Source organism: Paenibacillus artemisiicola (assembly GCF_017652985.1).
Lineage (GTDB): Bacteria > Bacillota > Bacilli > Paenibacillales > Paenibacillaceae > Paenibacillus_Z > Paenibacillus_Z artemisiicola.
On the sequence record NZ_JAGGDJ010000042.1, the window covers coordinates 1 to 50,452 of the forward strand.

At 51.2% G+C, this 50,452-nt stretch carries 52 protein-coding genes and 1 pseudogene; 5 read left to right on the top strand and 48 right to left on the bottom strand.

Annotation, left to right across the window (positions count from 1 at the left end; translation table 11 throughout):
- From I8J29_RS34015 to sucC, 33 genes and pseudogenes are all read right to left on the bottom strand, one after another.
- Positions 1-308, bottom strand: a pseudogene (locus I8J29_RS34015) (flagellar biosynthesis protein FlhF); the annotation flags it as partial.
- Positions 305-2,338 (bottom strand): flagellar biosynthesis protein FlhA, encoded by a 2,034-nt coding sequence (flhA, locus tag I8J29_RS27180; protein ID WP_208850503.1) that lies wholly within the window; start codon positions 2,336-2,338, stop codon positions 305-307. The pseudogene I8J29_RS34015 and the gene flhA, both read right to left, overlap by 4 nt.
- A gap of 30 nt (positions 2,339-2,368) precedes the next feature.
- Positions 2,369-3,460: a flagellar biosynthesis protein FlhB gene (gene flhB, locus I8J29_RS27185; protein ID WP_208850504.1), complete on the bottom strand. Its 1,092-nt coding sequence runs from the start codon at positions 3,458-3,460 to the stop codon at positions 2,369-2,371.
- Between the two features lie 16 nt (positions 3,461-3,476).
- The gene (gene fliR, locus I8J29_RS27190) at positions 3,477-4,265 is read right to left on the bottom strand and encodes a flagellar biosynthetic protein FliR (RefSeq protein WP_208850505.1); all 789 of its coding nucleotides are present in this window, start codon (positions 4,263-4,265) and stop codon (positions 3,477-3,479) included.
- A 12-nt stretch (positions 4,266-4,277) separates the two neighbouring features.
- Complete coding sequence (gene fliQ, locus I8J29_RS27195; RefSeq protein ID WP_090637613.1) at positions 4,278-4,547, bottom strand: flagellar biosynthesis protein FliQ; 270 nt, start codon at positions 4,545-4,547, stop codon at positions 4,278-4,280.
- 22 nt (positions 4,548-4,569) lie between these two features.
- On the bottom strand, positions 4,570-5,328 hold the full coding sequence (gene fliP, locus I8J29_RS27200; protein WP_208850506.1) for a flagellar type III secretion system pore protein FliP: 759 nt from the start codon (positions 5,326-5,328) through the stop codon (positions 4,570-4,572).
- Complete coding sequence (locus I8J29_RS27205; RefSeq protein ID WP_208850507.1) at positions 5,325-5,942, bottom strand: flagellar biosynthetic protein FliO; 618 nt, start codon at positions 5,940-5,942, stop codon at positions 5,325-5,327. The genes fliP and I8J29_RS27205 overlap by 4 nt, the downstream gene beginning before the upstream one ends.
- A gap of 4 nt (positions 5,943-5,946) precedes the next feature.
- Entirely contained in the window at positions 5,947-6,309 is a 363-nt protein-coding gene (locus I8J29_RS27210; protein ID WP_090637619.1) for a response regulator, read from the bottom strand.
- 19 nt (positions 6,310-6,328) lie between these two features.
- Positions 6,329-7,633, bottom strand: coding sequence for a flagellar motor switch phosphatase FliY (fliY, locus tag I8J29_RS27215; protein WP_208850508.1), 1,305 nt, complete (start codon positions 7,631-7,633; stop codon positions 6,329-6,331).
- Positions 7,623-8,624 carry a flagellar motor switch protein FliM gene (gene fliM, locus I8J29_RS27220; RefSeq protein ID WP_208850509.1) on the bottom strand — a complete coding sequence of 334 codons (1,002 nt, stop codon included), beginning with the start codon at positions 8,622-8,624 and terminating at the stop codon, positions 7,623-7,625. Before fliM ends, fliY begins: the two co-directional genes overlap by 11 nt.
- A 42-nt stretch (positions 8,625-8,666) precedes the next feature.
- Complete coding sequence (locus tag I8J29_RS27225) at positions 8,667-9,149, bottom strand: flagellar basal body-associated FliL family protein (RefSeq protein ID WP_208850510.1); 483 nt, start codon at positions 9,147-9,149, stop codon at positions 8,667-8,669.
- A complete protein-coding gene (locus I8J29_RS27230; RefSeq protein ID WP_208850511.1) occupies positions 9,146-9,373 on the bottom strand; it encodes a flagellar FlbD family protein in 228 nt (75 codons plus the stop codon). Before I8J29_RS27230 ends, I8J29_RS27225 begins: the two co-directional genes overlap by 4 nt.
- 55 nt (positions 9,374-9,428) lie before the next feature.
- Positions 9,429-10,253 carry a flagellar basal body rod protein FlgG gene (gene flgG, locus I8J29_RS27235; RefSeq protein ID WP_090637629.1) on the bottom strand — a complete coding sequence of 275 codons (825 nt, stop codon included), beginning with the start codon at positions 10,251-10,253 and terminating at the stop codon, positions 9,429-9,431.
- Positions 10,254-10,376: 123 nt separating this feature from the next.
- The gene (locus tag I8J29_RS27240; RefSeq protein WP_090638724.1) at positions 10,377-10,751 is read right to left on the bottom strand and encodes a TIGR02530 family flagellar biosynthesis protein; all 375 of its coding nucleotides are present in this window, start codon (positions 10,749-10,751) and stop codon (positions 10,377-10,379) included.
- Positions 10,744-11,235 (bottom strand): flagellar hook capping FlgD N-terminal domain-containing protein, encoded by a 492-nt coding sequence (locus tag I8J29_RS27245; RefSeq protein ID WP_208850512.1) that lies wholly within the window; start codon positions 11,233-11,235, stop codon positions 10,744-10,746. The genes I8J29_RS27240 and I8J29_RS27245 overlap by 8 nt, the downstream gene beginning before the upstream one ends.
- Positions 11,236-11,293: 58 nt before the next feature.
- Entirely contained in the window at positions 11,294-12,688 is a 1,395-nt protein-coding gene (locus tag I8J29_RS27250) for a flagellar hook-length control protein FliK (protein ID WP_208850513.1), read from the bottom strand.
- Between the two features lie 41 nt (positions 12,689-12,729).
- The gene (locus tag I8J29_RS27255) at positions 12,730-13,632 is read right to left on the bottom strand and encodes a MotE family protein (RefSeq protein ID WP_208850514.1); all 903 of its coding nucleotides are present in this window, start codon (positions 13,630-13,632) and stop codon (positions 12,730-12,732) included.
- A gap of 56 nt (positions 13,633-13,688) precedes the next feature.
- Positions 13,689-14,135, bottom strand: coding sequence for a flagellar export protein FliJ (gene fliJ / locus I8J29_RS27260; protein WP_208850515.1), 447 nt, complete (start codon positions 14,133-14,135; stop codon positions 13,689-13,691).
- Positions 14,136-14,144: 9 nt separating this feature from the next.
- Positions 14,145-15,479, bottom strand: coding sequence for a flagellar protein export ATPase FliI (gene fliI / locus I8J29_RS27265; protein WP_208850516.1), 1,335 nt, complete (start codon positions 15,477-15,479; stop codon positions 14,145-14,147).
- Entirely contained in the window at positions 15,469-16,284 is an 816-nt protein-coding gene (locus I8J29_RS27270) for a FliH/SctL family protein (protein ID WP_208850517.1), read from the bottom strand. Before I8J29_RS27270 ends, fliI begins: the two co-directional genes overlap by 11 nt.
- Complete coding sequence (fliG, locus tag I8J29_RS27275) at positions 16,277-17,287, bottom strand: flagellar motor switch protein FliG (RefSeq protein ID WP_090637643.1); 1,011 nt, start codon at positions 17,285-17,287, stop codon at positions 16,277-16,279. The genes I8J29_RS27270 and fliG overlap by 8 nt, the downstream gene beginning before the upstream one ends.
- A gap of 11 nt (positions 17,288-17,298) precedes the next feature.
- Positions 17,299-18,864 (bottom strand): flagellar basal-body MS-ring/collar protein FliF, encoded by a 1,566-nt coding sequence (gene fliF, locus I8J29_RS27280; protein ID WP_208850518.1) that lies wholly within the window; start codon positions 18,862-18,864, stop codon positions 17,299-17,301.
- A 43-nt stretch (positions 18,865-18,907) separates the two neighbouring features.
- On the bottom strand, positions 18,908-19,219 hold the full coding sequence (fliE, locus tag I8J29_RS27285) for a flagellar hook-basal body complex protein FliE (protein WP_338113297.1): 312 nt from the start codon (positions 19,217-19,219) through the stop codon (positions 18,908-18,910).
- A 26-nt stretch (positions 19,220-19,245) separates the two neighbouring features.
- Positions 19,246-19,695, bottom strand: a complete 450-nt coding sequence (gene flgC, locus I8J29_RS27290) for a flagellar basal body rod protein FlgC (protein ID WP_208850543.1) — start codon at positions 19,693-19,695, stop codon at positions 19,246-19,248.
- A gap of 2 nt (positions 19,696-19,697) precedes the next feature.
- Positions 19,698-20,108, bottom strand: coding sequence for a flagellar basal body rod protein FlgB (flgB, locus tag I8J29_RS27295; RefSeq protein WP_208850519.1), 411 nt, complete (start codon positions 20,106-20,108; stop codon positions 19,698-19,700).
- Positions 20,109-20,355: 247 nt separating this feature from the next.
- Complete coding sequence (codY, locus tag I8J29_RS27300; protein WP_090637649.1) at positions 20,356-21,126, bottom strand: GTP-sensing pleiotropic transcriptional regulator CodY; 771 nt, start codon at positions 21,124-21,126, stop codon at positions 20,356-20,358.
- A gap of 32 nt (positions 21,127-21,158) precedes the next feature.
- Entirely contained in the window at positions 21,159-22,568 is a 1,410-nt protein-coding gene (gene hslU / locus I8J29_RS27305) for an ATP-dependent protease ATPase subunit HslU (protein ID WP_090637651.1), read from the bottom strand.
- A 46-nt stretch (positions 22,569-22,614) separates the two neighbouring features.
- Positions 22,615-23,160, bottom strand: coding sequence for an ATP-dependent protease subunit HslV (hslV, locus tag I8J29_RS27310; protein WP_090637653.1), 546 nt, complete (start codon positions 23,158-23,160; stop codon positions 22,615-22,617).
- Positions 23,161-23,337: 177 nt separating this feature from the next.
- A complete protein-coding gene (gene trmFO / locus I8J29_RS27315; RefSeq protein WP_208850520.1) occupies positions 23,338-24,687 on the bottom strand; it encodes an FADH(2)-oxidizing methylenetetrahydrofolate--tRNA-(uracil(54)-C(5))-methyltransferase TrmFO in 1,350 nt (449 codons plus the stop codon).
- A gap of 35 nt (positions 24,688-24,722) precedes the next feature.
- Entirely contained in the window at positions 24,723-26,828 is a 2,106-nt protein-coding gene (gene topA, locus I8J29_RS27320) for a type I DNA topoisomerase (RefSeq protein WP_208850521.1), read from the bottom strand.
- Between the two features lie 26 nt (positions 26,829-26,854).
- On the bottom strand, positions 26,855-27,970 hold the full coding sequence (gene dprA / locus I8J29_RS27325) for a DNA-processing protein DprA (RefSeq protein WP_338113299.1): 1,116 nt from the start codon (positions 27,968-27,970) through the stop codon (positions 26,855-26,857).
- 165 nt (positions 27,971-28,135) lie between these two features.
- Positions 28,136-29,065 carry a succinate--CoA ligase subunit alpha gene (gene sucD / locus I8J29_RS27330; RefSeq protein ID WP_090637659.1) on the bottom strand — a complete coding sequence of 310 codons (930 nt, stop codon included), beginning with the start codon at positions 29,063-29,065 and terminating at the stop codon, positions 28,136-28,138.
- A 57-nt stretch (positions 29,066-29,122) separates the two neighbouring features.
- Positions 29,123-30,283 (bottom strand): ADP-forming succinate--CoA ligase subunit beta, encoded by a 1,161-nt coding sequence (gene sucC, locus I8J29_RS27335; RefSeq protein ID WP_208850522.1) that lies wholly within the window; start codon positions 30,281-30,283, stop codon positions 29,123-29,125.
- 506 nt (positions 30,284-30,789) lie between these two features.
- Between sucC and I8J29_RS27340 the strand changes: the two genes are divergently transcribed.
- Positions 30,790-31,482: a magnesium chelatase domain-containing protein gene (locus I8J29_RS27340; RefSeq protein WP_208850523.1), complete on the top strand. Its 693-nt coding sequence runs from the start codon at positions 30,790-30,792 to the stop codon at positions 31,480-31,482.
- A 144-nt stretch (positions 31,483-31,626) separates the two neighbouring features.
- Here the strand turns inward: I8J29_RS27340 and I8J29_RS27345 are convergent, their stop codons facing one another.
- Positions 31,627-33,348: a recombinase family protein gene (locus tag I8J29_RS27345; RefSeq protein WP_208850524.1), complete on the bottom strand. Its 1,722-nt coding sequence runs from the start codon at positions 33,346-33,348 to the stop codon at positions 31,627-31,629.
- A gap of 404 nt (positions 33,349-33,752) precedes the next feature.
- Between I8J29_RS27345 and I8J29_RS27350 the strand changes: the two genes are divergently transcribed.
- Both I8J29_RS27350 and I8J29_RS27355 read left to right on the top strand, forming a co-directional pair.
- Positions 33,753-34,265, top strand: a complete 513-nt coding sequence (locus tag I8J29_RS27350; RefSeq protein ID WP_208850525.1) for a hypothetical protein — start codon at positions 33,753-33,755, stop codon at positions 34,263-34,265.
- Between the two features lie 106 nt (positions 34,266-34,371).
- Entirely contained in the window at positions 34,372-34,788 is a 417-nt protein-coding gene (locus I8J29_RS27355; RefSeq protein WP_208850526.1) for a hypothetical protein, read from the top strand.
- A 102-nt stretch (positions 34,789-34,890) separates the two neighbouring features.
- Here I8J29_RS27355 and I8J29_RS27360 read toward each other — a convergent pair whose 3' ends face one another.
- The 8 genes from I8J29_RS27360 to I8J29_RS27395 form a co-directional block, all read right to left on the bottom strand.
- Entirely contained in the window at positions 34,891-36,495 is a 1,605-nt protein-coding gene (locus I8J29_RS27360; protein ID WP_208850527.1) for a phage major capsid protein, read from the bottom strand.
- Complete coding sequence (locus I8J29_RS27365; RefSeq protein ID WP_208850528.1) at positions 36,473-37,720, bottom strand: phage portal protein; 1,248 nt, start codon at positions 37,718-37,720, stop codon at positions 36,473-36,475. The genes I8J29_RS27360 and I8J29_RS27365 overlap by 23 nt, the downstream gene beginning before the upstream one ends.
- Before the next feature lie 58 nt (positions 37,721-37,778).
- Positions 37,779-38,153 (bottom strand): peptidase M23, encoded by a 375-nt coding sequence (locus I8J29_RS27370; RefSeq protein WP_208850529.1) that lies wholly within the window; start codon positions 38,151-38,153, stop codon positions 37,779-37,781.
- 175 nt (positions 38,154-38,328) lie between these two features.
- A complete protein-coding gene (locus tag I8J29_RS27375; RefSeq protein ID WP_240546531.1) occupies positions 38,329-39,279 on the bottom strand; it encodes a short-chain dehydrogenase in 951 nt (316 codons plus the stop codon).
- A gap of 1,191 nt (positions 39,280-40,470) precedes the next feature.
- Positions 40,471-41,220, bottom strand: a complete 750-nt coding sequence (locus I8J29_RS27380; protein WP_208850530.1) for a replication initiator protein A — start codon at positions 41,218-41,220, stop codon at positions 40,471-40,473.
- Positions 41,221-41,265: 45 nt separating this feature from the next.
- On the bottom strand, positions 41,266-41,445 hold the full coding sequence (locus I8J29_RS27385) for a DUF5659 domain-containing protein (RefSeq protein ID WP_208850531.1): 180 nt from the start codon (positions 41,443-41,445) through the stop codon (positions 41,266-41,268).
- A 292-nt stretch (positions 41,446-41,737) separates the two neighbouring features.
- The gene (locus I8J29_RS27390) at positions 41,738-42,043 is read right to left on the bottom strand and encodes a hypothetical protein (protein ID WP_208850532.1); all 306 of its coding nucleotides are present in this window, start codon (positions 42,041-42,043) and stop codon (positions 41,738-41,740) included.
- A gap of 190 nt (positions 42,044-42,233) precedes the next feature.
- Positions 42,234-42,434 carry a YozD family protein gene (locus I8J29_RS27395; RefSeq protein ID WP_208850533.1) on the bottom strand — a complete coding sequence of 67 codons (201 nt, stop codon included), beginning with the start codon at positions 42,432-42,434 and terminating at the stop codon, positions 42,234-42,236.
- A gap of 150 nt (positions 42,435-42,584) precedes the next feature.
- Here I8J29_RS27395 and I8J29_RS27400 point away from each other — a divergent pair, with 150 nt between their 5' ends.
- A complete protein-coding gene (locus I8J29_RS27400; protein ID WP_208850534.1) occupies positions 42,585-43,436 on the top strand; it encodes a hypothetical protein in 852 nt (283 codons plus the stop codon).
- A gap of 465 nt (positions 43,437-43,901) precedes the next feature.
- Here I8J29_RS27400 and I8J29_RS27405 read toward each other — a convergent pair whose 3' ends face one another.
- The 3 genes from I8J29_RS27405 to I8J29_RS27415 form a co-directional block, all read right to left on the bottom strand.
- Positions 43,902-44,300 (bottom strand): hypothetical protein, encoded by a 399-nt coding sequence (locus I8J29_RS27405; RefSeq protein WP_208850535.1) that lies wholly within the window; start codon positions 44,298-44,300, stop codon positions 43,902-43,904.
- A 164-nt stretch (positions 44,301-44,464) separates the two neighbouring features.
- A complete protein-coding gene (locus tag I8J29_RS27410; RefSeq protein ID WP_208850536.1) occupies positions 44,465-45,418 on the bottom strand; it encodes a restriction endonuclease subunit S in 954 nt (317 codons plus the stop codon).
- Between the two features lie 5 nt (positions 45,419-45,423).
- Complete coding sequence (locus tag I8J29_RS27415; protein WP_208850537.1) at positions 45,424-47,265, bottom strand: HsdM family class I SAM-dependent methyltransferase; 1,842 nt, start codon at positions 47,263-47,265, stop codon at positions 45,424-45,426.
- A 196-nt stretch (positions 47,266-47,461) separates the two neighbouring features.
- Between I8J29_RS27415 and I8J29_RS27420 the strand changes: the two genes are divergently transcribed.
- Positions 47,462-48,364: a YifB family Mg chelatase-like AAA ATPase gene (locus tag I8J29_RS27420; protein WP_338113300.1), complete on the top strand. Its 903-nt coding sequence runs from the start codon at positions 47,462-47,464 to the stop codon at positions 48,362-48,364.
- Between the two features lie 124 nt (positions 48,365-48,488).
- Here the strand turns inward: I8J29_RS27420 and I8J29_RS27425 are convergent, their stop codons facing one another.
- Genes I8J29_RS27425 through I8J29_RS27435 form a run of 3 tightly spaced genes read right to left on the bottom strand, consistent with a single transcriptional unit; the run spans position 48,489 to position 49,863 of the window.
- A complete protein-coding gene (locus I8J29_RS27425) occupies positions 48,489-48,896 on the bottom strand; it encodes a YraN family protein (RefSeq protein ID WP_208850539.1) in 408 nt (135 codons plus the stop codon).
- On the bottom strand, positions 48,893-49,183 hold the full coding sequence (locus tag I8J29_RS27430) for an EscU/YscU/HrcU family type III secretion system export apparatus switch protein (RefSeq protein WP_208850540.1): 291 nt from the start codon (positions 49,181-49,183) through the stop codon (positions 48,893-48,895). Before I8J29_RS27430 ends, I8J29_RS27425 begins: the two co-directional genes overlap by 4 nt.
- 29 nt (positions 49,184-49,212) lie before the next feature.
- Positions 49,213-49,863 (bottom strand): flagellar hook-length control protein FliK, encoded by a 651-nt coding sequence (locus I8J29_RS27435; protein ID WP_208850541.1) that lies wholly within the window; start codon positions 49,861-49,863, stop codon positions 49,213-49,215.
- Positions 49,864-50,452 lie beyond the last annotated feature (589 nt).

Below are 50,452 nucleotides of genomic sequence, written 5' to 3' on the forward strand. Positions count from 1 at the left end.
GGCGCCGCCGAAGCGGCCGGCTTCTCGCGGCTTGCCGACGCCGCCGCGGACAGCGTCGCGGCCATCGCGGCGGCCGCTTCCGGCGTCAGGGAAGCCCTCGCCGCCGGTCTGGCGGCCGGTCTGGCGTGATCGCCGCCGTTCGATTCGGCCGCCGCGATCACTTCCGTTTTTTTCTTGCCGAACAGGCCAAGAAATCCGCCGACGCGAATTTCCTTCGTGTTCAGGATGACGGCGTCCGCCCCGAGCTCGCTGCGGATCATGGGCAGTGCCTCCGGCAACGCGTTGACGACGTAGCGTTTCACCTTCACAGATTCACCACTCCCATGCTTTGAACTTCAATGCTCGGTTCCAGTTCGCTGTACGACAGGACGGGCACGTCCTGCATCGTGCGCTCGACGATTTGGCGGAGATACATGCGGATCGTCGGCGACGCGAGCACGATCGGCTGGTTGCCGGACTGAATTTGCCGGTTCACCTGTTCGTTCAGCTTCTGATAGATCGTCTGCGTCGAAACCGGGTCGAGCGCCAAGTAGCTGCCCTGATCGGAGCTTTGCACCGATTCCGCGATTTTCTTCTCCAGCGACGGCCCGACGGTAATGACGCGCAGCGTGTCCCCCTGGTGGCTGTACTGCAGCGTGATTTGCCTCGAGAGCGCCTGGCGGACGTATTCCGTCAAAATGTCGGGATCCTTCGTAAAGGGACCGTGATCCGCCAGCGACTCGAAGATCGTCACCATGTCGCGGATCGAAATCTTCTCGCGAAGCAGCTTCGCCAGCACCTTCTGAACGTCGCCGACGTTCAGAATCGAAGGAATGAGCTCGTCCACGAGCGCCGGGAACGCTTCCCTGACGTTGTCGATGAGCGCCTTCGTCTCCTGGCGGCCGATGAGTTCGTGCGCATGGCGCTTGATCAGCTCCGTCAGATGCGTCGCGACGACGGACGGCGGATCGACGACGGTATACCCGGTCAGCTCCGCCCGTTCCTTCATCGCCTCGTCGATCCAGATCGCCGGCAGGCCGAACGCGGGCTCGGTCGTCTCGATGCCGACGATGCCTTCGTCGTCGAAGCCCGGGCTCATGGCCAAGTAATGGTTGAGCAGCAGCTCGCCGCGCGCGACGGTGTTCCCTTTGATTTTGATGACGTACTCGTTCGGCTTCAGCTGAATGTTGTCGCGGATCCGGATGACCGGCACGACAAGCCCGAGCTCCAGCGCGCATTGACGGCGGATCATGATGATCCGGTCGAGCAGGTCCCCGCCTTGCTGCGTATCCGCCAGCGGGATGAGGCCGTAGCCGAATTCGAATTCGATCGGATCCACCTGAAGCAGGCTGATGACGCTCTCCGGGCTTCGGACCTCTTCGATTTCCTGTTCCTCGACCATTTGCTCTTCGGCCTGCTGCCGCTTCGCCAGATTTTGCTGCATCCGGTAGCCCGCGAACGCGATCACGGCCGCGAACGGAAGCGTCGCGAGCGGTCCGATCGGCGTCGCGATGCCGAGCAGCCCGACCGTGCCCGCCACGATGTACAGCAGCTTCGGGTAGCGGAACAACTGGGACGTCACGTCCTGCGCCAGGTTGCCGTCGGAGGCGGCGCGCGTCACGATCAGGCCGGTGGCGGTGGAGATGAGCAGCGCCGGAATTTGGCTGACCAGGCCGTCGCCGATCGTCAGGACCGAGAACGTGTTCAGGGAATCGGAGAACCCCATGCCGTGGACCGCCATCCCGATGACGAAGCCGCCGATCAGGTTGATGAACAAAATGATGATGGAGGCGATGGCGTCGCCCTTGACGAATTTGCTCGCGCCGTCCATGGAGCCGTAAAAATCGGCTTCGCGCTCGATTTTTTGCCGGCGTTCCTTCGCGCCCTGCTCGTTGATCAAGCCGGCGTTCAAATCCGCGTCGATGCTCATCTGCTTGCCCGGCATCGCGTCGAGCGTGAACCGCGCGGCCACCTCGGCGACGCGCTCGGAGCCCTTCGTGATGACGATGAACTGCACCACGACCAGAATCAGGAACACGACGAAGCCGATGGCGATCTGGCCGCCGGCCACCCAATTGCCGAACGTGCCGACGACCTTGCCCGCGTGCGCGTGCGCCAGGATGTTGCGCGTCGTGGAGATGTTGAGCGCCAGCCGGAACAGCGTCGTGATGAGCAGCAGCGCCGGGAAGATCGAGAATTGCAGCGCGTCCTGCGTGTTCATGGAGATGAGCAGGATCATCAAGGCCGCGGAGATGTTCACGATCAGCAGCACATCGAGCAGCGGAGTCGGAATCGGAATGACCATCATCAGCACGATGCCGATAATTCCGACGAGTATGGATAAATCCCTGGCTTTCATGACGTTCCCTCCACCATCGATGATGCGACGTTATTTCACTCGGTTCTTAAGCTTATATACATAGGCCAGCACTTCGGCCACAGCCTGGAACAAGTCGGCCGGTACCGTATCCCCGATATCCGTCCGCTCGTACAGCGCTCTGGCCAGCGGCTTGTTTTCCATCGTTATGACGTCGTGCTCCTTCGCGATCTCCCGGATCCGAAGCGCGACGAAGTCCATCCCTTTCGCGACGACCTTCGGGGCTTCCATTTTCGCGCCGTCGTACTGCAGCGCGATCGCGAAGTGGGTCGGGTTCGTGATGACCACGTCCGCCTTCGGCACCTGCTGCATCATGCGCTGAAGCGCCGCGCGGCGCTGCCGTTCGCGTATTTTCCCTTTAATGAGCGGATCGCCTTCGGCTTTCTTGTGCTCGTCCTTGATGTCCTGCTTCGACATGCGCAGGCTCTTCTCGTGCTCGAATCGTTTGTAGAAATAATCGAAGACGGCGATCGCGACGAGAATCGCGCCGATCTCGACGCCGAGCCGGATCGTGACGCTCGCGATGAAGCCGAAAATGTTGCCGATCGACACGGTGGCCAGTCCCAGAATGCGGTCTTTCTCGCTCATGAGGGTCGCATAGACGACGAGCCCGATCACGAGCAGCTTCAAAATGTTTTTGACGAACTCGACGACGGAATGCAGCGAGAAAATAGTTTTCAACCCTTTGACCGGGTTGAGCTTGCCGAATTTCATTTTGAGCGGTTCGCCCGTGAAGAGAATGCCGATCTGCATGTAATTGCCGAGCAGCGCCACCAGCAGGGCGATGACGAAAATCGGCGCAAGCAGCATCAGCCCTTGCATCATCAGGTCGGAGAACAACGTCACGACGTTCTCGGTCGTCACGTCCATCAGCAGCTTCTGTTCCAGCAGCAGGCCGAACAAGGACATGAGCCGTTCCTTGTAATACCCGCCTAGCATGAGGAAGCTGAGGAAGACGAACAGCAGGATGAACGCGGCCGGGAGCTCCGGACTCTTGGCGAGTTGGCCTTTTTTGCGCGCTTCCTCCCGTTTTTTCGGCGTTGCGCGCTCCGTCTTTTCCTGGGAGAACAGCTGCAAGTCGAGCGCCCAACGGTAATTCTTCATCGCGGAATCCTCCCACTCAAGATGCCGGACCTTGCAAGATCGAAAAGAGCTTCTGCATCGCGTCGAACATCTGCGCGAAGATGTGTTCGTACAGCGTGACCAATCCCGGCATCAGGACGGCCAGCATGAGGAAGCCGACGAGAATCTTGATCGGAATGCCGATCACGAACACGTTGTACTGCGGCGCGGTCCGGGCGAGAAACCCGAGCCCGACGTCCGTCAGGAACATCGCCGCGACGAGCGGCGCGGACATCTGGAGCGCCAGCATGAACGTCTGGGCGAACATCTGAACCAGGAAGGTCGAGATGCTCCCGGTCTTCAAGTGCAGAAACAGCGTGTTGGACAGCGGAATCCAGTCGTAGCTTTGCAAGAGCGCGGACAGCAGGTAATGATGCCCGTTGATCGAGAGAAACACCAGCGTCGCGATCATTCCCTTGAAATTGCCGAGGAGCGGAGCCGAAGCCCCCGTCATCGGGTCGATGATGCTCGCCATGCCGAAGCCCATCTGCATGTCGATGAAGCTGCCGGCGGTATTGATGACCGCGAAAAACAAGTAGGCGGCGAATCCGAGCAGGACGCCCGCCAGGATCTCGCGAATGATGGCCAGGATGTATTCGGCGTCCGGCACGATGGTTTGCTTCATGCCGTACGTCAGAAACACGAGGAGCGATACGAAAAAACAGAGTCCGATTTTAAACGTCTTCGGCACGTTTCGCGTTGAAAAGACCGGCGCCACGACGAAAAATGCTGTAATTCGACAAAAAATAAGCAAAAAAATAGGAAACCCCTTGTAAACCAGCTCCACCCGACTCACAGCCTATCCGATGTATTTATACAAGTTGTTCAGGAGGTTGTAAGTGAAATCGACCAACGTGTTCAAAATCCATGGACCGAACAGCAGCACGGACAGCAGAACCGCCGCCACCTTCGGCACGAAAGCCAGCGTTTGCTCCTGGATTTGCGTCGTCGCCTGAAAAATGCTGACGATCAATCCGACGATCAGCCCGACGACCAGCATCGGGGCGCTTGCTTTTAACACCGTATAGACCGCCTGTCCGGCCAGCGCGATGATGAAGTCCGTACTCATGATGCACTCCTTCCCAGCAGGGCTATGTCGTGTTAAAGCTGAGCAATAGCGACTTAACGACGAGATACCAGCCGTCCACGAGCACGAACAGGAGGATTTTGAACGGCAGCGAAATCATGACGGGCGGCAGCATCATCATCCCCATCGCCATCAAGGTGCTCGCGACGACCATGTCGATGATGAGAAACGGAATAAAGATCATGAAGCCCATTTGGAACGACGTTCGCAGCTCGCTGAGCGCGTAGGCCGGCACCATGACGGTGATCGGAATGTCCGAGTAGGTCTTCGGCGTCTCCGTCTTCGTGTATTTCATGAACAGCTCGAGGTCCTTCTCCCGCGTCTGGTTGAACATGAATTTCTTCATCGGATCCGCCGCTTTGCCGAGCGCTTGCGTCTGCGTCAGCTCGCCCTTCAAGTAAGGCTGGAGCGCGACGTCGTTCACCGCGCCGAGCGTCGGGGACATGATGAAGAACGTCAGGAACATCGCGAGGCCGACCAGCACTTGGTTCGGCGGCATCGATTGCGTGCCGAGCGAGGTGCGCACGAAGCCGAGCACGATGACGATTCGCGTGAAGCTGGTCATGAGGACCAAGATGCCCGGAGCCACGCTGAGCACGGTAATGATGAGCAGCAGCGACAAGGCGCTCGTTCCGGGCGATTCGCCGCTTTCGCCGCCGATGTTGACGCTGACGTTCGGGAGCGGTTCCGCGAACGCGTGCGCGTGGAATAGCAGTCCGGCGAACAGGAGAGCCAGCGACGTCAATATGATTTTTTTGTTCATTCGTCCAGCAACCGATCCTTGTGATTTTGCTCGTTAAGCAGGTCTTCGACTTTTTGTTTTCGGTCCGCCTGGCGCTTCATTCCGTCGTTCAGCAGCTCCTTGAACGACACGGCCGACGACCAGTTCTCGCCCGGCGGCGCGGAAGGCGTCTGCTTGTTGCGAAGCCGGCCCAGCCATTCGGCCATCGTCGGCGGGTTCCACGCGCGGCCGTTCTGCTGCTCGATGGCGTTCAGGATGGCCGCAACGGCTTCGGGATCGTCGATTTTGTCCAGCATCGTAATGTCTTCCCCGACCCCGACCACGTACAACCGCCCCGACAGCTCGACGACCTGCAGCGACTTGTTCTGGCCGAGCGGAATGCCGCCGAGCGACCGCAGCGCCTTGTTGGTGCCCCAGCCGCGGTTGCGGCTGGCCAGCCACTTGATCAGCAAGACGATGAGGCCGATCACCAGCAGGAGCGCGACGATGACCCAGATCAGATAGCCGATGCCGGTTCCGGAGCCGAAGTCGGGCTGGCCTTCGTCCGCCGAAGGCGCCGCCGACGCGAGGCTCGCCGTCGCCAGCCAAGCGGAGACGGCCGTTCCCGCGAGCCGGAATCCTTTCCGAACCTTCATCCGGTTAACCCAGCGTTTTCTTGATCGCTTCGATGACGCGGTCGGCTTGGAACGGCTTGACGATGAAATCCTTCGCGCCGGCTTGGATGGCGTCGATGACCATCGCTTGCTGGCCCATGGCCGAGCACATGATGACTTTGGCGTTGCCGTCGATTTTTTTGATTTCTTTCAAGGCGACGATGCCGTCCATCTCGGGCATCGTGATGTCCATCGTGATGAGATCCGGCTTCAGTTCCTTGTACTTCTCGATCGCCTGCGCGCCGTCTTGCGCCTCGCCGACCACTTCATAGCCGTTCTTCGTCAAAATGTCACGGATCATCATTCTCATAAAAGCTGCGTCGTCAACGATCAAAATGCGGTTTGCCATTGCTTCTTCCCCCTAGATGTTATTGTAACTTTTGAATCCGATCCCATTGGCTGACGATGTCGGTTACCCGGACCCCGAAATTTTCGTCGATAACGACAACCTCGCCTTTCGCGATCAGCTTGTTATTGACCAAAATGTCCACGGGCTCGCCCGCCAGCTTGTCCAATTCAATAATGGAACCTTGAGACAATTCAAGAATATCTTTGATTTGTTTCTGAGTCCTTCCTAATTCTACTGTGACCTTCAACGGAATGTCGAGCAATAAATTGAGGTTGGAATCGTCCGTTTGCACGTACGGCGCGCCTTGAAAATTCGCGAATTGAACCGGCTGAACCGTCGCGCTCCGGTTCTGCATGGCGCCGTAAGTTTGCGGCCCCGCGGGCGGCGCGGCGGCATACTGCGGCATCGGCGGCTGCGCGTAAGCCGGCGGCTGCTGCATCGGCGCGGCCGGCGGCTCCATCGGCATCGTCGCCGGCATAGACGACGGCGCAGGCGCTGGCGCGGATGCGTACGGCTCGGCGTACGAAGCGGCGGTTTCCGCCATCGCCACATGGGCTGCGGCGGCGACGGGAGCGGCCGTCGGCGTCGGTGCCGGCGCTGCGGCCGGTGCCGGATCGGATGCTCCGCCCATCAGCGTGTCGACCATCTCCTTCGCGAACGCGATCGGAAGCAGCTGCATGATGGTGGAATCGATCAGATCGCCGATCATCAGGCGGAACGATACTTTAATGAAGCGATCGTCGGGCGGCAGGTTTTCGACGCCTTCCCCATTGGACACGTCGAGAATGTTGATCCCCGGCGGCGAGATGTTGACGAACCGGTTGAAGATGGTCGACATCGACGTCGCCGAGGAGCCCATCATTTGGTTCATCGCCTCTTGCACGGCGCTGATGTGAATCTCGTTCAGCTCCGAACCGAGCAGCTTCCCTTCGCCGCCTAGCATGAGATCCGCGATCGTCTGCGCGTCCTTCGTCTTGATGACGAGCGAATTGATGCCTTGGAAGCCGTCCACGTAGCTGACCGACACGGCGACGTGCGGGCGCGGAAATTCTTCGTCCAGTTCGCTGCGGCGGATCAGGGATACCTGCGGGGTCGTGATGTCGACTTTGCGGCCGAGCAGCGTCGAGAGCGCCGTTGCCGCGCTTCCGAACGTAATGTTGCCGATTTCCCCCAGCGCATCCTGCTCGATCGAGCTCAGGTAGGTGTTCAATTCTTGTTCCCGGCTCATCGGCTCCGGCGCCGAGGCGGGCATATCGGGCTCGTCGGAGGTTTGACGCAGCAAGGCATCGATCTCTTCTTGCGATAAGTAATCTTTACTCGTCATATTCTTCTTCGACTCCTTCGGTGAGAACTTCATTGATCTGAACGGCCATGCGATCCTTGACCGACCCGGGACTTCCGATGAACTTCAACTTGTCCCCGACTTTGATATCCAGCCCCTGATCGATGGATTTGTTCAATGAAATGACATCCCCAATCGAAAGACCCAGAAACTCGCGAATCGAAATGCTGGAGTTGCCGAGTTCGCAAACGATCGGCAGCTTGGCCTTGCTGACCCGCTGCTTCAGTACCTCGACCTCCTCGGGCGCCCGCGTCTTCTTCTGCGAAACGAACCAATGGTGGACGGACAGGCGCGGCATGATCGGCTCGATGACGACATGCGGGATGCAGAGGTTGATCATGCCCGTCGTGTCGCCGATTTTGGTGCTGAGCGAGATGAGCGCGATCGTCTCGTTCGGCGAGACGATCTGCATGAACTGCGGGTTCGTCTCCAGCGCTTCGAGCCGCGGCTGAAGATCGACGATCGTCTTCCACGCCTCCTGCAGGCTCTCGAACGTGCGGCTGAAGATCCGCTCCATGATCGTCGTCTCGATTTCCGTCAAGGCGTTGATCTTGGAAGGCGCCAGCCCCTGGCCGCCGAGCATGCGGTCCAGCATCGCGTAAGCGACGTTCGGATGCACTTCGAGCACCATGCGGCCTTCGAGCGGCTCGGCTTCGAAAATGTTCAGAATCGTCATCTTCGGAATGGACCGGATAAATTCGTCATACGGCAGCTGTTCGACCTGAACGACGTTGATCTGAACGAACGTGCGAAGCTGCGCGGAGAAATAAGTGGTCAAGTATCGCGCGAAGTTTTCATGAATCCGCGTCAAGCTCCGGATATGATCCTTCGAGAACCGGACGGCGCGCTTGAATTCATAGACGCGGATTTTTTTCTGCGTTTCTTCCTTCTTCAGTTCCTCCGCGTCCATCTCGCCGGACGACAAGGCGGCAAGCAGCGCGTCGATCTCGTTCTGCGACAAAACGTCAACCATTTTTCTCACCTCCTTGAACGGAATGCGGCAAAATCCTGATGCTTACAGCTTCGTTACGATATAGTCCGTGATTTCGACGTTGATGAGCTTGCCGTGCGGCAGCTCGGGATTTATCAAATTAAGCAGTTCCGTGCAAAGCTTGTCTTTCCCCTGCGAGCCGTTGATTTCTTCCGGTTTCATGTCGGAAAGCGTTCGAATGATGATCGGCTTGATCTGGATGTCCTTGATTTTATCGAAATCTTTCTTCGTCGACTTGTCGTCCAGTTGAAAAGCTAAGCCGAGAACCGCAACGTAATCGGAGTCCAATAAATTCGTTTGAATCTTGTCGATCGTGCTGGTCAATTCCACGCGTTTATCCGCGGAAAGCTTCTCCGTCTTGACGTCCGCCGCTTCGTCGGCCGCTTTGGCCGCCGCGTTTTGGGTACCGCCTCCGTCGATGACGGAGTTGAACAGAATGACGGCCACGACCGCGATCAGCGTGATCGCGAGCAAGGTGGTAATGAGCCAAGGCAGCATTTTCTTCATGGGGATGTTCCCTCCGTTTGATCGCTCTTGATGGTCGCCGCATAGACGCCGATCGACCGAAGATAAGACTGTATGGAGGAAATGACGTCGTTTGCTTTCTCCAACACCAGTATTTTTTTGCCCGTCGTGAGCGTGATCAGCGTGTCGGGCGTTTCTTCGACTAACTCGATGAGCAGCGCGTTTAGATGTACCGTCTTGCCGTTCAAACGCGTTACAGCAATCATGGGCTTCCTCCTTAACCTGTCGGGGAGGCGGTCGCGCCTCCCCTCGGCTGTTTACCTAGTGTTTAAGATTGACGACCTCTTGCAAAATCTCGTCCGAGGTCGTGATGATCCGGGAGTTCGCCTGGAAGCCGCGCTGCGCGACGATCATTTCGGTAAACTCGGACGTCAGATCGACGTTCGACATTTCCAGCTGCCCGGCGATGATGGCGCCCGTGCCGGCTTCGGGATCGTTCGCCGTCGTCAGCGTCACTTCGCCGTCCACGTTCGCGTTCGGCGTCATGCGGTACAGGTTGCCGCCGATTTTCTCCAAGCCGTTCGGGTTCGTGACTTTCACGATGCCGAGCTGGATACCGGTCGCCGTCGTCGTGCCGTCCGCGTTCACGGCGATGATGCCGCCGTCCTGCGCGATCGAAAACGCTTTGACCTCCGCGGGATCAAGGACGATCGGCGCGCCGTTGGAATCGAGGACGAACATGCCGTCGCCGTTCACCATTTGGCCGGCCGCGTCGACCTTGAAGTCGCCCGCGCGGGTCAAGTAAGGCGTTCCGCCGTCGGCGTTAGGCGCTACCGCGAAGAATCCGTCGCCGTCGATGCGCACGTCCGTCGGCACGTTGGTCGTCATCGCGCTGCCCGGCGTATGGATCGTGTCGATCGAGGCGATGGCCACGCCGAGTCCGACCTGCTTCGCGTTCACGCCGCCGGTGGTGCCTTCCTCCGGACGCGTGACGCCGGAGACCGTCTGGCTCAAAATATCCTTGAACATGACGCGGCCCGCCTTGAAGCCGACCGTATTCACGTTCGCGATGTTGTTGCCGATAACGTCCAGCTTCGTTTGGAACCCTCGCATGCCGGATACGCCGGAGTACATAGATCTTAACATTCGATGGACAACCTCCCACGGGTTATAAGTCGATTCGGAATTGCGTCGTGCGGGCGAATCGTTCGTTCGGGCCGCTTCCTTCGATCCGCGGCCCGCGGCTTCCTGGCTGCAGGTCCGGCCGCTTTACGAAACGATGACCGCGCTGTCGATCTGGGTGAACACGTTGCCTTGCATGGAGTTGCCGTCCATGGCCGTCACGACGGTCCGGCTGGGAACGTTGACGATCATGGCGATGTCCCGGTACACGACCAGCGAATCCTTCGCGCCTTTGGCGGCGGCCTGGTCGATGGCTTGGCCGATCTTGGTCAACGCGTCCGGCTTGAGCGTGATGCCCCGCTGGGCGATGCGCTGTTCGGCGTGGTGGCTGAAATTCAGGACGGTGCGGTCCAGCACGTCTTTAAATGAAGCGTTGCCCGCCGCGCCGTCGGTTTGCGCCGGCTTGCGTATCGGCGCCCCGGCCGTCAAGCGCAAATGGCCGATTTTCATGACGTCATCCATTCGCGGCTTCACCGCCTTCGTCGCCGCCATCGCTTCCGTTGCCGGCTCCGCTAGCGTCGCCGATCGATACGATGTCGTCGAGGCTGATGTCGGCGTCGCCGACGCGCGCGTACTGCGCGTGGTCCTTGATGACGATGGAGTCGACGATGCCGTTCTTCGGAATCATCTCGCCCGTGTCCGAGTAGTCGTACCATTCGACGTTCTTGCCGATCATCGAGGAGGCCATCCCCAGATTCTGGCGAAGCGCCGAAAGCTGGTCCGCCATGTTCACGAGCTGCTCGACCGATGTGAACTGCGCCATCTGCGCGATGAAATCCTTATCCTGCAGCGGCTGCATCGGGTCTTGGTTCTGCAGCTGCGTTACGAGGATTTTCAAGAAATCGTCTTTGCCCAACGATTCGTCCGCCGGCTTGTTCGCCGCCTTCTGCACGTTGCTCGATCTGTAATAAGGCCACACATTGGTGGTGGATACGCGATCTCCCATTGGTTCCCGTCACCTCCGTTCCTTGGAGTTGGCGCTAAGCGCTGCTTGTCAGCGGATATTAAGCGATCGTATGGATGCCTCTTCCGAGGCCCAAGTCCCGGTCGACCGCTTGCTGCGTCGTGACGGCTTCGAGGTCGGACGAAAAGTCGATCTCGTCGATGGTCTCGCCGCGGGACTTATTCCGCTTCGATGCTTCGTGTTCCTGGCCTTGATGGCCTTGGCGTTGTTGGAACGGATTGCCGCCCTGTACCGCCGACTGCGAGACGACCAGCTTATCGACCTGCAAGCCTTGCGATTGCAGCGCGGAGCGCAGCTGAGCCAGCTGGGTTTCCAGCATGTCCTTCGCCGTCGCGGTATCCGTGACGAACTGCGCGGTCAGCGTGCCGTTATGCACGGAAATATTCACGTTGACTTGGCCCAGATGCTCCGGAAACAGCGTCAGCTGCGCTTGGGAAGAGCCGTTCTCGCCCGCGGTCACGTTGAACTGCTTCACGACGAGTCCTTGAATCGTCGCCGCGAACTGTTGAACCGGTACCTGCTGCGAGACGACCGTCTTCGGAAGCGCCGCGGTCATTCGCGGCAGCTCGAAGGCCGTGCCGGCAGGCAGCGTGGCCGAATCAGGCGCTTCCGGAACCGCATCGGCAAGTGCATCAGCAGCAATGTCGTCCTCCGGCTTCCGCGACGCGTCCAGCACGCTCGCATGGAGCATGCGATGCGCCATGCGCTGAAGATGGACGCTGGCTTGCGGCGCGGCGTTCCGCGACGTCGTCGTCAGCGCGCGGACCAGGTCGGCCGGTTCCGCGACGGTTGCTCCGTTATCCGCGGACCGCGAGGCGGCCGTGGCATCCGCCTTCGGCGACTTGCCGCCGAGCAGCGCTTCGAGCTCCGTCAGTTCCTTGCCGATCAGCGCCAGCTGATCCCGATTCGTCGGCGCGCCGTTCGGCTGCCGAAGCAGCTCGCCGAGATCCGTCAACGCTTCCTGCAAACCGGCTTTCAGCGCATCGCTATCCGGCGCGGCGTCAGCCGGCGTTTTCGCGGCCGGCTGCTGCGGCATCGGTATACCCGCGAGCAGGCTGAGCAAATTATCCAGCTGCTGCAGCGCATCGCCCAATTCGGCGTTCGAAGGCGCGCCTGGCGGCTCGTCGTCCGTCTTCGGCTCATCGGTCTTGCCGCCCTCGATCTCGCCCAGCTGTCGAAGCAGCGCTTCGATCGCCTTCAGGAGATCCGCGGCCGATCCATGCTCGCCGAGCGGCGAAGCCGGCGTCCCCGGCGCGTTGGCGACGCCCGACGCGGTCTCTCCGCCAGGCTGGGCGTTCGTCCCTTTCCCCGGCGCGCCGGTCATCGTCTGCGCGAAGGCCTGATTAAACTTGGCGCCATCCGCGCCCTTCGCCGAGGGGACGTGTCCGGCTGCCGGCGCAGGCGCGGGAGAAGCCGCGGTTATCGGCATTTGCATATGTTTCACCTCCTTTCGACGATGGCGTAAAGGCGGTTTCCTTACTTGCCGACCATAAGCTTCGATACCAGCTGCGCGGTAACGGCTTTATTCGCCGTCGACATCTCCGCGATGATTTTCGAACGGGAGGCGTCGCTTACGGCGTTCAAGATGCGCAGCACCTTGCTCGGGCTGACGTCGGCCATTTTGAGCAGCAGGTCGGCCGCGCTTTTCGGATCCATCGACGAGAACGTCGCGTTCAGCTGCGTCGCGCTCAGCACGGACTCCGATTGCGTCGAAGCGGCTTCCTGCTTCTTCACCCGCGCTTGCAGCGCCGCGATCTCGCGGTCCTTCGCCGTCTTCGAGTCCTTCAGCATGACCGCCGCGTCCGCCGCTTTCGCCGGCGTCATTTTGGCGAGCACGTTCGCCCGCTCCTCCGGCCGCATGGCGTCCAGCACGAGCACCGCTTCCGCGGTCTCCATGCTCTCCATGATAGGCGCCGCTTTGCTCGGCGTCATCGTGCCGAACATCGAAGCCAATTCGCCGATCTTGCTTTGATAAGCCGCATCGTCGAGCGCCTTGTCGGCGTTCGATTGCTTCAGCTGGTCCATCTGCTGCCGAAGATCCTTGACCGAGCCGTTCAACTTCTCGTTCTCCGCGGCCGTCTTGCTTAGCTCGGCTTCCTTCGCGGTCAGTTGCGATTGAAGCTCGGCGATCTTCGCCGTCGCGTTGGCCGACTTGACCGTCTCTTCGTCCGCCTGTCCGTCCTTCGCGGCCGGATCGGGCAGAAAGCGGCTCAAGAACGGAATGTCGTTCCCGATCTCCAGCGCCTTGTTCCGCAAATTAAAATTGAACAACGTGACGAGCACGCCGAGCAGGATGAGCGTAAACAAGATCGGCGTCACGAAAAACATGAACCGCTCCATTCCGCTGTAGCCTTGCTTCTCCATTTCCAAATCTGACATACTAGGTCCCTCCCTCGGGCATCGGCTCCCGATTCGCGCAAAGGCTTCCGGCCTTGTTAAGGCGCCGCGTACATGAAGCGTACGGAAGCGAGCTCGTCCAATTCATGCTGTTCCTTCACCGTCATCTCGGCCACGAACCGCTTATGCGCATGTTCTCTCGTCTTCAGCCATACTTTTTCGTCTACCATTCGGTCCGACAACGTCTTCCTGCCCGCGTCCACGGCCGATTCCGCCTTTTTCACGTCGCCGATTTTGCGAAGAATGCCGTCGTCCAGGTAATCGATGTACGTTTGGATCGTCATGATCTCCGAGAGCGATACCGCGGAAAGCGATGCGTGCTGCAGCTTCTCGCTCCAGACGGCGCGTTCGGATTGCAGCTGCCGGAGGCTCTGTTCTTCCTGCGTCAGCTTGCCGACGACCACGGACAGCTGCCATTCCGCCTGCGATTTCTCGCTCGTTTTCAAATCGACGATCTTCTGGTAGGCATAGTGAAATCGAGCCATGGATCAAGTTCAACTCCCGTGATGGATGTAAAATTCGTCGATCAGCCGGTCGCGCGACGCGTCGTAATCGATCTTCTCGTTCGTCTTCTGCGTCGCGTAGGACCGGATGAGATCGTTGGCTTCGATCGCCTGATCGATTTTTTCGTTCGAACCCCGCTGGTACGCCCCGATATTGATGAGGTCTTCCGAATCTCTATAAATGGCGAGCAGCCGCTTCAATTCGTTGGCGGCATCCTGCTGTTCTTCCGGCACGATTTCTTTCATGACCCGGCTGATGGAAGCCAGAATGTCGATGGCGGGAAAATGGCCCTTGTTCGCCAGCGCCCGGCTCAGCACGATATGGCCGTCCAAGATGCCGCGGACCGCGTCCGCGATCGGTTCGTTCATATCGTCGCCGTCGACGAGCACCGTGTAGAAGGCGGTAATCGTTCCCTTCTGCCCCGTCCCGGCACGCTCCAGCAGTTTCGGCAGGGCAGCGAACACGGAGGGCGTATAACCGCGGGTCGCCGGCGGTTCGCCGATGGCCAGCCCGACTTCGCGCAGCGCCATCGCATAGCGGGTGACGGAGTCCATCATCAGCATGACGTTCATGCCGCGGTCCCGGAAATATTCCGCGATCGTCGTCGCGATCAGCGCGCCTTTGATTCGTATGAGCGCCGGCTGATCGGACGTGGCGACGATGACGACGGAGCGCGCAAGCCCTTCCGGACCGAGGTCTTTCTCGATAAACTCAAGCACTTCGCGGCCGCGCTCGCCGATCAAGGCGATGACGTTGACGTCCGCGGACGTATTCCGGGCGACCATCCCGAGCAGCGTGCTCTTGCCGACGCCGGAACCGGCGAAGATGCCGACGCGCTGGCCTTGTCCGACGGTCAGCAGGCCGTCGATGGCGCGGACGCCGATGCTGAGCGGTTCTTTCACCCTCGGTCGCATCAGCGGATTGTTCGGCTGATTATGCGTCGAGTGGTGCGGCATACGGCTCGGAATATGGGAACCGTCAAGCGGCTGTCCCAACCCGTCCAGCACCTTGCCGAGGAGCTCGGAGCCGACCTGCACGGTGAGCGGCTTGCCCGTGCCGACGACGTCGCAGCCCGGACCGATCGATTGCAGCTCGCCGAGCGGCATCAGAATGACTTTGTTGTCGCGGAACCCGACGACCTCCGCTTTGAGCGGTTTCGACGATTTCGCGGGATAGATCAGGCACACGTCCCCGATGCTGGCATCGGGGCCTTCCGATTCGACGGTCAGTCCGATGACCTGCGTCACCTTCCCGTTCACGCGAACGGGATCGATCGGCCGCATATGCTCGATATAGCGTTCGGCGTCCAACCGGTTAAGTTTCATCGGCGCCGCCTCGCTCTTCCGCCTGCAGGGCAAGCTGGATCAGCTCGCGTTTGATTTCGGACAGCTGCGTGTCGATCCGGGCGTCGATGCTCCCGAACGAAGAGCGGATAACGCACCCGTAAGACTTGACGGACACGTCCGGAACGATCTGCAGCTCGGCTTGGGAATCGATGACGAGGGACAGCTCTTCGCGCGCGGCCTGCACGTAGGCCAATTGCTGCGGCGATACGCAGAGGGTGATTACCCCTTGCTCGCGGCGCCGTTCCAGCGCTTTGCGTATCATATCGAGCGACCACGCCGGCTCGACGGTCAGCTGCTTTTGTATGATTTTCTCGGCGATCGCCGCGCTGAGCGCGACGACGAACGGCTCGGCTTCCTGAATGATCTGTTCCTTCGTATCGTAGGACGAGTCCAGGATCGATCTGGCTTCCGTCAGCATCGCTTCCCATTGGGCGCGCACTTCGGCTTCGGCCCGGGCCTTGCCTTCCTCGAACCCGAGCGCGTGGGCTTCGCCGCGGATGCGTTCCATCGTCTCCTCGTCCTGCAGGCGCTTTTCCAGCCACCATTGGTCGATTTGCGCGGCGGCTTCCGCGAACATCGTTTCGATCTGTTCGCCGGTCTCCTGAAGACGCTGGTTGGCGAACGCCTCGGCATCGCCGAGAATTTGGTCGCGAAGCGTGACCGTTTCGGCGCTAGGCCCGGCAGGCGCTTCTTGTTCGGCCGGTTGGACGTAGCGGTTATACCATTCAAGCCGTTTTAAATCTTCGACCGAGATGACGTTCGTCGATTTATACAACTTAGACAATGATGTCATCCCCTCCGCCGCGGGCGATGATGATCTCGCCGGACTCTTCCAGCCTGCGGATCGTCGCTACGATGCGCGTTTGCGCTTCTTCGACGTCGCGCAGCCGGACGGGACCCATATATTCCATTTCTTCCTTGAACGTCTCCGACATGCGTTTGGACATGTTCCGGAAGATCGCTTCGCGCACTTCTTCGCTGGCGACTTTGAGCGCAAGCTGGAGATCGGCATTCTCGATGTCGCGGATGATGCGCTGAATGGAACGGTTGTCGATGTTGACGATATCCTCGAACACGAACATCCGTTTTTTGATTTCTTCGGCCAATTCGGGATCTTGGATTTCGAGCGCGTCCAGGATCGTACGCTCCGTCCCGCGGTCGACGCCGTTCAAAATTTGCACGATTGATTCAATACCGCCCGCGCTGGTGTAATCTTGGGTAACGGTCGCGGACAGCTTCTGTTCCAGCACGCGTTCCACGTAGGAAATGACCTCCGGCGACGTGCTGTCCATCAAGGCGATGCGTCTCGCGACCTCCGCCTGCTTCTCCTGCGGCAGGGACGACAAGATTTGCGAAGACTGATCCGGCTGCAAATACGAGAGCACCAAGGCGATCGTCTGCGAGTTTTCGTTCTGGATGAAGTTCAAGATTTGGCCGGCATCCGCTTTGCGAGCGAAATCGAACGGGCGCACCTGAAGCGTCGCCGTCAGGCGGCCGATCACTTCCATCGCTTTCTGCTCGCCGAGCGCTTTCTCCAGAATCTCGCGGGCATACGTGATGCCGCCTTGCGAAATGTATTCCTGCGCGACGCAGATCTGGTGGAATTCGTTCAAAATCGTTTCTTTGTCGAGGGTGTCGACTTTGCGCACGTTCGCGATTTCGAGCGTGAGCTGCTCGATTTCCTCTTCGCGCAAGTGCTTGAAGATTTGCGCCGATACTTCAGGACCTAGAGAAATTAGCAAAATGGCTGCTTTCTGCCGACCGCTGAAACCTTGTAATTTCGCCATTCCGGCCACCTCTATTCTTCAACGAGCCAAGTCCGGAGCAAATTCACGAACTCTTCCGGTTTGCGCTTGGCGAGCGTTTCGAGCTGCTTGCGAACTTGACTTTCGTTTTGGACGCTATCGAGATCGATCGTCGGGTACTCGACTTTGCCCGGCGCCGCGGCCAGCTCTTCGACGAGCGCCGCTTGCTTCCTGCGGCGGACGACGACGTAGCCGAGACCGCCGATCAGCGCGAGCGCCGCGAGGCCGAGGCCGACCAGCCAGCCCGTCGACAGTCCGGAAGACGCCGCGACTCCGCCGTTGTCGATAAAACTTTGAGCCATGACCGAAACTTTTTTGTCGATCAGCGCGTCATTATTGACATCTTGTCCGGACTCGATCAACTGGGACCGAACGAGCGACGCAAGCACGTTCGTCATCTCCGTTTTCGCTTCGGCACTTAACTTTGATTTTTCTACGCCGATACTAATAGAGAGATCTTTAATGACGTACGGCCCGGACTCGATTTGAATGTTGCTCTTGTTGTAATCGTAATTGGTCGTCCGGCTGTTCTCCTCCGAGCTTCCGCCCGTGGCGGTGTCCGCCGTATAGCCCGGCACGTCGGTCGCGCCGGTGCCGGCGACGCCGCCAGCCGAGCTTCCGCCCGTCGCGGATTTGGACGAGGTCGATTCGCTTAGGACGATGCCGTTATTGTTGTTGTTTTCGAGCGGAGACACGAGCTGCTGGTCCGATTTCTTCTTATCGAAGTTGATGGAGCTGGAGACGTTCACGACCAAATTGTCCATGCCGACCATCGGCGCCAGGAACGATTGGATCTTTTGTTTCAAGTCGTTTTCATATTTGCGCTGAATTTGATAATGCGTCTCCAGCAGATCGCCTCCGGCACCCGCGCCGCCGACATCGCCGGACGCGAGCAGTTCGCCCTCGGGACTGGAGATCGTAATGTTTTCCGGTTTGATGTTCGGGATCGACGTTTTGACGAGATTGTAGTAGCCGTCGACTTCTTTCTGCGTCGGCCGGTATCCCGGACGAAACGTGATCATGATCGACGCGGAGGCTTGCTCCTTCTCCTCCGTCGTCATGAACGGCGTCGATTCCGGCAAGTTCACGAGCACGTTCGATTTTTGCACGCCCTGCATGCCGTTCAGCAAGCGCTGGACTTCCCCGTTCAAGGCGCTCCGGTATTTCACGTCGAATTCGCGGTCCGTCGAACCGAACATCGACGAGCTGTCGTTAAAGGATTCGAAGCCGATGGAACCGTTGCGGACGATGCCCTGGGACCCCGCCTCCACTTTCACTTTCGCGGCGTCCGCCGTCGGCACCGATATCGTCTGGCCCGCGTCGGACAGCTTATACGGAATCTTGCCGGCATCCAAATACTCCATGACCGCGGCCGCATCCGTGCTGTCGAGATCGCGGAACGCGACTTCGTAATGCGTTTTCGAAAACAGCACGGTCAACAAGATGATCGTCAGGATCAGGATCGCGGCGGACGCCCCCAGCCAAATCTTCTGTCTCTTCTCTAGTACGTTCCAATACTGAGCGACTCTCGCTCGGTATTGGGCAAATTTCTCGTTCACGATTCCACCTCACTGTTAGCTTCTAATGCTGGGAAAGAGGCCATTAGATTTGCATCCGCATGATCTCCTGGTAGGCTTCAATCACTTTGTCGCGGATTTGTGAGGTAAGCTGCAGACTGAGTTCGGCTTGCTGGCTCGCAACCATGACTTGCGACACGTCGACGTTGCCGAGCATATATTGATCGTTCATCGTATGTACGTTTTGTTCCTGGGTGCTTACGCCGTCAAGCGCCTTTTGCAGGAAATCGCCGAATGTTTTTGTAATGTCGGACGGCGAAGAAGTACTAAGGCCGTTCGATTCGGCCGGTTTGACGGTCTGGAGCTGCACCGGATTGAACGTCATCGGGTTAATCAACTGTAATCCCTCCGCGGTTTATCTGTTTACTTGCCGATTTCAAGCGCTTTGACAAACATGCTCTTCGTGGCGTTCAGCGCCGTGACGTTCGCCTCGTAGGAACGCGAAGCGGAGATCATGTCCACCATTTCCTTCAGGACGTCGACGTTCGGCATCTTTACATATCCATTCTCGTCTGCGTCGGGATGGGTCGGATTATAGACCAGCTTGGAAGGGGTCGTATCCTCGATGATTTTCGAAGCTTTCACGCCCGGCGCCGATGCGGAACCGTTCATTTGGCTGTTCAACGCGTCCGCGAACGATGTCGAACCCGGTTCAAGCACGACCATTTTGCGTTTGTAAGGTTCATAGCGTCCGTTGACGTATGAAGCTCTAGTCGTTTCTGCATTCGCGATATTCGAAGAAATAACGTCCATGCGGAGTCGCTGGGCCGTCAGCGCCGAAGCGCTGGCATCGAATCCGTTAGTCAATCTCATCATCAGCTTCTCCCTTGGATCCCGATGCGCATCATTTTCACATCATGGCTAATCTGCTGTACATAAAAGTTGTAATTCAGTTGGTTTTTGGCAAGAAGCGACATTTCTCGATCAATATCGACATTGTTGACGTCGTTATTCATGACGCTCGTCTCGTCGGTCATGACCTGAGTCTCTGGCACTGCCGCGGATGGGCCGATCGTAATATGCCTTGGATCCGTGCGCTTTCCGCTTAATTGAGGCGTTCCCGAGCCCATGCTCTGCTCCAATAGGTCTTCGAACATGACGTCGGACCGCTTGAATTTTGGCGTATCTACATTTGCGATATTGTTGTTTATGACGCGTTGGCGCATTTCCGATGCATTCAGCGCGCCCTGTAAACGACTGAATTCCGGGCCGTTCAACAAATTCACCAAAAAACCCCACTTTCGAGTGCTTGTGTTGTTAATATTCAACAGAATACTTCGCATTCCTTCTTTGTTCGACAAAGAATTATTAAATTTATGAGAGCTTCTTGTCGAACAAATCTGCCAATCTAATCTTCCTCAACTTCCTAAATTATTACAATAAGAAAAAAGCCCTATCTTTGTCGAAGATAGGACTTAAAAGGGGGCTATTTGTACTGGTTTCGGAATGAAAATGTAATGAAAATTTAATACTTTAGCTTTTGTTTTTTTTCAGCTCCTGGAGAAGCTGCGCATTCAAGATCCGGATATAGGTCCCTTTCATACCCAAGGACCTGGTTTCGATCACGCCGGCGCTTTCCAGTTTCCGCAGCGCGTTGACGATGACCGACCGGGTGATGCCGACGCGGTCCGCGATCTTGGAAGCGACCAGCAGTCCTTCCTTTCCGTCCAGCTCGTCGAAAATATGCTCGACCGCTTCCAGCTCGCTGAAGGACAGCGATCCGACCGCGACCGCGACGACGGTCCTGCTTCTCGCTTCCTGCTCGATCTCTTCCGCTCGCTCGCGCAAGATTTCCATGCCGACGATCGTACTGCCGTACTCCGCCAAAATGAGTTCGTCGTCGCCGAACGGCTCGGAGCTGCGAAGCAAGATCAGCGTGCCCAATCGGTCGCGGCCGCCTACGATCGGGACGACGGTCATAATTTCTTGGGCGCCCATCATCGGGAACGACTCGGCGATGCCGCTGTCGGATTTCACGTTCGTCGCGGTTTCCTGCATGTTCATGAAGCGGTCGTTGCTCTCGGGCGACAAGCGGAGCTCGCCGGCAGGCAGCGCCCTCAGCTGCTCGTGCTGATAAGGCCCCGCCGCCGCGGATCCCAGTACTTTCCCTTTGCGGCTGACGACGAACACGTCGGCTTGAATGGTCGTACTCAGAACCTCCGCCATCTCCCGGAAGTTGAGCGCCCCTCCGGCCGCGCGCTGCAGCAGCCGGTTGAGCGTTCTTGTCTTTGCCAATAAAATCATTGCCGTTTGCCTCCTACTTTCCTGTCCGTTCCTTACAGTATATATTGACTCAGATCGCGATTTTTCGCAATATTGCCCAGCTTCTCGCGCACGTATTCCGGCGTGATGGTCATTTCTTCAAGCGACAGTTCCGGCGCTTCGAACGACAGATCCTCGAGCAGCTTCTCCAAAATGGTATGCAGTCTGCGAGCCCCGATATTTTCGGTGTTTTTGTTCACGTCAGCCGCGATCGAAGCCAGCTCCCGCACGGCTTCGTCCGAGAACGTGATCGTGATGCCCTCGGTTTCGAGCAGCGACGTGTACTGCTTCGTCAGTGCGTTCTTCGGCTCCGTCAAAATCTTTACGAAATCTTCAAGACTCAGGTTCGTCAATTCCACCCGGATCGGGAACCGGCCCTGCAATTCCGGAATGAGATCGGACGGCTTCGCCATATGGAAAGCGCCGGCCGCGATGAACAGCACGTAGTCGGTCTTGACCGGACCGTACTTCGTCATTACGGTCGAGCCTTCGACGATCGGCAAAATATCGCGCTGTACGCCTTCGCGGGAAACGTCCGGACCGGAGCCGCGGGACGAGCTCGCGACCTTGTCGATCTCGTCGATGAAGATAATGCCCGACTGCTCCGCCCGGTTAACGGATTCGGCAATGACGTCGTCCATGTCGATCAACTTGTTCGCTTCCTCCTGGGTAAGCGCCTTGCGCGCCTCCTTGATCGGCAGCTTCCGCTTCTTGGAGCGCTTCGGCATGAGCTGGCCGAACAGCTCCTGCATGTTCGCGCCCATGCCCATGCCTTCGTTGCCTTGTCCCGCCAGCATGTCGAGCATGTTCGGCGAATTGTCTTCGACCTCGATCTCGATGATTTCGTTTTCCAGCTTGCCGGTCGCCAGCTGCTCCTTGACCTGCTTGCGGCGCTCGAGGACCGACGCGCTTTCTTCCGGCTCCGCTTCCGGTTCTTTAGACCCGGAGGAGGAGTTGCCGAACAGCATTTCCAGCGGGTTTTTCGACGACTTGGCTTTCACGGACGAAGGCACCAGCATCGCGACGATCCGTTCGTTCGCCATCGCTTCCGCCTTGTCCTTCACCTTCTCCGTCTTCTCCAGCTTGACCATGCGGATCGCCGTTTCCACGAGGTCGCGGACCATTGATTCGACGTCGCGCCCAACGTAGCCGACTTCCGTGAACTTCGTCGCTTCCACCTTGACGAACGGCGCATTGACCAGTTTGGCCAGCCGTCTCGCGATCTCGGTTTTGCCGACGCCGGTCGGCCCGATCATGAGTATGTTTTTCGGTACGATTTCGTCGCGAATCGCTTCATCCAAGCGGCTGCGGCGGTAGCGGTTGCGCAGCGCGACCGCGACGGAGCGCTTCGCTTGCTTCTGGCCCACGATGTATTTATCCAGCTCGGCGACGATCTGTTTCGGTGTCATTGCTTCGTTTGGCATCTCGAATCCCTCCGATTTACGTCCAAATATTCCTTATACTAGCAGTCTATTCGATCTCTTCCACAATAATATTCCGATTCGTAAACACGCAGATGTCGGCCGCGATTTCGAGCGCCGATCTCACCATATCCTTCGCTTCGAGCTGCGGCGCGTGCTGACGGATGGCTCTTGCGGCCGCAAGCGCGAAGCTGCCGCCGGAACCGATCGCGAGAATGCCGTCGTCCGGCTCGATGATCTCCCCGCCCCCCGAAATAAGCAGCAGTCCCGTCGCATCCATGACGATCATCATGGCTTCCAGCTTGCGCAATACGCGATCCGAGCGCCAATCTTTAGCCAATTCCACTGCCGCGCGCTGCAGGTTGCCGTGATGCTCCTCCAGCTTGCCTTCGAATTTCTCGAACAACGAGATCGCGTCGGCGACCGATCCCGCGAATCCGGCGATGACTTGGCCGCGGTAAAGTCGCCGTACTTTCTTCGCGCTGTGCTTCATGACCATGCTGTTCCCGAACGTCACCTGGCCGTCGCCGGCAATCGCGCCCTTCCCGTTGTGGCGGACCGCGCAGATCGTCGTAGCATGAAACTCCATATTCATCGTAAACCCTCCTTCATCGAAATGGACCAAGCATGAACGGCTATGTATGTCGGAATAGAGAAAATGTTAATCGTGGAAATAGCTTGATTTTTGAAAAAACTTCAAAAAAACTAAACAGCGGCCGCTTATCGTTCGTTGCTGCCGCTGTTGGCTTATCCTGAACCGCATGCTTTGCGGTTAATCGTACAGCGCTTCGGTTTTACCGGCGTCCGCCAGCTGCGACTCTTTGAACCGAGCCAGCTGCTCGAGCGCCCGGTTAGCGATCGCGTCGTTCTTGTCCTTCTTGCTGCGCATCCGCTTCTCGAGCGGCGGGAAGAGGCCGAAATTAGCGTTCATCGGCTGGAAATGCTTGAAATCCGCCGTCGTAATGTATTGCGCCATGCTGCCGAGCGTGGTGTCCGCCGGGAAGACGACGGGCTCCATGCCCTTCGCGACCCGACCGGCGTTGATCCCGGCGATGAGCCCAGATGCCGCCGATTCGACGTATCCTTCCACGCCGGTCATTTGGCCGGCGAAGAATAGCTTGTCGCGTTTGTTCGTCTGGTAGGTCGGCTTAAGCAACCTCGGCGAGTTGATGAACGTATTCCGGTGCATGACGCCGTACCGCACGAATTCCGCGTTTTCCAAACCCGGAATCAGGGACAGGACGCGCTTCTGCTCGCCCCACTTAAGATGCGTCTGGAAGCCGACCAAGTTGTACAGCGTGCCTGCGGCGTTATCCTGACGCAACTGCACGACCGCATGGGGCAGCTTTCCCGTATGGGGATTAATCAACCCGACGGGCTTCATCGGCCCGAACAGCACGGTCTGCTTGCCGCGGCTCGCCATGACCTCGATCGGCATGCAGCCTTCGAAGTACTGCTCCTTCTCGAATTCCTTCACTTCGGCCGTCTCCGCCGTAATTAGCGCGTCGTAGAACCGTTCGAATTCCTCTTCCGTCATCGGGCAGTTCAGGTAGGCCGCCTCGCCTTTGTCATACCTTGAGGCCAAATATACTTTCGACATATCGATGGAATCTTTCTCGACGATCGGCGCGGCGGCATCGTAGAAATAAAAATATTCTTCGCCGAGCAGCCCTTGAATTTGCGCCGAGAGGCGCGGGGCCGTGAGCGGCCCGGTCGCGATCAGCACGATTCCGTCGGTCGGGATTTCCGTCATTTCTTCCGTACGCACGTCGATCAGCGGATGTTCCTTCAGAATCCGCGTCACGTCGCCGGAGAAGCCGTCGCGATCGACGGCGAGCGCGCCGCCCGCCGGAACGGCGTTCCGGTCCGCGCAATCCAGGATGAGCGAGTTCATGCGGCGCATTTCTTCTTTCAATACGCCGACCGCATTGGTCAATCCGTTCGCGCGGAGACTGTTGCTGCATACCAGCTCCGCGAATTGGTTCGTATGGTGAGCCGGCGTTTTGGTAGCCGGCCTCATTTCGTAGAGCGTAACCGGTACGCCTTGCGAGGCGATTTGCCATGCGGCTTCGCTGCCCGCGAGACCCGCGCCGACGACCGTAACACGTTGCACTTCAGACACTGCGTTTACCTTCCTTTCAATTCCGAAGCCTTCCTCTACAATTCAGCGGATTCCGGCTCTTCCACCACTTCTTCGTTATGTTCGCATTGGGTGCAGACGAGCTTCGCGCCGCTTCGGTTGCGTTTCTCGACCATGAGCCCGCCGCAATTCGGACACGGCTTGCTGGCCGGTTTATCCCAGGAGACGTAGTCGCATCCCGGATACTGGTCGCAGCCGTAGAAGTACCGTCCCTTCTTGCTGCGCCGCTCGATGATTTTGCCGACTTTGCATTTCGGGCAAGCGACGCCGATGTCTTTGACGATCGGTTTCGTATTCCGGCATTCCGGGAAGCCGGAGCAGGCCAGGAATTTGCCGAAACGCCCCATTTTGAATACCATATGCCGGCCGCATTTCTCGCAAATTTCATCGGACACTTCGTCCTGCAGCTCGACTTCCTTCATTTCCTCTTCGGCGACCTCAAGCCGCTTCTCGAACGAATCGTAGAAATTGCCGAGCACGCGGACCCAGTCCACTTTGCCGTCTTCCACGTGGTCGAGGTCTTCTTCCATATGAGCGGTAAATTCGGCATCCAAGATTTCAGGAAAAAATTCCTCCATCATTTGAATGACGAGCTCGCCAAGCTCCGTCGGAATGAACCGTTTCTCTTCCATCGCGACGTAACCGCGCTTCTGGATCGTCTCCAGCGTCGGCGCGTACGTACTTGGCCGGCCGATGCCGATTTCCTCCATCATGCGGACGAGACGCGCTTCGGAATACCTCGGCGGCGGCTGCGTGAAGTGCTGCTTCGGCTCGACGGCATCCGCCGCAATCGATTCCTCGACGGCGAGCGGAGGCAGGAACTTCTCTTCGTCGGCCGCGCCTTCGTCATCGCTGCCTTCCACGTAAATCTTCATGAAGCCCGGGAATTTCACCTTCGACCCGACGGAACGGAAAACGGCGCCGTTGCCCACGTTGAAGTCGACCGTCATCGTGTCCAGCACCGCCGAAGACATCTGGCTCGCGACGAACCGCTCCCAGACGAGCTTATACAGCCGGAATTGATCGCGGCTCAAAAATTCCTTCACCGTTTCGGGATCGCGCAGCACGGATGTCGGCCGTACCGCTTCGTGCGCGTCCTGCGCGTTGCTGTTCTTCTTGGCATACACGCGCGGCTGTTCCGGCGCGTAGGACGGTCCGTATTTCTCTTCGATATAGCCTTTCGTTTCTTCCTGCGCGACGGGCGAGACACGCGTCGAATCCGTTCTCATGTAAGTAATGAGACCGACGGTGCCTTCCTTGCCCAAATCGACGCCCTCGTAAAGCTGCTGCGCCACGGACATCGTCTTGGACGCGCGGAAGCCGAGCTTGCGCGCCGCTTCCTGCTGAAGCGAGCTCGTCGTGAAAGGTGCCGCGGGATTGCGCATCCGTTCCTTCTCTTTCACTTCGCTTACGGTAAACGGAGCGGATCCCATCGCGTCCAGCACCGTCTGCATTTGCGCTTCGTTGCCGAGCTCCAGTTTCTCGCCGTTCAGCCCGTAGAACTTGGCTTCGAACGCCGTGTTCCCTTTTTTCAGCTGCGCGGTGATGGTCCAATATTCTTCCGGCACGAACGCGTCGATCTCGTTCTCGCGATCGATGATCAGCTTCACGGCAACGGATTGCACGCGGCCCGCGGACAGCCCTTTTTTGACTTTCTTCCATAATAGAGGGCTGATTTTGTAGCCGACGAGCCGGTCCAATATCCGGCGCGCCTGCTGCGCGTTCACCAGATCCATATTGATCGGCCGCGGCGTCTTGAACGCGTCTTTTACGGCCTGCTTGGTAATCTCGTTAAAAACGACGCGGCACGTATCGCTCTCGTCGATCTCGAGGTAATGCGCCAAGTGCCACGCGATCGCCTCGCCTTCGCGGTCGGGGTCAGCCGCGAGATAAACTTTTTTTACTTTTTTGCTGGCATCTTTCAGTTCCTTCAGGACACTGCCTTTGCCGCGAATGGTAATATATTTGGGTTGAAAGTCGTTTTCGACTTCGACGCCGATTTGGCTCTTGGGCAAGTCGCGGATATGACCCATCGACGCTTTGACGATAAATTTGCTGCCGAGATATTTGCCGATCGTTTTTGCTTTCGCCGGCGACTCGACGATGACCAATGAATCCGCCATGGCGTGCCCTCCTCTCCGCTTATTCGTTACAATACACTATATATGGAACCGGGATGCTGTTCAATCTTCCGTTTTATAGTTAAATTTATCAGAACTGAATGCAAAAGTCCAAACGGGAAGCCCGAGAGCTCGTGCAGCTCGTCCGTCGTGCGCGCTTCTTCCCGCAAAAAACGATAGATCAACGCCTCGTTTTCATCCAGCGCGACGTCTGCTTCAGCCGCGGTTCCGGCCTTATCCGGACTAGCCGTACGGCCGAAATCAAACAGCCCTTCGTACTCCTCGAGAATGTCCTGAACCGATGCCACGAGCTTCGCGCCTTGCCGGATCAAGCCGTTCGTACCCGCGCTCTTCGGAGACGAGACCGGCCCCGGAACGGCGAAGACGTCTCTCGACATGTCCAGCGCTTGATCCGCCGTGATGAGCGAGCCGCTTCGCTCGGCCGCCTCCACGACAACGGTGCCGAGCGACAAACCCGCGATGATGCGATTGCGCAGCGGGAACAACCCGGGATGAAACGGCGTGTTCGGCGGAACCTCCGAGACGATCAGCCCTTGATTCGCGATTCGCTGGTAGAGCAGCCGGTTCTCGGCGGGATATACGCGGTCTACCGGCGTCCCCAGGACGGCGATCGTGCTGCCGGCGCCATTCAGCGCTCCTTCGTGCGCAAGCGCGTCTATACCGCGCGCAAGGCCGCTGACGACGGTAACGCCCCTCTCCGACAGCCCTTCGGCCAGCGAAGACGCCGTCTTCCTCCCGTAAGACGTCGGCCCTCTCGTGCCGACGATCGAGATCGCGTGCCGACTCAGCAGTTCGGCGCGGCCGATGAGATAAAGCACCCAAGGCGGCTGCGGCGATTCGCGGAGAAGTTCAGGGTAGTCATCGTCGAAATAGGTCAAGTAGGATATGCCCCGCTCGCCCGCTTGCTGCCGGCGTCTCGCGGGATCAACGGTTGAAAACGCATTCGTTAATGCCAGCGCCTGTTCCGGCTTCAGTCCGACGGAGCTGATCCATGCTTCCGGCTTGAAGCGTTCATAATCCGGCCATCGGCCGCATTCGACGGCCTTGCGTACCGACTTCCAGCCGACGGACGGCGTTTCGTGCAGCGTGATGAGCGCTTCCGCTCTACGATTCAATTCGTTCATTGGAATGTCCCAGCCCCTTAAGGACCCGCATCCTATTTTGCTTGAGGCATCAACAGAATGCAAGCCGATTTTTGCAAAACAATAAAAAAAGCAACCTCTCCGGCCCGTCAAGGGGTTGGAAAGGTTGCTTACCTTCTAGAATGGACTATGCGATTCAAGCGAACGTTAGTGCGTTTTGCACTTCTCGAGCATGCCGCGCTCTTCAAGCACGCTGACGAGCGTGGAGCCCATTTCGGACGGCGTAGGAGCTACGCGGATGCCGCATTTCTCCAGCGTAGCGATTTTTTCGGCAGCGGTTCCTTTGCCGCCGGAAATGATGGCGCCCGCGTGGCCCATCCGTTTACCCGGAGGCGCCGTTGCGCCGCCGATAAAGCCGACGACCGGTTTCGTCATGTTCGCCTTGATCCACTCGGCCGCTTCTTCTTCCGCGGAGCCGCCGATTTCGCCGATCATGATGACCGCGTACGTGTCCGGATCATCGTTGAACATGCTCAGGATGTCGATGAATTCCGAGCCTTTGACCGGGTCGCCGCCGATGCCGACCGCGGAGGATTGTCCGATGCCGCGGGTCGTCAGCTGATGAACCGCTTCATACGTAAGCGTTCCGCTGCGGGATACGACGCCGACGTGGCCTTTCGTGTGGATATAGCCCGGCATGATGCCGATTTTGCATTCGCCCGGCGTGATGACGCCCGGACAGTTCGGTCCGATCAGACGCGTTTTGCGGCCTTCCATATACCGCGTCACTTTGATCATGTCGATGACCGGGATGCCTTCGGTGATGCAGATGACGAGATCCAGCTCCGCGTCGACGGCTTCCATGATGGAGTCTGCCGCGAAAGCCGGCGGTACGTAAATGACCGATGCGGTCGCGCCCGTCTTGGCGACGGCGTCCGCTACCGTATTAAAGACCGGAAGCGATACGACCGATCCGTTTTCGAGCGTGATATCGACGTTCGTGCCGCCTTTGCCCGGCGTTACGCCGCCGACCATTTGCGTGCCGTAATCGAGGGCGCCTTTCGCATGGAACAATCCCGTAGCGCCAGTAATGCCTTGGGTAATGACTTTCGTATTTTTGTCTACCAAAATGCTCATCGAGACTCACATCCCCTAAATGAATTCGTGTGCCGCCAAATTGCGACAAAATTTAACTTACTTCACAAGCGCGACGATCTTCTGAGCACCGTCGGCCATGGAGTCCGCAGCCACGATGTTCAGTCCGGATTCGTTCAACATTTTTTTGCCGAGCTCGACGTTCGTGCCTTCGAGGCGAACGACCAGCGGACGGTCGAGACCAAGCTCTTTCGCTGCGGAAATAACGCCGTCCGCGATGATGTCGCACTTCATGATGCCGCCGAAAATATTGACGAAAATGCCCTTAACCTTCTCGTCGGAGAGAATGATTTTGAACGCTTCCGTTACTTTTTCTTTCGTAGCGCCGCCCCCTACGTCCAGGAAGTTGGCAGGGTCGCCGCCGTAATATTTGATAATGTCCATCGTCGCCATTGCCAGACCGGCGCCGTTGACCATGCAACCGATGTTGCCGTCGAGCGCGATGTAGCTCAGATCGAATTTGGACGCTTGGATTTCCTTCTCGTCTTCCTCTTCCAGGTCGCGCAGTTCGACGACGTCCTTATGACGGTACAGCGCGTTGGAATCGAAGTTCAGCTTGGCGTCGAGCGCCATGACGTTGCCGTCGCCCGTTACGACAAGCGGGTTGATTTCGGCAATGGAGCAGTCCTTGTCCACGAAGGCCGCATACAGCGAAAGCATGAACTTGGCCGCCTTGTTGACGAGCTCGTTCGGGATGTTGATCGCGTAAGCGAGCTTGCGCGCTTGGAACACTTGAAGTCCGACGGCAGGGTCGATGACTTCTTTGAAGATTTTCTCCGGCGTGTGCGCCGCGACTTCTTCGATCTCCGTGCCGCCTTCTTCGGAAGCCATCATGACGATGCGTCCCGTTACGCGGTCCACGACAAGACCGATGTAATATTCCTTCTTAATGTCGCAGCCTTGCTCGATGAGCAGGCGTTTTACTTCTTTGCCTTCAGGTCCCGTTTGATGCGTGACCAGTACTTTGCCAAGGATTTGGCTTGCGTACTCGCGCACTTCGTCCAAACTTTTCGCGACTTTGACGCCGCCGGCTTTACCGCGGCCGCCCGCATGGATTTGCGCTTTCACAACGGTTACGGGCGTGCCCAGCGATTTTGCCGCTTCTACAGCCTCGTCCACGGAGAATGCCACTTTGCCTTCCGGCACGGCAACCCCATATTGCTTCAGCAATTGTTTACCCTGATACTCATGGATATTCATTTACGAAAATCCTCCTATCCGCAGTTAAATCCTACGTATGTACACAAAACCAATAAGTATTGTAACACGATTCGATATGGCTTTCCTAATTTTTTAGGACGAAAAACCAGCTTTTTTGATATCATTTTCATCTCATTGCGAGATGAAAGCGGCCTACTTTCGCACGGTTTGGGGATGTCTTGATCCAGACCCTAGTATTTCCAAATATCATCGATTTATCGGCACGGAACACATGTTCGGCATGGATCGATTGTAACATGTTCAAACAAAAAGAGCAACGGATGCACTCCGCTTAATGCGACCTGCAACGCCGTTTCGTTTGCGATCTCGGAACGCCTCTTAGTTCGGATAAGACTAGCAGCACCGCGCGCAAATCGGACGTTACTCGGCATTCTGCGCGGTTGACAATGATTTTGCTCCTCCATTAAGATGAATGGAGATTGATTTTGCAACGGTTCTGTGAGGAAGCACCTTCGGCCGAATTCAGCGCGGAGGTGTTTTTTGTCATGTACACGCAAATATGCAGCGGAAGCGTCTACGGCGTCGAAGGGCGAATGATCGCCGTGGAGGTGGACATATCGAGCGGTCTGCCGCAGGTCAACGTCGTCGGCCTGCCGGATCCCGCGGTGAGGGAATCCGTCGAACGGGTGCGGGCAGCGGTCAAAAACTGCGGGTTTGCGTTTCCGATGGAGCGGATTACCGTCAACCTGGCGCCGGCGGATTTAAGAAAAGAAGGAACGGCTTTCGATCTCGCCATCGCCGCCGGGGTTCTGGCCGCAAGCGGCCAGTTGCGGAGCGCGTTGTTTCAGGATTTCCTCGTCCTGGGCGAACTAGCCTTGAACGGCGAACTGAGAGCGGTCCCCGGGGTGCTGGCCATGGTCGAACAGGCCAAGCAGCGCGGCATCTCGAAGGTGCTGCTGCCCCGCGGCAACGCCGCCGAAGCCGCTTGCATCGAAGGCATGGAACTGTTCGCCGCCTCCCATCTGCGCGAGCTCGGCGATCCCAAATCCGACCGACAATCGTGGGAAGCGCTTCGATACGATTCCGCGGGCATTGCGGAACTTGACCCGTACGCCGGCGGCGGTTATGGCGGTAACGCTGCGGGGCACGGCGACTTCGGAGACGTGCTGGGACAGCATCACGCGAAGCGCGCCCTGTTGATCGCGGCCGCCGGCAGTCACAACGTCCTGGTGATGTGATACATTGTCATGCATGATATTAAACCAAAAAAAAACCGCACTTCAATTAGCGCGGTCAATTAGCCTATCCAAAGATTTCTTTGATGAATAAATTATAAAAATTCGCACTCACAATTGAAGAAGCATAGTGATAATGACTACATTTTATGCCTCTTCCAGTTTCTCCAAGATACTCAATTCATAAGTTATAATCGGCTTAATCTTCGACGATTCGCGGTTGTCTTTCTTCTTAATATATGGAACGACTTCTGACGTGACCACAAATTTTGAAATTAGTCCAAGGATTTCTTCACGACTGTATTCGTCCTTAACAGTTAGTGCGTTGATCTTAGATATCCTTGACTCATAATCGTTAATCTGAATTAATATATCTTCATTAGTTTTCGAAAGTTCATTAATCTCTTTTCGTAACGCTTCTCTCTGAGTATCAATAACAATCTTCATTTCATGAAGTTTCGCTTCTGGGAAGTTCCCAATTACGTAAAGATTCATCACTCTAGACTCTTGATCATCTAATTTCATCAATTCAAGTGTTTTCGAGTTAATATCCTCAACTGCTGGAACATTAATACGCTCCCGCAATTTTTCAATATGATTTCGAATTATCTCTATCTGTTTTTCTTTATGTAAAGCGAATACGCTAATTAGACCATAGTTACGTATATCATCTATTTGAGCATTAATATCAGTCTCTTGAACGTTAATATTATCGCAAGCGTTCGTCCCTTTTGTTTTCTTTAACGAACAATTAAAAAAGACTCGACCAGCATCTATATTTCGTGTATAGGAGCTACCGCACTTACCACAATAAATCTTACTAGCAAATTCAGAATATCCTCGAAATACTCCAGTTTGATTTTTATGATGTAATTTTGCTTTTCGGAGGCTATTACAAGTTTCGAAAAGTTCTTTTGAAATGATAGCCGGTATACGACCTTCGAACAATATCCACTCCGATGTGTTTTTTACCGTCGCAGTTTTTTTACTAAATATACTGCCAGTATCATATTTGTTTCGAACTAAAGTTCCGTAATATTTTTCATTAGATAGTACTCTCTTTATAAAAGTAGGCACAAATGGTTTACCAGCCCTTGTACGCACAACTCCGCTTGGAACATACTTCACCCCATCCAATGTTTCTAAGGTCTCACCTTCAAAGTAATTTAAAATACGGCGTATTCCAAATCCCTTTGAATAGAGAAAAAAGATTGTCCGTATGACTTCTGCTTCCTCCTCTATAACTGTTAGCTCTTTTGTATCTTTAGAATACTTATATCCGTAAATATTATTATTCGTAAAAATAGTTCCTTTGCGAGCTGACTCAACTAATCCAAAACGCACTTTCGCTGATTTATCAATGCTCTCCTGTTGTGAAAAATTCAGGAACATGTTCAACATGAATTCTTTTTCGATACTATCAAATACGTGATTTATATCTAAAAAGTAGACATAAACCCCCTTCTTCAGTAGTTCACGCAATATTTCAATGACTAAGACATTGCGTGCGAAACGACTTGTATTCTTTACATAAATATATTTAAAAAGTGGCTCTCGGTGGCTTACGGTAAAAACCGATTTATTATCGCTAACTTTAATTTCATCTAATCCTGCATCGTATAATAAGCGAGAAAACTCTTCGCGTCGATTTAACGAAGTTCCAGAAATTCCTTGATCAGCATAAATTCGAAACAATTTAAGCTTTTTATCTTTAGAAATTTCACGCCGGAAATATGATTGCTGATTCTTGAATGATGTTGCCTGTTCTTCTGAATCAGTACTAACCCTACAATAAGCAGCGACACTTATTTGATTATTTGAATTTACCACTTCATCTTGTTCATCGATTGAATTAACGTTAACCTTCAATTCATCCCCTCCTAATTCAAATATTTTCCATATAATAATTATAACATTCTATTATTATTTATTCATGCATTAATTAATCTAGGATAACGCACTACCAAGTTCATCTTACATCCGAGCGTATTTCTTTTAGATCTCTGATACCACTTTCATAAACAATTACTGAGTAAACATCGGTACCAATTCTAATTCCGTACTTAATTATTTGTTTCTTCGATGCTTTAATCATTTGCAATCACATCCTTGTAAGTGTTTGTGAAAGCATTATATAGAGAAAACTTTAAAGTGTAGCCTTTGTAGAAAAAAATTTTCGATTGATAAAAGGTATATGTTCCCTAGCATAGAATAAACAATAAAGTTCCACATTTTGGATAATTTTTATTTACAAATTAGGGGATGGTGCAACGATGCAATTAAGCCGAGAAGAAATCATTGAAGAGCTTTCTGAAAAATATTATTATTTCCTGGGGAGTTTACGTTTTAATGACCATCCTTATATGAAAGGAATCGGTGAAGGCAAGAGGAAATTCTTAGCCAACCTTCATATTTATCTAGCTACTCGAGGTTTATCATCTAAAAATAAACTTTACTCAACCGACTTCATTTCACTAGCAGCATACGACAAACTAAGAAATAAAAACCTCAAAGGACTTCAATACGAACACATCGTTCCAAAAAGCAACTACATTCATCAGGTTTGTGAAGAGAAAGCTAAGGATAGTACAATCACAATCGAGTTTATTAGAGATTTATTGAATCGATATCTGTGGACTGCTACTGTCACTGAAGAAGAGCACTCTATTTTAGAACAAAGCACCATGCCAAGATCCTGGGATAAAATTAGTATTAGAGCGAGGTATGATTCCGTTGGGATAAAACTCATTAAACACGACAAGAGCTATCTTCTCAAATCACATTAAAATGATGATTTCATGTAGGACAAACTGATATCATTAATTCTTGACATCCAAATTTAGATCTGTTAATTTAGAGATGTAAAATTACATGTCTGAAGGAGAGATAACAATGCCAAACAGCTCTGAATTTTACGATTTTTTTACTGAATCCCCTAAGTACAATGGTTATTCAAACAACAAAAGCTTTGAAGAGATTTACTACTGGTTAGGGGAAGCGTGGCAAGTTTATGAAATGATGACTATTTGCAAAAACAACAGGCCAGCAATTGAAGCAGTGGCAAGACAGCTGGAGACAAAATTCGGAGACAGAACGGACATAAATGTTAAAGAGGATTTTGTTAAGCAGATGATTGGTACAGCCGTAAAACATGTATTAGGATATTACGGTTATGTTACGACAATCCAAAAAACATTTCTCAAAGGTAGCGCTGAATGGTTTAAAAGCGGTATGCATTACAGATTTGTCGAGGATGCTCCAAGAAAAAAGGAACTACACTGGGAACCTAAGATAGTCTATTTAACATAGGCAGGCTGTATATACTACTAAAAGCGCTCGGTGAGATAAATTCTCACCGAGCGCGAAAGTAAACATACAGAAAACAACGAAAAATACCTTAAAATAAAGATATTATACAGACTTTGGTTTGAGCACTCTGATAGCCTGAGTGTTCAGGATCTTAGCATCCATGTAAATATCAGCTACGAACAGCGAAGATCCACGAAGCGCTTGAGTTGTATCAGCATTAATATGCTTTAAATTCAAACCTTTCTTAATCATAACTGCAACAGCTTCTTCTAAATTTACCAAGATAACCGGAATGGAACCGCTGCTCACAGAATCAGGCATAGCATCGCTGATCAGAATTGGTAGACCCAGCATTGTATATCCAACACCGTTTTTGAAATCTGCTAGGTAATATTGGTTGTTGCCATCTTTAAGTTTGGTAATTCCAGAAAAGGTTTTACGGTTCATGATCCAAACTGCTCCTTCAACCAACTGCGGATGAATGGAATTAAACATGTCCATTAAGTCATCAGTTCCGATCGAACCCATAACTGCTGTTGTCACACTACATTCAGCAGGAAGAGCAGCATTCAAAATCCCTTCAAATTGGTCAGAAGCAGGATCGCCATTAATGAGATTCCGATCAATTGTTCGAGCAATTCTACGGATAAGTACATCCGTCGCATAGGCAGTAATATCAAAGGCCGCATCATTAATCAATTGCTGCGATAACTCGATTGCAGTACCCACACGTTTCTGTTCCAGTTTGACCTTATCCATTTGATAGTCTGTTGGATTGATGTTTTCCATTTCTCCTACGAAACCAGCTTCACCAATGTTAGTTTCTCGAAGAACCTCAAGATAGCCTGATTGACTAGGAAAAATTTTGGTTCTTCCAACCAATTGTCCAGTTTCCAAAAGTTTCTTTACAATCTCGTCAGAGATTGAAGTTGGGATTGCCAACGATCCCGCAGGAGCACCTGTTGTAATTGCCCGGTATTCTTCCTCGTTATGTTGACCTTTAAAGAATTGTTCCAGACCTCGTTGTTCTACATCTTTATCAGTTGTACCGTAAACTTCGATCATATTATTTCTAACCTCTTTCTCTCCAAGTTGTTTGTTTAATTCATTAATTTTTGTCTGAAGATCATTTCTCTCTTCAATTAGAGCTTTTTTGTTCATCTCTGAACCTCCATCTTCCATAACAGAAGGAATTTCAATATTTTCTAAAACATCAATTCCACGAGCCGAAATCGTGGATTGAGAATATGCGGAGTCACGGACAACTGACACCTCAAATAGTTCAAGCTCATGGACAGTTCTTTCAGCAATTCCATCAACTTTTTTCCAAGCATCTTTTATGGCTTTGAACCCAAAAGACATGTTACGTAAGATTCCGGATCTAATGAGTTCGTAGTAGTCCTTGCCCCAAGATGTAGGACTGATATTTGCAGACATGAAAAGCCCTTGATCGTCTTCTCTGAGTGTTAGAGAGCCGTTTCGAGTAGAAGCTAGAATGAGACTACTATCATGCTCAGCCAGGAAATGAATATCCTTAGCTTTTTGAAGAGCATAAGAAAAGGCGCCCTTTGCGATCTTTTCACGGAATCGCTGGCGCCCTATTAGCTCGCTATATTGGTTTGTTTTATTTACATAACCACTAACGGTCATTGAACCGTCTGAATTTGCTTCAAAATCAGTTTGATTAAACCGAAGTTCCATTTTCATTATTTTCACCTTCAAGACCCAAATTTGGGATTGTCAATTTCCCTGTAATCGGATTCATCAGAACATTTCCTAGACTCAGCAACATGAAGTCATCTACCGGAAGCTTGTTCTTATCCAAGGAACTACGCGCTTCATTGATTGTAATAATTCCTTTTTCAAGTGCCAGAGCAACCGCTTCAATTTGTTCCTTTGGAGTACCGCGCAAGATCTCGCTCGTATCAAATCTAAAGTAATAGCCATTTGACTTTTCACTTTCCAACAACAAAGACTTGTCCAATGCTGACTCAATCGCAGTAATGATAGGTGCTAAAGTGTACTGTAAGAAATGACGATTTTCAGCAGCGTTACTACTGTACTTGGTCAGGTTTGAATTAATCATGCTCTCAGGAACATTGAAGAGCTTTGAAATCTCGCTCGATGTAACCTTTTTGGATTCCGTTAATTGCAGTTGATCGGGATTCAATGAGATCGGCATATATTCAATGCCTTCCTCAAGAATTACAGTTTTACCAGCATTCTTACCACCAGCATAAAGTGACTGCCAACCTTCACGAAGTCGTTTGATTACTACTTCGGACAATTTACTTGTTGACTGTAAAACACCAGTTGGAAGTGCTGAATTTTCCAACAAGCTCTTCGAATAATCATTTTCATTAAGAGCCAATTGAAGGACTTTCTCACCATTCTTTAGAACACCATTGGAGCCACTATCAATCATCAGTACATTCTCATACGGAAGACTAACCGAACCACCAAGACCGTTATAAATGATTTGATAAGCGCTTATTGTAATACGATCTTCAGTGAATACCTTAATCTGAACGTCTTTTGCATTTAGATTGTGAAGATTAACCACTGTGTTTCCTGATTTATTTACATAAGCTATTGCTTTACCAAAAAGAATATAGTCCTCAACAAATTTCATTTTGAATTGAATCGAATCACTGTAATCATTAGCTTCAGCATTCAATAGCTTGATTCGATAATCATTTGGCACTCTCACTACTTCACCGTTTTTCTCCTGGTACAGATAAATTGGAAGCTGTGAAATGGAACCCGTAATTAGTTCAAGTGATGTTTTAGCCGTAGGAATCGTTCTTAATTGATCAGTTGTAACAATGCTTCCACCTAGCATGGAAGTGATCGCCAACAGCCTTCCGTCCACACTAAAATAAGATCGCTCTTCAACGTCCTTTTTCTTTTCAAACATATTAAAAAGACCCATTTTAAATGGATCACCTCATTTTTGATATATTAATTCTTTCTTCACAGCCCTAGCTTGATTAGGTTCCTTCGTAGCTAGACGATGTGGACAGGTTATTCTGTGTCTCTATCCCATTTTTTTCCTCAATGGTGGGGTGTGGCTGCCTGAGATTACTCAAGATCCTCATCAAAACCTTCTTTTCATGTTCACTTAGAGCATTTTGGACAACAATTTTATGAACGAGTGAAACCATTAGTCGAGCATCTTTCAAGAGTGATAACTGTTCACCAACTTGATTCAACAATTGCTTATCCTCTGTTTGATCTTCCAACTCATTAAACATCTGTATTTGCATATCTATTAACTTAATCGTGCTATTCGCATTCACTAGAATGATTGAATCTAAATCAGCCACTCGTTTATTTGTTACATTCATCAATTGATTAGTTAACACTACTTATCACCACCAAAAAATTTTGCTCCACCAACAATTAAGTTAGTGGAGCCATCACGGTCACGGAGACTCAACAAGAATGAAAAAGTAAAGCCGGTTCTTGAAAAACGGTGATGATGCTTGATTCACCATCACAATATATATTGGAGAAACTACTCCCATAAACGGACAGATTCTAAAAATTTTTTTCTAATTTTCTTATTAAACTTTCAATCCTACGTTTATTTGTTTTGTATCTGCCGCCAACCTTCAGACATTCAATCAGGTTTCCGTTAAAGTGTTTTTGTATAAGTTCGATCGTCTCTATATCTTTGTAGTTCAAGTATCTACTACTAATATTCATCTCAATTAGCGCTTCAAAATCAACGAACGGAATAATTTTCACGGGGTCTTTAACTGCCTTTTTATCTGCAACGAGCATCTTAAATACTCGGCAATATTTATTTGTTGTCATTTCATCCAAAGATTCGATACTCTGTTTCTTGTTAGCCTTCTGTCCTGATCGTCTCTTCACTGTTTCAAACTTAGTGTTAGAACGAACGATTGACCCTATTTCCTCAAATATAAGCTCTTTAATTTTGTGTCTAGTGAACTTTGATAACCCTTTTGTACGGTAATAATGGATTAGTCCATAGCAGCCTTCTACGAGGCTTTTAGCATGTTCATTTTGTATAATTTGATAACACCATAATTCGGTTAAACACGCTCCCTCACAAAGAGCAGCATAATCACCTTTTAATTTTTGGTGAACTGGATCTTCGTGTTTAACTAGTCTCTTTTTGTTAATAAGCGCATCAGTGAGTTGAACTTCAAAGTCCTCACCATCAATCTTGAATAAAGGCAATCCTTGTTCAAATAACTCGACTTCCTGTAATCGCTTGTGGTCTAAGACATTATATTCATTCATCTTGGTGGTCAGATTTTCGCATTCAAGAATGTAATCCGCTAGGTATTCAATTGCATCATGGGTCATGGAGGAACTTCGAGTATTTTTACCGTTTGATATATAGAAACCGTCTACTAGGTTATTATTTTCAATTGCAGAAATGGCTTCAATAATTCGATCAGTTGTATTCCAAACATAACTAAGTTTTTCGTCTTTTAATAAAGTAGGCTTTATTTTCATTTCATTCGTCTCCTAGTCTCTTGAACAAAAAAAGAACCCACCCAATTTATTGAGTGAGTTCTAAATACGCATTCTTGATTCTTTCCATATTATTTTGATGAATTTGCGGCCAATCAAATATTGTGTACCAAACTCCATTGAACCTAGTTTTATTGTGGTTCACAATAAGTAAATCGAGCTCGGATGGCAGCTCCTTCAACCTCATAGAATCAACCTCTTCAAATCCGCTACCGTATACGTAACTCCTAAGAGCGCTAAAGTTAAGGTTAATTATCGAGAACAGGATTTCATTTCTAACCATCGTGTCTTTCCTTTCTTCTCTCTGCAACTAAATCTCCAATGATTGTCCTCAACTCTGTACTATATGGATAAATGTACGCTGTTCCAAGAAAGAATGAATCATAACATGATCCTATAGATACCGAGCATTTCTAAATCGGACTTCAATTTTTTATCAGCAAAATAGATTTTATCTTTAACTATTTTCACTATTAGGCACCATCCACTTGAGTTTCTTGTTTTGCTATTAGCTTCTTACGTTCATCCCCCCTTTACCCATGAGTATTCTTAAACAATCATTCAGTTAGCTCTATTACAGAACAATTGATAGCGATCTAAATATGGCACTTTGCTCTTACCATTACGTTTGTTACATACCGTTGTTTGACACAATGTTAGTTCAAAATTATCTCTACTGAAAACAGGCTCATTCGCGAGTCGAAGCAAATCGCCATTGTTGACCAGTCTCCGAAGCAATCATCATGATATAGCCTTGGAACCTTGGATGATTTTCACCAACGTTACATTTTGCCATCTTTCATTCCTCCAAATAAAAAGGCACTACCGTTTTAGATAGTGCCGCTCACTGTTTATCTTGAACCTTGTTCCAATATTTATAGATGTAAGAAATTGAAACAGTATTCCAACCCTTTTCTTTTAGTGCTTCATTTAATTTGAGCCACGCTTGTTCATGAGTTAGACCCGTACTCTTCAATTCATGAATCATTGCCTTCTTACACAGCATTTCTCTCTGTTTAACCGTTAAATATTTTTCCAAATAAATCACTCCATATTTTCTAGTTGGTAATACCTCACAATATATATGTCCGTTTCTGGGAGTTTTGTACACTAGGATTTCAAACTTTTTTAAATCAGTGAATCAACAAGGTCATTGAGATATTTGCATTTGTTCTAGAATGTCGGGGCTTTCATTTTATAAATAACTACTTTCGGTTCAAAAGGCTCGTCATCTTCAACCTCAAATGGAACTCTTACATGTATTGTTCGTTCAAGAACCTCTAGGCGCTCAGCTTCCATTTCTTCTTTAGATCTCTTTCTGTCGAGTCCAATGTATTCTGGTTCATCTACGTCAGGTTCAATAAACATTGGCTTCATCTCAATGTTAAAAATTCCGAAACCGCCAGTTAAATTTTCTGCCTCATTCTGTACGACAATTTTTTCTAACTGTATGTAATCTTTATTGATAGAGCTTTCATTTTCACAGTCAGTTTCTTTTTCCTCAATAGTGTCATTTTGAACCAATTGCTGCTCTTCAACTCTTGACTTTTCAACAGATTCAATTTCAGATGTTGGCATAAGGACATAAAGAATTGATGGAAGTCCTTGTGGTTGCTTTTTCTCAAACAATAAACCCAATTCAATTAATTCTTTCTTCGCACCTCTAAATGTTGGTGCAGACATACCAATTTTTTTCTCTGAATCCATCTGACTAAATTTAACGAAATAATTTCCTACCTCATCCTTCCAACCGTTCAAAATCGAAACTTTTGTAATGTCTAATACCTTGATATATAGTTTTAGAGCATTGGGCTTCATTTTTGCATATTTTATATTATCAAGGATTTCTTTTGGTAGTTGATAATAAGATGTCATTTGAATTTGACCTTTTTCTATTACCTTCTTGTTAATAAATTTTTTCATTTTGAAATAACTCCTTTTGATTTTTATTTGATTGTGTGTGCTATATTAAGCACTTGAATTATTTTTATATTCATTAACCTCGAATTGAAGTTCGAGAGTGTTCTCAAAGAAAAATACTAATTTATCGCTCACATACTTGTTCTTTGCAACATTGACTAATCTGAAATGTTTGCTCAATAAATAATTGGCAAGTGGTAAGTAATATACTATATAGGTTTGCTTCATTCATTAACCTCCTATTTACCAAAGAGTAATACCTTACATAATATATGTGCATTCAAGCGCTCTTTGTAAACCAAGAAATCTAAAACTACTTCCAATTTATTAAAAGAAAAAGCACGGAAACTTTAGTTTCTGTGCTAGATATTATTATTATATTTATTATTATATTATTATTACTAGTAGTAAGAATCTTTCTATGTAGTTAGCAAGAACCTTTCTATGTACTTAGAAAGAAATTTGCCATGGTAAGAAACTTTCTACGTTCTATAGACTACAAAGACTCATTGGAGATCGGTTAATTGTTGAACAAACGTTTCTTTGAATTCACTAAGTGAACAACACCAAGAATGGTGAAGCCACCTAATGTATATTTAATGAGGCTATTGCGGTGATTTCTCTTTTGTTCCCGATCTATCATAGCCAAAATGTTCTGTCTCTCGGCTTCCGTGCTTGCTGTTTTTAATGCATCGCCTAAGTGCCTGTGGTAAGCCGCTGTGCCTTCTCTCTCGGCTTTACTAATTCCTTTAAAGGGTGCTATTAAGCCCTGCAAAGCAGTCTTGACTTGATGTAGTCCGTCTTGTTCTTTTGCCACCTCAAACACCAACCTTCCTTCTTTGTCGTTTCAAACTGAAAATACTTACACAATTATAGCATACTACGACTTACTGAAATACCAATAATTTGCTCGAGTATTCATCCAGTTAGATTAATCGGAAAATCAACAACCCAGTTTAACAAAGCCTAAAAATTAAAAATGCCCAGTTTACACAGGACATTTAGTCTCTTCTTATTCATCCCTCATCCTTTTCATTTACGTTCATAGCTACTCCATTATCTTGAAGGAAATCAAAAACTATTTCAGTAATAATTTCAATATCATTTTGAGTTGGGACACATCCTCGTTCGACAAGTCTGTCAAAGAAGTAATCTTCAATTTCGGATGACTCGATTGTCCTATATTTTACATTTTTCTGCTTTTTGTGTTTTTTCATTTCATCCACGCTCCGTTTAAGTTTGTTTTTGAATTACAACGAGATTATATACGGGTCATTTCAAAACGTAAACCAAACGGAAAAAATATATACCGTTACTAGATGGGGCTGCTATATAATGGAATTATTAGACTACGAAAGGAACTTCTCATGACAACTACAACAGCACCTACTCCCAGTACAGTAAAAATGCTATTTGCTGTATCGAGCAACCAATGTTCATTTCCTACATGTACAAATCCTCTAGTGGACGGCAAAAAAGTAACCGGTAGAATTTGTCACATAAAAGCACGATCTGAGGGTGGCCCAAGATATGATCCTACCCAGACCAACGATGAGCGCCGAGGTTTTGATAACTTATTATTGATGTGTCCTATCCATCACGACATCATAGATAGTGATGTGGATTCTTACACCGTGGAAAGATTACAGGAGATAAAAAAGAAACATGAAAGCGCGGCTACTGAGATGCGCGAGGAATCAGAAGATATAGCGAATCAATTAATACTTAACCTCAATGTAACAAGCAGGATTGAAATTCACAATGAGTATCAGAACAATGGTCAGTTAGCCAATATCATTGTTAATTACTTTGTTCCAGATAACCCGAATAAACAATGTAGGGTAAGCAGCAGAAGAATATTAACTAGTATTCAAAACATTACTAAGGAATTACAAGGGAGATCAGAAATTTCTCCTAGACATGTTGTTACAGCTCTTTTACTACTGCCCTCCAGTTGGGAACAATGTCTAAAAGATGTTTCTGACTATTTAAACACCGAAGACTGCGCGACTTTAATAACTTTCTATGAAACCGTTACGCAATTCAATCAGTTTTTAGAAGTCTCTGTAGACCGGATTAATCAAATGAATCCAATGGGCATGCCATTTGGACATCCTGCTATGAGTAAGATATCTCATGCCTACGATAGCTATTTACATGAAATTTTAGATATAGATTTAAAAAGTCTGATCGATAGATTGGATATATTGGGTAAGTAACTCATTGAATATTCAGTTTTGGTGTGTGGTGAATTTTCGCTGGCAGATTGATTATTATTACGAAACGAAGTGGAGTAATAATAATCAATCAGTATTTTATTAATTATAGAATTATTGATTTATATTTAAATTATATATAGCCCTACACATCCTGTAAACTAAGTTAAAAGTTAAATAATATATCATTTTCGGTTAACAGTTGATGTTGATTTATATATAATTCTATATGTGTGGTGTTTCCCTTTGATGAAATGATCGAAAATATGTATCCAGGTTATATCCCGTATACCGACATGCCAGTATTCCGGTATTCCTCATGGTGCAATTGTTGCACACGTACCAATATGGTCGCCTTATTTAATTTGATAAATTTGCGGTTGTGCCAGTTTGGTCACCACTTATTCTGGAAACAAAAATAGAAGGCACATAGATGCACCTTCTATCTTCCACAACAATTTTTTTCCTCTACACAGGTGCTTCCTCTGTTTTCACGGTTTCAGACTCTTCATTAGCACTCTTTCCCATTCCTTCGATGAAGAATGAATATTCTTTCCAATCAATTCCTTCTCTGACCGATTTCTTGATCGGTGTGAAGGGCATGGTTTTTAGTTCAAGGATTTCTTTGAAGGCAATTGCTGTCGCCTTAATGGAAGGATATGAAGCGAACTCCTCGCCATTTTTAAGCACCAGCACACCCTTGCCGATCTTGCGTTTCGAAGTCGTTTCCTCGGCTTTTCCTTCCTCGGTTACGGGTTCTACAGTTTCAGTTGTCGTAAGAACTTTACCAAGAGATTCAACTTCAATTCCCATTTGAGCAACCACCTCAGCAATTTCGATTTGAGCCTTTTCGATTTTCTTCGTCATTTTTCATTTCCTCTTTAATTTTGGTAATATTTTCCACAAATTTATTGTATGCTAGATTCTCGTGCTTGTATATAGTTAATTTCTGAATATTCAGTTAAATTAGACAAAATAAAAGAGCCCGTTTAGGCTCTTATTCTTGAATAAATGCAATTTGCTTCTTAATGTTATAAAGGCATAGAAAAAGACAATGATTTTATGTATTTTTCCATAAATACCCAATCAGGAATGCCCTTTTCATCTACTGGAAGCTTTATTGTTGAATTTTCCATTCTTTCTTTATGCCATTTGCGTCCATAATTAAATCTATATTTTTCTTTACGTATTATAGTGATTAAAAACATTGCAATGTATTGGTTAAGTTCAAAATTCGGTATTAAAACATTAACATCATCAGACGCCCAGAATGGTTTAGGTTGATAAAATGCCTCAGCTACACCATTTCCATTATAAGGAATGGTTATAGAATTACCTGGAAATATAGACGGTAAATCACAATATTCCCTATATCCGTTATTAGAATCAATAGCACCTATAAAAGGTGTACTCCCTGAATTCAGTTCATTTGAAACCACTCTTTTTCCTTTTTTGATCTCAAATATATCAGTATAAAGAAATTCCTTCCAATCATTTGTATCTAAATCAGGGACAACTTGCTCTTTTGTAGGCTTTAAAAATTCATATTCCAATTTTGTTTCATATATCCATTCGGGGGCGGTATCAGGTAAATTTATGTTCGTTAACCTTTCTCCTTTCGGTTTCCTACCATAGGAAAATCTATACCTATTTTTTGTGATACATAAAGCATAGAAGATTTTTTCTTGTACAGCCATATCCCTCTTTGGAATTAAAACTGCTACGTCGCTATTTGGAACAAATGGAAAATTTGATACATAAGAGTAAGTATGACTACCTTGCCCATTAGTAGAAACAAATATTGTTTCAGGTGGGAAAATAAATCTTTTAGGAATGGTTTTTTTATCTACATATCCCACAACAACATTTTGATAATTACTCGATGGTCTAATAAATGGAATATGATCGTCTTCTTTTTGTGCTTTTACTGATACTTGCGTTGAAGGGAAACCGTTATAAACATTGAATAAATCCATTAATAGCATTAGTCTTATTCAACTCCCTCCATCAATTTAAATATCATATACTTTTTTATTTCTTTTTCAAAATCTTCAGGACTGATATCGGAATAATCGGTTTCAAGATACGCTTCAGCGCACCATTCATCTTCATGAGTTACATGTTTCATTACACTTTCGCCAACGTGAACCTCTCTATTACGAAATTGCTCTATCCAACGATCTCTGATATGAGCCCAATCATCGTTTAAATTAATTCTTCCTTTATGTTTGGTTTTTACAAACCCATCATCTTTCCAATTTCCGAACCATGTTTTTCGATTACTTGTTTCATGAGGAATACCTGATGTAAAAACCATAATACAAGTAACCACTCCAACAGGATAAAAGAGCTCCTCAGGCATTGACATTACAGCTTCAAGTGTATGATTCTTCAATAATTCTTCTCTCATTGGATGAGATGATATTGCACATGACATAGGTATAATTGCTATACCTACCCCGCCTTTAACTAAGCAGTTCAACATGTCCCTTACAAATACAAGTTCATGAAGGTCTTGATCACTCTGAGAATAGGGTGGATTAATCATACCCACATCACATTTATGTTTCTTAAGTTCCTTGGTTATAGCAGGATCAAAGCAACTTCCCTGATGCAAATTTGCTTTACCGTCACCACGTAATATCATATTTGAAGCTGCCAATGCATACATATTTGGTTGTTGTTCAACTCCAACTAAGCCGTGTTCCTTTATTTTCCTCTTATCTGCATCCGTAATTGCAAGTTTCATCATTGCATTCATTGAAGTTACAAGAAAGCCACCGGTTCCACAACAAAAATCCAACACTTTGCTATCTTTTTTCAGGTTTGCTATTAAAGTAAATAATTCCGCAATATGTCTAGGCGTTAATACTATTCCAAGAGCTTTCTTATCCCCACCTGTATATTTAAGAAATTCACCATAAAATTGTCCTACAACATCAAAGTCATGGTAAACACTTATAAAGGGCCATACTTTTTCATTAAGCATTTTAATTAGTTCATGTAGAACACCTTTTGGATAAGCTTTTGTTGCTTTACCTAACTCAGGATGAACTGCAATCGAGGAATATGGTTGAGTCATATTCATTATTTTTGAGTGGGGGATTTTTGCTTTATTAATTTCTTCAGTAATATAGTGGAGCCACTGCCTCTGAAGTTCTTCAGGCTCATATACATCATAACTCTTTGCAAAAGCATTATTATATAGTGCTATTAACGTTCCACTAACTAATAAAGGTTTTTCACTTTCAGTAAGCTTTGCATGATCACGCATAAATTCATGTAGATTGCGAGAAAATGCCATAAGTTCCTCAAACCTTATTTTTTGTACTGCTTGATCAAACGTCCCATGCTCAATATAATCGTCCCATGGAATTACTTCCTTTATCGGAGTGCCACCTTTAGTATGTAAGTCCTTATGATGTTCCGCGCCTTTAGTATGAATAAATGTAGATACTTTTAGACTTGTTTTTGTTTGACCACTTACCGCAACAGCGATGACGTTATACTCCTTAGATAATTTGGAGGCATAATGTAGTACACCATCAACTGCGTATTTTATAGGTTCATCCCTATTGGGACTCTCATGATCTTTAACATTAGCTTTGCACTCAAATATAACTAGAAAATCAGGTGTTTTCGCAGAGGAGATAATAAACTCAGGAGAACCTTTACCACCTTTTCCGGTCTTACTTGCATCTTTGAGTAACCTTTTAACTGCTTGGATTTCACTTTTTTGTTCTTCCACACGAATATCATTATCAGTGCTATAGTAATCCAAATCACGTAGTTGGTCGCGTACTAGATTTTCTGTTACTCTTTCGTTAGACATATTAACCTCCCATTATTACAAACCAATGTTACAAAACCAAAAACAGCCTCCGGCGATTCTTTCGCACAGAGGCCGTTCAGACCGATTCTTTCGGATTTGTTTAAAGTATAGCGTATTATGTAAAATCTTGTCCATAATTTTTTTTCAGTTACATATGAATCCGCTAAACTCACGCCGTCATTGGGTTTCCCTTGGCATGATTATGTTTCACAACGTCCTGTTGGCCGGACCGCCGGGCACGGGGAAAACGATGCTCGCCAAACGGCTCCCCGGGATTATGCCGCCGCTCCAGGAAGAGGAGGCGCTGCAGGTCACGAAGATCTACAGCGCGGCCGGCAAGCTGCCAGGCGGAATTCCGTCGCTAATGCGGGAACGGCAATTCCGAAGCCCGCACCATACGATATCCGCGGCCGGCTTGATCGGAGGAGGCTCCATCCCCCGGCCGGGCGAAGCGACGCTGGCGCATCGCGGCGTGTTGTTTTTGGACGAGCTTCCCGAATTTTCGCGGGCCGCGCTCGAGGTGCTCCGGCAACCGCTCGAGGACCGGGAAGTGACGATCGCCCGTTCGCGCGCGGTCTTCCGCTTCCCCGCTTCCTTTCTGCTCGCGGCCTCTATGAATCCGTGTCCGTGCGGTTACTACGGCCATGATTCCGACGATCAGCGCTGCATCTGCTCCGAGATACAAATCGCCCGATATCGGGCGAAAATATCCGGTCCGCTTCTGGATCGCATCGACATGCACATCGAGGTGCCGAGACCGCTTGCTTCGGAGGGGTTGACGAGCGGCATGACGACGTCGGAGATGCGCGCGCTCGTGCTGCAAGCCGTTCGCCGGCGTTCGGAGCGGCCAAGCGGGAGCCGCGGGCTCGGCGAATTGGCCGGCGCGTCGCTGCGCAAAGCGGTCGAGATGACGAAAGCCGCGGACGAGCTGCTCCGCAAAGCGTTCGATTCGCTGGGCGTGAGTCTGCGGGCGCATGACCGCATTTTGAAGCTAGCCCGAACGATCGCCGACCTCGACGGCCAAGATCGCGTCGACCAGGAACATGTGGCGGAGGCAATCGGCTACCGGAGCTTGGATCGCAAGCTGCATACGTTATGATAAGCGCGGCAAGCTTAACTGTCCCCGTTCGTCCGTCGCCGTTTGCCGCGCCATGAACATCGCCTTGTACCCGCACCAAAAAGAGATGCCGAGCCGGCATCTCTTTTTGCATCCCTATAGGTGTTTAAAACGCGGCTTCCACATGCCGAAGCTCTACGACTTCGAAGATTTCGTGCGTTATGTCTCGTTGGCGAAGCGTGATGGCGATGACATCGAATCGCAGGCGCGATCCATGCAGCTTGTTCATCGACAAGTACACTTCGGCGATTGAGCGGACTTGCAGCCGTTTTCGGCCGTCCACCGATTCCACCGCGGTTCCGAATCGCCCGCCGGCCCGTCGCGTGCGTACCTCCACGAAGACGATCTCCGACTCATGGCGGGCCACGATATCCAATTCGCCCGCGCGGCAGCGCCAATTCCGGTCCAGGATGCGGTAGCCGCGGTCTTCCAAATATTCGGCCGCCTTCGTTTCGCCGTAAAGGCCGATCGCCCTTCTTCCGTCCGGCTTGGCGGTACGTTGATTCTGTCTCATCGGCGCTCTTCTCCTCCCGCCCGTTGGTCGGACCGATACACGAAGGACAAGATTTCCGCGACTAGCGTGTACAACTCCGGCGGGATTTCCTGGTCGACGTCCAACTTCGACAATACCTCGACGAGCGAAGAATCCTGCTGAACCGGTACGCCGCTTTCCGCGGCCTTGTCCAGAATGGCTTCGGCCAGCTTGCCTTTGCCCTTCGCGACGACGACCGGCGCCGCATCGTCGCCGGGCTCGTATTTGAGCGCGACCGCTTTTTTGGACGGCTCGTACGACTCGGTCATCGGCGCCGCGCGCCTCTTATGCGCCCCGTTCATACGCGAATGTCCACTCCCTTGTACGGCTTTGCCGCCCATTCCAGGCCGTCGGCCGTCGCCTTCGTTCCGTCCTGGCCGTTCAACCGCTCCGCCATGCGTTCGGGCATCGGCTCCGCGCGAAGCGTCAATAACGCATACCCCGCCTTCGAGAGCGCTTCGTCAAGCTCGCCGCGCGAAGTTTCGAGCAGCCGCTCCGTGGCGGGATGATCGTTCCATAGCTGAAGGTTGACGATTTTATTGACGACCTGCACGTCCACGACCGTGTCCCCGAGCGTATGCATGCGCAGATCGAACAGCAGTCTGCAATTGTCCCCGTCAAGCTCGCCCTTCCGTCCTCTTCGCGTCTGAATGTGGACGGAAGCCGTCTGGCTGCCGTCCGGCCCGTTCAGCGGCAAGAACAGCGTCATATGCGAAAATAACGCGCCGTTTTTCTCCGGCGTCATCAACAGCTGCTGACCGGTAATATGCGAGACCAGCTGCTGCGCCGCATCGCGAATCGCCGGAGGGACGTCATTGGAGGCCGCTACGCTCATAAGCGCGCTCTTCAGCGACTCGGTCGCGCTGAGCTTGCCGGAATCCCCCGGTAAATCGAGAAGCGGCATTCCAGCGGTCGGCGCGCCCGGCAGAGCCGCGTTTCGCGCTTGCATCGCTATCCCGCGCTCCAGCCCGTCCGGTGTCGGCTGCCTGTCCTGATTAGCCGCCTGTACAACCGGCGATGACGATGCGTCCGCCGCGCCTTGACGGGCGTCTCCCGATGAAGGGGGAACCGGCGATGAGGTCGCGGACGACGACCGGATCGTTGCCGCAGCCAGCAAACGTTCATGATCGACGCCCATCCACTTCATCAGCCGTCCGACCCAGCTGCCGTCGGACGAAGATGCTTGCGGCTGAGCCGTGTTCGCATTCAAGCCCGCATGCGGCCCGTTAAGTGCCGCCGAACTCGCCGCTGCAGACGCTGTCCCCGGCCTGGCGGCCACTGTCCCGATCCGCTGCATGGCGGCTTCTCCCGGTGCGATACGCGGCGCTTGCGGCAGCCCTTCAACGCCGCTTCGCGCGGATGCATTGCGCATCCGCGCGCCCTCGGCCGCGCGGCTAAGCTTGCCCGCCTTCCGCGGCGGGCCGCCGGGTGCGGCGTCCCTGCGCGCGCTGCCGCCCGCCGGGGATCTGTAGAGCTCTTCTTTGGAGTCCAGTTTCCTAGTATTTTCGTTAGTCGCGTTTCATTTGTGTAGAAGAGCA

Bases quoted from the DNA above. Each gene is read 5' to 3' on its own strand.
- I8J29_RS27425 (WP_208850539.1), bottom strand. From the start codon at position 48,896: ATGAGACAGAATCAACGTACCGCCAAGCCGGACGGAAGAAGGGCGATC.
- I8J29_RS27245 (WP_208850512.1), bottom strand. From the start codon at position 11,235: ATGGGAGATCGCGTATCCACCACCAATGTGTGGCCTTATTACAGATCG.
- sucC (WP_208850522.1), bottom strand. From the start codon at position 30,283: ATGAATATCCATGAGTATCAGGGTAAACAATTGCTGAAGCAATATGGG.
- I8J29_RS27430 (WP_208850540.1), bottom strand. From the start codon at position 49,183: ATGACCGAGTCGTACGAGCCGTCCAAAAAAGCGGTCGCGCTCAAATAC.
- topA (WP_208850521.1), bottom strand. From the start codon at position 26,828: ATGGCGGATTCATTGGTCATCGTCGAGTCGCCGGCGAAAGCAAAAACG.
- fliM (WP_208850509.1), bottom strand. From the start codon at position 8,624: ATGGTTGACGTTTTGTCGCAGAACGAGATCGACGCGCTGCTTGCCGCC.
- flhA (WP_208850503.1), bottom strand. From the start codon at position 2,338: ATGAAAGCCAGGGATTTATCCATACTCGTCGGAATTATCGGCATCGTG.
- I8J29_RS27225 (WP_208850510.1), bottom strand. From the start codon at position 9,149: ATGAAGAAAATGCTGCCTTGGCTCATTACCACCTTGCTCGCGATCACG.
- I8J29_RS27210 (WP_090637619.1), bottom strand. From the start codon at position 6,309: ATGGCAAACCGCATTTTGATCGTTGACGACGCAGCTTTTATGAGAATG.
- fliY (WP_208850508.1), bottom strand. From the start codon at position 7,633: ATGACGAGTAAAGATTACTTATCGCAAGAAGAGATCGATGCCTTGCTG.
- flhB (WP_208850504.1), bottom strand. From the start codon at position 3,460: ATGAAGAATTACCGTTGGGCGCTCGACTTGCAGCTGTTCTCCCAGGAA.
- dprA (WP_338113299.1), bottom strand. From the start codon at position 27,970: ATGAACGAATTGAATCGTAGAGCGGAAGCGCTCATCACGCTGCACGAA.
- I8J29_RS27375 (WP_240546531.1), bottom strand. From the start codon at position 39,279: ATGAAAATAAAGCCTACTTTATTAAAAGACGAAAAACTTAGTTATGTT.
- I8J29_RS27205 (WP_208850507.1), bottom strand. From the start codon at position 5,942: ATGAAGGTTCGGAAAGGATTCCGGCTCGCGGGAACGGCCGTCTCCGCT.
- I8J29_RS27395 (WP_208850533.1), bottom strand. From the start codon at position 42,434: ATGAAAAAACACAAAAAGCAGAAAAATGTAAAATATAGGACAATCGAG.
- I8J29_RS27385 (WP_208850531.1), bottom strand. From the start codon at position 41,445: ATGAAGCAAACCTATATAGTATATTACTTACCACTTGCCAATTATTTA.
- I8J29_RS27340 (WP_208850523.1), top strand. From the start codon at position 30,790: ATGTACACGCAAATATGCAGCGGAAGCGTCTACGGCGTCGAAGGGCGA.
- I8J29_RS27420 (WP_338113300.1), top strand. From the start codon at position 47,462: ATGATTATGTTTCACAACGTCCTGTTGGCCGGACCGCCGGGCACGGGG.
- flgG (WP_090637629.1), bottom strand. From the start codon at position 10,253: ATGTTAAGATCTATGTACTCCGGCGTATCCGGCATGCGAGGGTTCCAA.
- I8J29_RS27360 (WP_208850527.1), bottom strand. From the start codon at position 36,495: ATGAAAATGGAACTTCGGTTTAATCAAACTGATTTTGAAGCAAATTCA.
- codY (WP_090637649.1), bottom strand. From the start codon at position 21,126: ATGATTTTATTGGCAAAGACAAGAACGCTCAACCGGCTGCTGCAGCGC.
- I8J29_RS27230 (WP_208850511.1), bottom strand. From the start codon at position 9,373: ATGATTGCTGTAACGCGTTTGAACGGCAAGACGGTACATCTAAACGCG.
- I8J29_RS27255 (WP_208850514.1), bottom strand. From the start codon at position 13,632: ATGTCAGATTTGGAAATGGAGAAGCAAGGCTACAGCGGAATGGAGCGG.
- I8J29_RS27435 (WP_208850541.1), bottom strand. From the start codon at position 49,863: ATGCAAGCGCGAAACGCGGCTCTGCCGGGCGCGCCGACCGCTGGAATG.
- fliG (WP_090637643.1), bottom strand. From the start codon at position 17,287: ATGGCGAAATTACAAGGTTTCAGCGGTCGGCAGAAAGCAGCCATTTTG.
- I8J29_RS27365 (WP_208850528.1), bottom strand. From the start codon at position 37,720: ATGGGTCTTTTTAATATGTTTGAAAAGAAAAAGGACGTTGAAGAGCGA.
- I8J29_RS27405 (WP_208850535.1), bottom strand. From the start codon at position 44,300: ATGACGAAGAAAATCGAAAAGGCTCAAATCGAAATTGCTGAGGTGGTT.
- I8J29_RS27250 (WP_208850513.1), bottom strand. From the start codon at position 12,688: ATGCAAATGCCGATAACCGCGGCTTCTCCCGCGCCTGCGCCGGCAGCC.
- sucD (WP_090637659.1), bottom strand. From the start codon at position 29,065: ATGAGCATTTTGGTAGACAAAAATACGAAAGTCATTACCCAAGGCATT.
- I8J29_RS27240 (WP_090638724.1), bottom strand. From the start codon at position 10,751: ATGGATGACGTCATGAAAATCGGCCATTTGCGCTTGACGGCCGGGGCG.
- fliQ (WP_090637613.1), bottom strand. From the start codon at position 4,547: ATGAGTACGGACTTCATCATCGCGCTGGCCGGACAGGCGGTCTATACG.
- hslV (WP_090637653.1), bottom strand. From the start codon at position 23,160: ATGAATATGGAGTTTCATGCTACGACGATCTGCGCGGTCCGCCACAAC.
- I8J29_RS27380 (WP_208850530.1), bottom strand. From the start codon at position 41,220: ATGAAAAAATTTATTAACAAGAAGGTAATAGAAAAAGGTCAAATTCAA.
- fliJ (WP_208850515.1), bottom strand. From the start codon at position 14,135: ATGGCTCGATTTCACTATGCCTACCAGAAGATCGTCGATTTGAAAACG.
- I8J29_RS27355 (WP_208850526.1), top strand. From the start codon at position 34,372: ATGCCAAACAGCTCTGAATTTTACGATTTTTTTACTGAATCCCCTAAG.
- I8J29_RS27415 (WP_208850537.1), bottom strand. From the start codon at position 47,265: ATGTCTAACGAAAGAGTAACAGAAAATCTAGTACGCGACCAACTACGT.
- fliP (WP_208850506.1), bottom strand. From the start codon at position 5,328: ATGAACAAAAAAATCATATTGACGTCGCTGGCTCTCCTGTTCGCCGGA.
- fliI (WP_208850516.1), bottom strand. From the start codon at position 15,479: ATGAAACTTAACCGGTTGGACGCCGAACGCTATATCGAGCATATGCGG.
- I8J29_RS27410 (WP_208850536.1), bottom strand. From the start codon at position 45,418: ATGCTATTAATGGATTTATTCAATGTTTATAACGGTTTCCCTTCAACG.
- flgC (WP_208850543.1), bottom strand. From the start codon at position 19,695: ATGAGATTGACTAACGGATTCGATGCCAGCGCTTCGGCGCTGACGGCC.
- I8J29_RS27350 (WP_208850525.1), top strand. From the start codon at position 33,753: ATGCAATTAAGCCGAGAAGAAATCATTGAAGAGCTTTCTGAAAAATAT.
- I8J29_RS27400 (WP_208850534.1), top strand. From the start codon at position 42,585: ATGACAACTACAACAGCACCTACTCCCAGTACAGTAAAAATGCTATTT.
- hslU (WP_090637651.1), bottom strand. From the start codon at position 22,568: ATGCCAAACGAAGCAATGACACCGAAACAGATCGTCGCCGAGCTGGAT.